We start from the raw sequence: 55,213 nt of genomic DNA on the forward strand, positions 1-55,213 counted from the left end.
TCAAACATTACTGAGTCTGGCTTATATATATGAACATCTCTTATTATTCCAGGATTATTTCCAGGAACAAATAGCATTGAACGTCTTAATTTCATTTTTATATCTCCTTATCTCCACTTATAGTCATTATTTTGAGCAGATCTATATACTGCAGCCTGTACTCTACTTATTATTACAGGGTCTATAGCCCCTTTGTCATTTGCAAATACTTTTGCATTTTCTACATTTAAAGATTCTAGTGTTTTTTTTATAACAGTTTCAATTTGCTCTCCAAACTGAGCCATTACTGTACTCTCAAGTTCAATAACTATTCCATTATCATTTGGCTCTAATATAATTTGAATATCACTTGATTCTAGTGTACCAGCAGTAGCCGTAACTAATAATTCCATCCTTTTTCTCCTTTTTGACTTCATATTTAACAATTATATGTATACATTTTTTTATTTTTGTATACATTCTCTATTACCCCTAATATATCAATTTATGAATAATTAGTAAAATAGTATAATTTTATAATTATTCATTCCATTTTGGAATGGTTGTAAAATATTAATATCTTTTGATTTGAATGTTATAATATTTATGACATACATATTTAATAAACTTCTAGAAGGGATGAATTTAACTTGAACGAAAAAGATTACGAGATTATATTAACTTTGCACGAAACTAAAAATATAACAAAAGCTGCAAATAAGCTTTATTTAACACAACCAACTTTAACAAAAAGAATAAAAAATATAGAATCAGAACTAGGATTTGAACTTATATTGCGCTCAAAAAAAGGAGTCTTATTTACTCCTTTCGGAGAATCTATAGTACCCTATATAAAAACAATTAACTCCAGCATAAAAGATATGAAGGAGTATATATCTTCTAATAAAGGAACTATTAGTGGCAATTTAAACATAGGAGTTTCTGTAAACTATGCAAATTATAAACTTCCACCTGTTATTAGAGACTTTACTCTAAATTATCCAAATGTAAATATTAAAATGATTGTAAGTAAAAGTATAAATATATTTAACATGTTAAAAAATGACGAAATTTCTATTGCTATAGTTAGAGGCGACTTTAATTGGGATGAGGGAAAAATACCTTTAAAAGAGGAACAAGTTTACTTTGTTTACCAAAATGAATGCGATATTGATAATCTTAATTCTCTACCATATATTAATCGGCATACTGACGCTGCTTTTCAAAGTTTAATAAAGAAATGGTTTAATGAAAATAATCTGCTTATGAATTCATCTAGATTAGATATTGATAATATAGAGGTTATTTTGGAAATGTGTGAAGCTGGTATAGGTTGGAGTGTCCTTCCACAAGTTTGTTTAGATAAGTTTGAAGGCTATAAAAAGCCTTTATATTTTAATGATGGTACTCCTTTTGTAAGAAATTCTTATATTTTATATAAAAATTCTTATTATAAGTTTCCACAAGTTGAGCTATTTATTAGAACTATACTTTCTAACAAAGATAATTAAAACTTTGTTTTACCTAGTTTACTTTTGCATTCTTTGTTTTTGGACAATTGTCCCTAATTTATTGTCTATATCTTGTTTATAATAAGTTATATGATATAATTTGTTTACATTATATTTAATAAGGAGAATACATATGAACAACTTATCTTATTTTTTAGATACTTGTCCTAATTATATAAAAAATAACTTTATTAATTTAACATTTAATACTTTTGATAAGATCTTATCACAAAATGAAACTGCTAATTTTGTATATATAATAAAAAAAGGTAAGGTTAAAGTTTATTCTCTAACACCCACTGGAATTAAATATTTAGAAAACATTTATTGTGAAAATGAATTATTCGGTGAATTAGAAGTTTTTATTGATAAACCAATACTAAACTATGTAGAAGCAATTGAACCTTGTGATGTTATTAAAATACCTAAAAATTATTTTTTAGAATGGGTTAAATCTGATAGTGATTTTTCTTTATATATAAATATTCAACTTTCTCAGAGAATGTATCATACATCTATTAATAGTAAGGCAAATATTGCTTATTCTCTAAAACATAGATTACTTTTCTTTTTATGGAAGTTTTTAGATGAGTATGACTTAGATTTAGTCCATAAAGACATCTTAGTCGAAGGTGTTGGATCAAATATTAGAAGTGTTAATAGGGTTATAAAAGAGCTCATTGAGGATAATATCATCGAATATAATAAAGGGTTTATAAGAGTTAAGGATTTTGATAAGCTTGTTAATATGATTTTTCCACCTAAAAGTAATCATTCTATATTAGACAACTTTAATGAAAATTAGGAGGACAATTATATGATTAATAAAAAGCTACTAATAGAAAAAGCATTTGATGCTCAAAAGTTTTGTTATACTCCATACTCAAACTTTAATGTAGGTGCAGCTTTACTTGGGGCTAGTGGTAAAATTTATCAAGGATGTAATATTGAAAATGCAGCATTCACTCCAACAAACTGTGCTGAGAGAACTGCTTTCTTTAAAGCGATTTCTGAAGGAGAAAAAGATTTTACTGCTATAGCAGTTGTAGGTAATAAAGAGGTGTAAAAGCTGGAGAAGGAGATTTTTGTGCTCCTTGTGCTGTATGTAGACAAGTAATGGCAGAGTTTTGTAATTTAAAAAATTTCAAAATAATTATTGCAAAAAGCACAGATGAATATTTAGAATATATATTAGAAGAACTTTTACCATTGGCATTTACTGGTAAAAACTTAGACTAAATATTTTTTAAATAAAAACCTATATGGGTAAATTTAAATGAATACATCAACATTTCTAGAAATATTAACAGTAGCAGAAAAGCTAAAATGTAATACTAGGCACTCATGGACATCTAGCGGACGCAATGAAAGTGTAGCCGAGCATAGCTGGCGTATTGCATTAATGGCATTATTAATGCGTGATGAATTTCCTAATATTGATATGGATAAGGTAATTCGTATGTGTTTAATTCATGATTTAGGTGAGGCCTTTACTGGTGATATTCCTACTTTTGAGAAAAAAGAAGAAGATAGTAAAAAAGAAGAAGAAATATTTTTTAACTGGATTGAAACCTTCCCTACTCCTTATCGTGAAGAATTCACAGAACTTTTAAAAGAAATGAATGAACGCAAAACTGATGAAGCTAAACTTTATAAAGCATTAGATAACTTGGAGGCAGTTATTCAGCATAACGAAGCGGATATTAGTACTTGGATTCCACTAGAATATGATTTGCAGTTTACTTATGGTGTAGATAAGATTGGATTTTCCCCTTATTTAAAAGAACTAAAAAAAGAAATAGACAAAAGAACTAAAGAAAAAATATCTCAAAAAAATGAATCTTAACTACTTAACATATCCTATATTTAATATTGTATTTTATATATTTTAAAAATATATAATCGAATTATATTTTACCTTTTGGAAATAATAAAATAGATATTTCTTAAGGAGGTAAATAAAATGCAAACAGAAAATTTAAAGTGTAATGCAACTGAATGTGCATATAATCAAGATCTTAAGTGTAAAGCAGGAAATATACATGTAAGTGGACTTGGTGCTGTATCAGTTGAAGGAACTACTTGTTTAACTTTTGCAGAAATTTTAGAAAATGATAATGGAGCATTTTATAATAAAGCTAATGGTACTTTTGTAAATAGTTCAAGTAACTCAATTACAAAACCAAGTGATATAAAATGTGAAGCTCATAATTGTATATATAACGAAAATAAAAACTGTCATGCAAAAAGTGTTCAAATAGATAAAAACAATACATACTGTGACACTTTTAATTATAAAAAACATATTTAACATTATAAAAACACATTAATGTATCTGAGCTTACGATACATGATAAAGTCCAGCAAATAATTTGCTGGACTTTTCTCATTATATTCTATTAAATGCACTTGCAAGCATAAGTTTAATTCTATTTATTTGGTTAACTTCACTTGATCCTGGATCATATTCAATAGGTACAATATTTAGTCCCTTACAATGCTTCTTTAGTGCTTTAATAGCACCTCTAGTATTAGCGTGAGCTGGTAAACATCCAAATGGTTGCATACATACTATATTTTTTACATCCCAATGGGTAAGCTCCATTATTTCTCCTGCTAACTTCCAACCTTCACCTGATTGATTCCCTAGTGATACTATCTTTCTAGCATTTTTAGCTGTATCTTCTATTCTCTCAGATACATAGAATAATTTACTATTTTTTAAAGCATCTATATATATTTTTTGGTATTGTTCAATAAATTTAATAGTAAACCTCCCTTTTAAACTACCAATTAAGCTACCTTCTAAGTTTTTATAGTTATATATATTATTATAAGCTGGTGCTAAAAACATGGATAATAAATCATTGGAAACAACTTCTACTCCTTCACTTTCTAGCATATCAACTATATTATTATTGGCTATTGGGCTTAACTTAACCAAAGATTCTCCAACTATACCTACCTTAGGCTTTTCTATATCTACTTTAGGTAAATTTTCAAAGTCTTTAATCATATAATGTATAACTTGTTTATATATCTCTTTGTTCATACCTTTAAATGATTCTTGACAAATCTTTAACCATTTTTCATAAAGTTTATTTGCACTTCCTTTTACTTTCTCATAAGGACGAACTCTATAAAGTACTTTAGTTAATAAGTCACCATATATCATACCTATTATAGCATTTTTAAGAATTTCGAAATTTAGGCCTTCAAGAGCATTTTCTTTTTTAACACCAGCTAGGCTAAGTGATAATACCGGTACATCTTCAATTCCTGCATCTTTTAATCCTTTTTCTAATAACTTTACATAATTTGTAAATCTACATTGGCCTTCTGTTTGTGCAAGTAATATTGAAGTATTACTTAAATCGTATTTACCCGATTTTAAAGCATCTATGATTTGACCTATAACCACTACAGCTGGATAGCATATATCATTATTTAAATACTTTAAACCTTCATTTACTACATTCTCACTATTCTTTAAAAGAACTACATCATAACCATTTTGTCTAAGCATTGCATGTATTACTTCAAAGTGTATAGGTGAAAATTCTGGTACAATAAGAGTTTTATTTTTACCTGGATTTATAAATGGTTTAACTTCTGGTAATTGTTTTATTTCTCTTACTACATTATTTAATTCTCTTTCATCAATTGCTGCCTTTAGGGATCTAAGTCTTATCCTTGCCGCCCCTAAATTACTTCCTTCATCTATTTTTATATTCGTATAAATCTTAGAATGAACATCGAGTATTTCTTGTACCTGATCTACTGTTATAGAATCTAGACCACATCCAAATGAAGTAAGCTGTACTAATTCAATATCATCTCTATTTGCAATATAAGTAGATGATGCATATAATCTCGAATGATATGCCCATTGATCTACTACATTAAGTGGTCTTACTACATTTCCTAAGTATGCTAAAGAGTCTTCTGTAAATACAGCTAGACCTAAGCTATTTATAAGTTTTGGTATACCATGGTTTATTTCTGGATCTATATGATATGGTCTACCACCTAATAGTATTCCTTTTGTATTATTTTCACTTATATATTTAAGTGTTTCTGAACCTTTTTTTCTTATATCTTCCTTAAAACGATCTTGCTCTTCATAGGCCTTATCTACACTTTTACTTATTTCTGATTTTGTAACATTAAATTTCTTTAATTCTTCTACTAGTCTTTTCTTAAGCTTTTTCTTATCTCTAATCGGTAAGAATGGACTCATAAAGTTTATATTTTTTTCACTTATAGTCTCCATATTATTTTTTATAACTTCTGCATAAGAAGTAACTACTGGACAGTTAAAGCAATTATCTGCATTCTCTTGTTCCTTAACTTCATGGATTATACATGGATAAAATATATCTTTTACTCCTTTTTCTATTAAATCTTCTACGTGACCATGTACCATTTTAGCTGGATAGCATGCAGTTTCTGATACTATAGATTCTAATCCTTTTTCATAAATATTTTTAGAAGATTCACTTGATAATTCTACTCTAAATCCTAATTCTGTGAATATTGTAAACCAAAATGGATAATTTTCATACATATTTAGTACTCTAGGAATTCCTATTGTTCCTCTTTTAGCTTTATCTTTGTCTAATGGCTTATATGAAAATACTCTATCATATTTATATTGATATAAGTTTGGTAAATTATCATTTTTATTAGCCGTAGCCAATGGTTCATCACATCTATTACCTGATAAAAATTTTTTATTATTTCCAAATCTATTTACCGTTAATAAGCAGTTATTCGAACATTTACCACATCTTACAGTGTTATTTTTTATTTCTAAGTTATCTACTTCTTTAAGAGTTGCTAAAGTAGTTTTATGATCTTTAGTAAATCTTTCTTTAGCGAGTATTGCTGCTCCAAAAGCTCCCATAAGCCCCGATATATTAGGTCTTATAACTTCTCTACTTGATAAAAGCTCAAAACTTCTAAGTACTGCTTCATTATAGAAAGTTCCACCTTGAACTACTATGTTTTCACCTAAATCATCTGGATTTCTCAATTTTATAACCTTGTATAAAGTATTTTTAACTACTGAATAAGCAAGCCCTGCTGATATATCTTCTACTGTAAAACCTTCTTTTTGAGCTTGTTTTACTTTAGAATTCATAAATACAGTACATTTTGAACCTAAATCGACTGGAGACTTAGCAAATAATGCTTTATTGGCAAAATCTTGTATATCAAGTCCTAGTGATTTGGCAAAAGCTTGTAAAAATGAACCACATCCTGCTGAACAGGCTTCATTTAAAGTTATACTTGATATAGTTCCTTTACTTATTCTTAAGCACTTCATGTCTTGTCCACCTATATCTAGTATAAAATCTACATCTTCACAGAAAAATTTAGATGCCTTATAATGTGCAACAGTTTCTATTTCTCCTACATCTATTCCAAATGCTTCTTTCAATAAAGCTTCTCCATATCCTGTAACACCAGAATTTACAATATTAGCTTCTTTAGGAAGATTTGTATATATCTCTTTTAATATTCCAATAGTGGAATTTACTGGATTTCCTTTATTACTAGCATAATAAGAGTAAAGTATATCTCCATTTTCATTTATTAAAACTGCTTTAGTAGTTGTACTACCTGCATCTATTCCAAGATAACAATTTCCTTTAGCTTCTTTTATAGATAAATGATTGACTTTGTTTTTGTTATGTCTTTCTTTAAAAACATTATACTCTTTTTCATTTTTAAATAATGGTTCTAAGCTATCTGTTTTTTCTTCACAATTACATGCTATAGATTCTAATTTATTTAAAATTGTATTATAGTCAGTTATATTTCTTTTTTCACATGATAAAGCTGCTCCCCATGCTATATATAGTTCTGAATCGTCAGGGAAAATTATATCTTTATCTTCTAGTTCTAAAACATCTATAAATCGTTTTCTTAATTCTGATAAAAATGTTAGGGGTCCACCCAAGAAAGCTACCTTTCCTTTTATTGGTCTACCACAAGCAAGTACACTTATTGTCTGAACCACTACTGCATGAAAAATAGATATTGCTATATCTTCTCTTCTTGCACCTTCATTTATTAAAGGTTGAACATCTGTCTTAGCAAAAACGCCACATCTAGCTGCTATTTGATATATATGAGAATAGTTTTTAGCTAACTCATTTAATCCACTTGCATCTGTATTTAAAAGAGCAGCCATTTGATCTATAAATGCTCCTGTACCACCTGCACAAGTACCATTCATTCTTTGTTCTACTCCACCTTGTAGATAAGTAATTTTTGCATCTTCTCCACCTAGTTCTATTACTACATCTGTATCTGGATTATTTACTTGTATAGCTTTAGTACTTGCTATTACTTCTTGTACAAAATCTATATCTAAGTCATTAGCTAAACTCATACCACCAGAACCTGCTATAGAAAATATTAATTTACTGTCCTTTATATATTCTTTAGAATCATTTAAGCATTTCATAAATGCATTTCTTATATCCGCTAAATGTCTTCTATATGTTTTATATATAATATTATCTTTTGCATCTATAACTACCATTTTTATAGTTGTAGAACCTATATCAATTCCTATCCTTAATAATTTACTCATTCTTCCTCCTTAAGATATGCTTGATGTCTGTATACTACAATAATTAAGTATATCAAATTTCTACTTATTTTTCATATTAAAATCTTAAAATTTGTTATAAAAAGTTAGATTTTTAGATTTTAAATTTTGTAAATAAAAGTATATTAACATAATAAAATATAGTATATTAGTTATACTTACTTTAGGTAGTATAGAAATGAGTAAAATTTATAATAATTAAAATTAAAAAAGGAGTTGAATTCTATGAAAAGATTTTCTTTATTTATTGTTATTAACGCTATTTCATTGTTTATAGTATCTAATTTAATGAGTAGCGTATATATTGGTTCTTTAAAAGCTTTATTAATATTAACTTTAATATTTGGATTATTGAATACATTTTTAAAACCAATATTACAACTTTTATCTTTACCTATTACTTTCTTAAGTTTAGGTCTATTTTCATTTGTAATAAACGGTATTGTATTAAAGTTAGCTTTTTCTATAGTTAATGGAGCTCATCTATATGGACTTTTTAACGCCATCATAGCTTCTATACTTTTATCTATTGCCAATACCATATTTTATAATGTACTAGATTCAGATAGATAAATATTTAATGATAATTTATAAATAATGATTTTAGAAAATATAAAATGCTTATATTTAAAATATTACATACGTATCATATTTTAAATATAAGCATGATTTCTATACACAATTATTGTATATTATAAAGTAAACTGTAGTAATTTGCGCACTTTTATTAATAATATAAATTTTAATTGCATTATAAATTTATATTCATGTAATTAGAATAATATATACTTTCCTTATAAAAAGGTAGTAATATATTTATTTTTTATTAACCTGCCTTCTCAAATTGACTATTATATAATTCTGCATAAAATCCTTTAGCTTCTAATAATTCATGGTGATTTCCACTTTCAATTATATCTCCATCTTTCATAACTAATATCACATCAGCATTTTTGATAGTTGATAATCTATGAGCTATAACAAAAGAAGTTTTACCTACTGTTAATTTATCCATAGCTTCTTGAATTAAAACTTCAGTACGAGTATCTACTGAACTTGTTGCTTCATCTAATATTAATAAAGGTGCATTTTTTACCATTGCCCTCGCTATAGTAATTAGCTGCTTTTGTCCAGCTGATAAATTTGTGCTATCATCTAATACAGTATCATATCCATGAGGCAATGTTCTTATAAAGTGGTCAATTCCAACAGCTTTACAAGCAGATACTATAACAGATTCAGAAACATCTTTTTTATTGTAAACTATATTATCTCTAATAGTTCCTTCAAATAACCAAGTATCTTGAAGTACCATGCAGAATAAATCATGAACTTTCTCTCTACTTAATTCTTGAATAGGGACTCCATCTATTTTAATTAGTCCACTACTTACATCATAGAACTTCATAAGCAAGTTTACTAAAGTAGTTTTTCCTGCTCCAGTAGGACCTACTATGGCAACCTTTTGCCCAGATTTTATATCCACTGAAAATCTTTTATTATTAATTTATCTTCGTTATATCCAAATTTAACATCTTCAAAACTAACATTACCTTCTATATTTTCAATATAAATGTTTTTGTCACTTTCATTAATCATTTCTTCTTCATCTAAAAACTCAAATACACGTTTGCATGCTGCTGTATTAGATTGTAAGCTGGTAGCAACTTGTGCAAGCTGACCAAGTGGTTGTGTAAAGTATCTAATATACATCATAAATGCTACTATTACACCAAAAGTTATTTTATTATTAAAAGCAAGCATGGCTCCAACTATACACACTGCTACATATCCAAAGTTACCTATAAATGTCATTAAAGGCATCATAAGACCTGATATAAACTGTGCCTTCCATCCACTTTCACGAAGCTTATTATTTAAATCTTTAAATTCTTTATTTGTTTTTTCTTGAGCATTATACACTTTAATTACACCATGACCTGTATATGCTTCTTCTACATGACCATTTACCTCACCAATAAGACGCTGTTGGTTTTCAAAATGTTTTTGAGATTTTGAGATTATCATCATCATTAGTGCAAATCCAAAAGCAGTAGATAGTATTGCTGTAATTGTTAAAGTTACATCTGTAACAAACATCATATATAAAGAACCTATAAGTAAAGATATACCACTAACTAAAGTTCCCATACTTTGATTTAATGTTTGACCTATTGTATCTACATCATTAGTCACACGACTTAAAACTTCACCAACAGTAGTTTTATCATAGTACTTTAGTGGTAATCTATTTATCTTATCGCTTATGTCACTTCTTAACTTTTTAGTTGTTTTTTGAGTTACTGTTGCCATTATAAATCCTTGTAAGTAAGATAATGTAATACTAATCGCATATAGTATAACTAAGAACATACCTATCTCATTTATTCTATTTATATTAATTCCCGTCATTATACCATTTGTGATTATATCAGTTACTTCACTTAGTTTATTGGGACTTATAACTGTGATTATAGATCCTCCTATTGCAAATATTAATGCAAAAACTAATGCTGTTGTATATTTTTTCATATATCTCATAAGGTTTAATAAACCACCTTCTGATCTTAATTTATTCTTACTACGCATTTACTAACTCCTCCTTTGAAAGTTGAGAATATGCTATTTCTTGATAAACTTTACATGTTTTCATAAGATAATTATGTGTTCCAATACCCACTATTTTACCTTCATCTAGAACTATTATCTTATCTGCATCAATTATAGTTCCTATACGTTGAGCTACTATTAAGTTTGTAGCTCCTTTTATTTCTGATTTTAATACTGAGCGTAGTTTTCTATCTGTTTTATAATCAAGTGCTGAGAAAGAATCATCAAATATATAAATTTCTGGCCTTCTACAGATTGCTCTTGCTATTGATAATCTTTGTTTTTGTCCTCCAGATACGTTCTTTCCTCCTTGAGAAATAGATGCACTATAAGTATTAGTCATCTTCTCAACAAACTCTGTTCCTTGAGCTATTTTTACTGCTTTTTTCACATCATTCTCAGAATAAATATCCTTACCATTATCACCATAAGCAACATTTGACATTATACTTCCAGTAAATAAAACTGCTTTTTGATGAACATACCCTAATATGTTATTAAGGGATTTTTGTTTATAATCTTTTACATTAACTCCATTTACTAAAACTTCACCTTCACTGACATCATAAAATCTTGGTATTAAGTTTATTAATGAAGTTTTACCGCTGCCTGTTGAACCAATTATCGCAACAGTTTCACCTTTATTAACTTTAAAGTTTATATCTTGTAGTACATATTCAGACTCTTCAGAATCAGGGTATTTAAAGCTAACATTTTTAAATTCTATCTCACCAGTCTTTGAAATATTTTTAATATCTTTGTTTCCATCTATTATACTTTCTCTTGTATTTAAAACCTCTAATATACGCTTAGATGATACAGAAGCTCTTGGTAGCATTATAAATATCATAGTTAGCATCATGAATGCCATTATTACTTGCATTGAATAAGATGAAAATACTATCATATCACTGAACAAGCCCATTTTATCCATCATATTAGCACCATCTATTAAGTACGCGCCTATCCAATATATAGCTAGTGACAAACCATTCATTACAAGCATCATTCCTGGTTGCATTATTGCCATAACTCTATTTATAACTAAGTTATTATTTGTTAAATCATTATTTACTTTTTCAAATTTTTCGCTTTGATATCCTTCGGCATTATATGCACGCACTACTCTAATTCCAGTTAAGTTTTCTCTATTAACTAAGTTAAGTCTATCCGTTAATTTTTGTATCTTTTTAAATTTAGGTAATGCAAAAATCATTATTATTAATATAATAAATAATAATACTAATAATGCCCCACCAGTAGCGGCAGTCCATTCCCATCCTTTACCTAATATTTTGCATACTGCCCAAATTGCTGTTATTGGAGCCTTTATTATTAATTGAAGACCCATAGCTACTATATTTTGAATTTGAGTTATATCATTAGTTGAACGTGTTATTAAACTTGATGTAGAAAACTTATTTATTTCTGCTAATGAAAATCCTTCAATCTTATCATATAACTTAGAGCGAAGAGTCCATGATAAGTTTGTAGCAATCTTTGCTGCAAAGTATCCTACTATAAATGATGCTACTAAACTCCCAAGAGCACATAGTAACATATATCCCCCAGAACTTAATATTTCACTTATCTCACTATTTGGTGTCTGAACTAACATTGTTATTTCAGACATATAATCTGGCAGTTTTAAATCTAAGTATACTTGTAAAACCACAAATATAAAGCTACATAATATAAACGACCAGTCTTTTCTTGTTAAATACTTTAATATTTTTAACATTATTTTTATTCCTTTCTTAATTAAATCAGTAAATATTATATTAGCTATTTTATGATACAAAAATTAACTAAAGATTAATTGAAGATGAACTAAAAATGAACTTTTTTATTTCATATTTATAGATATTGACTACTAAACATAATCTAATATAATTAAAATTACAAAGGAGTGATATCATGATTAATATTTTATTAGTTGAAGATGATGAAAAATTAAATAAATTATTTTATACCATTCTTTCTAAGCAAGGATTTAATATGTATAGTGCTCATAATGGTATTGAAGCTTTTAATATCTTAGAAAATAACCATGTTGATTTAATTATTTCCGATATAATGATGCCTAAAATGGATGGATATCAATTCACAGATTCAGTTAGAAAAGTAAATTCTGAAATTCCGATTCTAATGATTACTGCAAAAGATGATTTTCATTCAAAACAAAAAAGCTTCTTAATTGGTATAGATGACTATATGGTAAAGCCTATTGATGTTAATGAAATGATACTTAGAGTTAATGCCCTTCTAAGAAGAAGTAAAATCGTCCAAGATAAAAAACAAGTTGCAGGAAAAACAGTTTTAGACTATGACTCTTTATCTGTAACTAGGGATGGCGAAACTATAGTTTTAACTCAAAAAGAGTTTTATCTATTATATAAACTTTTATCTTATCCTAATAAGGTATTTACTAGAAATCAACTTATGGATGAAATTTGGGGATTAGATAGCCCTTCTGATGTACAAACTATAGATGTTCATATAAACAGACTTAGAAGACGTTTTGAGAATAATCCTGACTTTAAAATTATTACAGTAAGAGGTTTAGGGTATAAGGTGACAAAAAATGAGATTTAGAAAACCATCACATATATGGATTCCATTTTTAATGAATATATTTCTAACTTCGTCTATTATTTTACTTGTAGTTAGTTTAGGTTTTTCTATAGGAACAAAATTAGACGTGGCTAATAATGAAAATTTAAGTACTTTTTGGGGTATAAGTCTATTTATATTAATAAACATAGCTCTAGCTTCTACATTTACATTAATTATAGGTGTATTAACTAATAATTTTATGAAGCCAGTAAATAAGTTGATTGAAGCTACAAATGAGGTTGCAAAAGGTGACTTTTCTATAAGACTCGATGAGAATACTCATCCACCTGACATTCATAATATGAATGCATCTTTTAATAAAATGGTTAAGGAATTAAGTAGTATTGAAACATTAAGAAATGACTTTATCATAAATGTTTCTCATGAATTTAAAACACCTATAGCAGCTATTGAAGGCTATGCAACATTATTACAAGATAATAGTTTAACAGAAGAGGAAAGAATGGAATACACTAAAATTATTTTAGATAGTTCTAGACAGATATCATCTCTTTCTGGAAATATTCTTAAACTATCTAAACTAGAAACTCAAGAAATTATACCTGATAAAAAATATTTTTCTTTAGATGAACAGCTTAGACAATCTCTATTATTACTTGAAACTCAATGGTCTAAAAAAAATATAGACATTGATATGGATCTAAAAAGTATCAATTACTATGGAAGTGAAGATTTACTAATGCAAGTCTGGTTAAATATATTTAGCAATGCTATTAAATTTACTCCAAATGATGGACTGATTGTAACTAGATAAAAAACTACATCTAAAGGTATCTGTGTTACTATAAGTGACAACGGTATTGGAATGAGTAAGGAAGTTCAAGATAGAATTTTTGATAAGTTTTATCAAGGTGACAACTCTCGAAATTTACAAGGTAATGGCCTTGGAATGACTTTAGTAAAAAAAATTCTAGATTTATGTAAATGTGAAATTACTATTCAAAGTAATATAAATAAAGGAACAACATTCAATGTATATCTTCCAATTTAGGAAAATTAAAAATAGAGGTACTATCTTTATCGATAGTACCTCTATTTTTAATTTTAGCTCCTTAAAGATTCCACTGGATCTTTTTTAGCTGCAAATTTTGCTGGTATCCATCCACCAATCATAGTAAGTACTACACTTATTACTAGTAATGAAACAGCATGTACTGGATTTAAATTAGCAACATTTTCTAAATCAGTCATTTGGTAAAGAATATTGTTTATTGGGAATGTTAATGCCCATGCTAAGAATATTCCTAATAATCCCGAACAAGAACCTATTATAAATGTTTCTGCATTAAATACTCTTGTTATATCTTTCTTTCTTGCACCTAAAGCTCTAAGTATACCTATTTCTTTTGTTCTTTCTAATACTGATATATATGTGATTATACCAACCATTATTAATGAAACAACTAATGATATAGATGCAAAAGCTACTAATACAATTGTTATTCCATCCATTATACCACCCGTCATATCAGACATAGCTTGAGCTAGGTCAGTATATACAATCTCATCATCTGCTGATTTTACTTTATCATTGTAAGCATCTAAATAATCTACAACTTGATCTTTTGCATCAAAGTTCTTTGGATAAATCATAATAGCATAAGGAGTAGAATCCCCACCTAAGTAAGATATTAGAGACGATTTATTTTCTTCATCTACTGCCTCTCTAGTAAGAACATTGAAGTCAGCATCTTTTTGTGCTTTTACTATCTCTGAATCTAGTGCATTATCTACTACTAATTCTGTAAGCTTATCACTATATGCTATTCCATTAGCTAACATACCAACTCCACTATTAGCATTTTCACGAACTATAGCTTTTATTGTTAAAGTTATACTATTATCACTATTATAAGCTTTTTCTAAATCAGTTGTAGGCATAAATGTTCCAAAAGAAGTTTCTTCATAGTAGTCATTATTATCTATAAGCTTAAATTCCATTCCAACTAAATCATCAAAATCTATACTATCTAAGTCTTCTATATCTAACCCAATAGATTTTATAGTATTTTTATCTATTCTATTTTTAAAATCTACTACAAGAACTAAGTCAGTATCCTTAGTTGGGTATTCTCCAGCTAATACATCATAATTCTTTTCTATGTAAGAACCTTCATTATCATTTATCATTTCTGGATAAGATGATATATAAGTTGATGGCATAGGTGAATTATTACTTTGATTTGTAAATGATGATACTTTATAATTATCATCTATTTTACTTATAAGATTCATATTTGCTATTCTTGTATAACCAATACTAGAACAAATATCTTTATTTATATTATTTAAATAGTTTAAAAAGTCATCACTAAAATTATTTTTATGAGTTTTTATAGTATCACTTTGGTCATATAAAAATACCTCATTACTATCAACATATTCTTTTTTACCTGCAGCATTACTTGCCATTTCATTATGCATAGCTTCCATATCTACTTCTTGAGAAGTTTGAGATATTGTTATAGGATATTCTGCTAAAGTATCAGATTGAACTTCTTCTATTTTTGTGTTAAAACCTGAAGATAAACTAAGTATTACCGCTATTCCTATTATACCTATACTCGATGCAAAAGCTGTTAAAAATGTTCTTCCTTTTTTAGTTTTAATATTAGTAAAAGATAACTTTAAGGCTGTTAAAAAACTCATACTTGTTTTCTTTAATGAATAAGCTCCATCACGTATTCCTTCATTTAACTTATTTGAGTCTGATACTATATTTCCATCTTTAAACTCTATAATTCTATCTGCATAATTATGAGCTAACTCTGGATTGTGAGTAACCATTATTACTAACTTATCTTTTGCTATATCTTTTATTAATTCCATAATTTGTACACTAGTTTTAGTATCAAGTGCACCTGTAGGTTCATCCGCTAAAATTATATCTGGGTCATTTGCTAATGCTCTAGCTATAGCAACTCTTTGCATCTGCCCACCAGATAGTTGATTTGGTCTTTTATGAACATGATCTTTTAATCCAACTCGTTCAAGAGCCTCTAGTGCCTTTTCTCTTTTTACTTTCTGAGATACACCACTTAGAGTCATCCCCATCTCTACGTTTGAAATTATGTCTAAGTGGTTTATTAAATTGTAGCTTTGAAAAATGAATCCTATAGAGTTATTTCTATAAGCATCCCCATCTGTATCTTTGAATTCCTTTTTGGATTTTCCATTTATAATAAGATCTCCACTATCGTATTTGTCAAGTCCACCTATAACGTTTAAACATGTTGTTTTTCCAGAACCACTTGGACCTAATATGGCAACAAATTCATTTTTTCTAAAATTTACTGACACACTATCTAGTGCTATTTGTGTAAAGTCCCCAGTGGTATAGCTTTTTCTTATGTTTTTTAATGTAAGCATATTTTCTCCTCCTGTAAATTATGATATAATACTACATCTTAAACATGAACTTAACATTAACTTTAAAAAAATAATTTAAAATATTACTTTTGAGCCATAATTCCAACTAATTTATGAGGTATATATGGTTCTTCTAAATATTCTATTTCCTCATCTGTTAGTTTTACATCAATAGCCTTAATTGCTTCTTCAATATGAGAAAGTTTGGTTGCTCCAACTACTGGCGATGTTGTCTTTGATAATAACCAACCTAGAGCTACTTGTATTCTTGTCATATTTCTTTTCTGTGCTATTTCTGCAACACGGTCTATTATTATTCTATCTTGATTTACAGTTAAGTCATATTTACTCTTAGCAAATGAATCTTCTTCTAATCTTTTAGTTATTTGTGATATATCTCTAACTAATCTACCTGATGCAAGTGAGCTATAAGGTGTCATAGCAATATTACTTTCCTTGCAACAAGTTACCATTTCTCTTTCTTCTTCTCTAAATAATAAATTATAATGATTTTGAACTGATATAAACTTACTCCATCCATTTTTATCCGCTATGCTATTTGCCTTTTCTAATTGCCATGCAAAGCAATTTGAAATACCAATATAACGTATTTTCCCTGCTAGGACTTGTTCATTTAAAGCTTTCATTATTTCTTCAATTTGTGTGTTATAATCCCACATATGATATATATATAAGTCTATGTAATCAGTTTCAAGGTTAGATAAGCTTTGATTAAGCATATTATTAATATGTTCTTTTGCACTAACATTAGAGTCTATTTCTGTTTGACTTCTTATTGGAAATTTTGTAGCTATAATAACATCTTCACGATTAGCTAAATCCTTTAATGCACGACCAAGATATATCTCACTCGTACCATTTTGATATCCTATTGCTGTATCAAAAAAATTAATACCTACATCAAGAGCTTTCTTTATAATCTCTTTAGATTTTTCTTCACTAAGTGTCCATGAGTGCATACCTTGACTTGCATCCCCAAATCCCATGCAACCTAAACATATTCTTGAAACCTCTAAGTCTGAATTTCCTAATTTTGTATATTTCATAAATACCCCCTATAATTTGCTTCCTTTCTTAATATACTAATACTTAGAGTTAACTCTAAGTCAATACAAAATTAAATTTTTAACCTTCTATTCCTATTAATTACTTATATACAATTAAAAATTTTTTCATTAATAAAAAATAACCTAAAATTATGTTAAGTACATAACTTTAGGTTATTTAAAGTTATTATAAAAGCATCATTGCTATTGATAATATAATTGCTGATGCTATAAATATTGTTATTATAACTTTAGTAACAAATTTTACCCAAGTTGCATAATCTACTTTTGCAATTGCAAGTGTTCCCATTATAACCCCACTCGTTGGTGTTACAAGGTTTACTATACCACTACCTGCACTGAATATTGATATAACTACTTCTGCTGGAAACCCTAAGCTAACTGCTAATGGTCCAAATATTGGCATTGATAATCCTGCTAAACCAGAAGTAGATGGTATAAAGAACGATAAAACCATATAAATTAATAAAGCAACTATTGTAAATATTATAGGTGACATTCCTCTTAGTACTAAAGATGCAGAGTTTAAAACATAGTTATCTAATCCTGTTGAACTCATTATTACAGATATTCCTTTTGATACACCTATAACTAATGATACACCTACCATATCTGCTGCACCATCTATAAAAGCCACAACTATTTCTGTTTCTTTCATTCTATAAACTAATCCTATGATAACTGACATAATTACAAACCACATACCTAAATCAGAAAACCACCAATTACCAAGTGAAGAACCTGTCAAAAATGAAGTATTATTAAAAATTGTTATACCAAATTTCTCCCAAGGTATTATCCCTGCTACCATTATTAAGAATGTAAATCCAAATAATGCAAGAACTACTTTTCTTTTAGAAGTAAATTCTATTACATCATCACTTGATTTATCTCCTATAAATGCTTCTTTTGCACGATGGAATTCATCATCTGTTAATAATGTAGCACTTTTATCTTTTTGAACTTTTTTAGCATAGCTCATGACAAAGTATATTGAGATAAGTAGTGATACTAACCATAATGCTATTGCTGTACCTATTACTATCACTTGGTTAGCATCTATTCCTACACCATTTAGAGCTCCTATTGCTGTCGAAACTAAAAATGGATTAACAGTTGAACCTAAAACACCACAACCTGCGCCTAAAATTAATGTCGCCACTGATACTAAAGGGTCAAATCCTGCAACTATCATTGTAGTTGTAACAAGAGCTGTAAATGCTATTGTTTCTTCTGCCATACCAAAACTAGTTCCACCTAAAGAGAATAGGAACATTAGTACCGGTATTAGTATTAATTCTTTTCCTTTTAACTTGCTAACAACTGAACCTATTCCCGCATCTAAAGCACCAGTTTTTGTTGTTACACCTAAGAATCCGCCAATTAATAAAACAAATATAGCTATATCAATTGCTTCTAATAGACCATTTATAGGAGCCATAACAAAATCAGATAATTTTGCACCTCTAACTCCTGGTATAAAGTTAGTTACTATAGCTATAATAGCGGTTATAGCTAATAAAACAGTATACGCACTTGGTAGTTTAAATACCTTTTTGTCATTTGTAGTCATTTTTATTTCTCCTTTAATTCCTATTACTTTTTATTAATTTCCCCATAAATTAATTTTTTATATATTAATATTTTCAATTTATAATCATGTTATTTATGTATACTTTATTTAAAAATCTTTAGCGTTAATTATAAGGATAACTTAGATAAAAAATTAATTCTAACATATACACGTATATGAGAATATTATTTAACATACTATAATCAAAAGTAAAATCTAACTATCACAAATGTTAGAATATAAAAGAGGTAAAATTATATGAATAGAAAACAAGATAATAATGATAAAAAAATACCTCCTTGGGAAAATCCAATATTCTTAATTATAATGACTATTATCGGAGGATTTATGAATGCTTACACTTACATTACAAGAAATGAAATACTAGCAAATATGCATACTGCTAATATGTCTAAATTAGGGATTAATATTGCTCTTGGAAATTGGAAAAATGCGCTTAACTTCTTTATTCCTATTATAGCTTGTGTATTAGGTGCTGCATTTTCTGAATATGTTGCATATTTAATAAAAAAAAGTAAGTATAAAGGAAATTGGAGAAAAATAGCTTTACTTATAGAGTCAATAGGGTTGTTTAGTATTGGCTTTATACCTTTATCTGTATTAGATTTTATAGTTACGAACTTAGTATCTTTTTGGATGGGATATCAATTATGCCTGTTTAAAAAGTGTCTAGGTGTTGGGTACAGTACAACTATATGTACAGGAAATATTAGAACTATAGGACAGTTTTTATACGATGCATTAGAAGAAGAGAATAAATTTTATACAATAAAGCTAATTACATTCACTGTACTTACATTTTCATTTGCTCTAGGAGCTGCTTTAGGTACTTTAATTTCGATTTCTATAAGTGTTAAGTCTGTATGGATTCCTAGTATCATATTATTATCTCAAATGATATGGATACATACATATGATATTATTAAATAAAAAAGCAATAGTTAGTTGCTATTGCTTTTTTATTTAAGGTTTATGCTAATGAACCCATAGGATCCCATGGTTGTAAAACAATCGGATCTGATTCGTATTGATCTATTAATTCTTTTGTTAAATATTTCTTATTTATTACAATTTGGTATACATATTCAGAAAACCACTTATCAGACATTATATAAAATCCTTTATTCCCACTATCGTTTCCCCAACTATTCTCTACCTTCCATTTAATAGGTTCATCATATCTCTCTAAGTCTACTCCAGTAAATACCATAGCATGAGTCATAAGGCTCTCACCATAATCAAGTCTTTCTGCTTTATTCATAGCAAACTCAGTTTTAAATAATTTATTAGCTTGAACTCCATCAATATCCATAGATCCATATTCTTTATCAAGAAATTGACCTACATCACATCCAAACCAGACCACATTTCCATCTTTTAACTGATTAATTGCTAATTTCTTTAGGTCTTGAACTGGAAGATTTAAATGTCTTATAATATTTCCTTCTTTTACATTACCAAGGAATTTTATAGTATAACTATGATTAAATGGTTTGTCATTTGTAGGTGCATTAATAATACTTACATAATCATCTAAATTCCAATCTACATAATCTTCAAAGAATTGATTTGGTGTAATATTCTTAATTCTAATAAAAGTGTTCTCTTTATCTTTAACTTCCCAAGTAAATTTCTTTGGAGGCTTTCCTATAGATATACAAAGCATACGATATATTGTAGCCATCATATCTTTTTTCTTAGCTCGAAGTTCCTCTATACTTTCACCTAAATTATAAGATTTTCTTATTTGACATGCAAATTCTCTTAATTTTTTTGTAAGCCATGGATTAATTTCATCTGTAGAAGTTGATACAAAAGTATCTGGCATTACATCCTTTGGAACAACACCATACTTTCTAACTAGATTTGCTAACATATCCCACTGACCACCATCATTAAGAGGTGCTGATAATAAAAAACTAATTAATCTGCTATCTGTAGGCTCTCTTAATGTTTCTAGAATACTTTCTAAGAAATAATTAGATTTTTCTAGTTTATCATAGAATAATATATAACTTTGAGAAAGTTCCATATTATCTAAGTTAAGATTCTTCATAACATCCAATCTCATAGTATTTAATGCCGCAAATACCCAGCATAGTCCAGCCCTTTTTTGATTTGTTATTTCTCCAGATTCTATATCAATGGAAAATGTATATTGCATTCTACGCTTAAGATCATAATCTCTTATAGCCGCACTTACACCTGATTTATTTACCATGTTCATAGCTATAATATTTTGTGTTTCTTTGTCAAACATATATTCAAGTTCATCTAGAATTTTTGTATTTATTGATTTAAAAGTCATAATCCACCTCTATTTTATTAATCATGTTTAGGTATATATCCTTTTAAATACTATTCCAGTGTAAATAAGTCTATTACAATTTATTTATAAATTGTAATCTTTAGGTACATATTCATGTCCCCATTTACATAGTGAATTTAAAATAGGCATCATAGATTTACCAGTATCTGAAAGTGAGTATTCCACTTTTGGAGGTACTTGTGGATATTCCTTTCTTATAATAATACTATCACTCTCTAATTCCTTTAGTTGATTACTTAGCATCTTATGTGTTACTTTACCCAATGCTCTCTTTAAATCGCTATATCTAAGAATTTCTTTTTTCCATAGCCAAAACAATATGTGCATTTTCCACTTACCACTAATTAGTGAAATTGCATATGCAAATGGTCTTACATCAATTTCTTTTTCTTCTAATTGTATTTCATTCATATTTATTCTCCTTTTATTAAAATAATCTATAGATTAGCATAACTTCTTAATTTAAATTATTAATAACATTGATATAAAAACAAGTGGTTAACTCAATATTGAGCTAACCACTTGTTTTTATATTACCCTAATATTTTTAAATCTTCAAGTACTCTTTCTATGTCATTAACTATTAATTCTTCAGTTAGATGATAGCGCTCATATAATACTTCTAATGGAACACTATTAGTAAATTCTTTGTTTGCACCAAAGTTTAATACTCTCATAGATGAATCACCATAGAATCTTGATATCTTTTCACCAAATCCACCATCAAGTATTCCATCTTCTAATGTTATCACTAGCTTATGATACTTCTTAAGCTCATTTAATAACTCTTCATCTAAGCCAGTTATAAATCTTGGATTTATTAATGTAGCATTAATACCAAATTCTTTTAATTTATATTGAACTTTCTTACCTAAATGGAAGAATGATCCAAGGCCTATTATTGCAACTTCATTTCCATCTTCAACTTTGACATACTTATTCAAATCATAAAAATTAGGTTCAACTTCAACCCCACTTGATATAACTTCCATATTAGGAACACGTATAGCTACTGGATGCTTTTCTTGGTCTATAGCCCACTCAACCATAGCAAGATGTTCTTCCTTAGTAGTTGGTGCTAAGTAAACTATATTCGGTATATTAGATATTAAAGGTATATCAAATAATCCTAAGTGAGTTATATCTGACCCACTTATTCCTCCCCAATAAACCATAATCGTTGCTGGATTATTATTTATAGCAAGGTCTTGAGATAATTGGTCATATGTTCTTTGTATAAATGAACTTAAGAATGATGCTACTGGTTTACCTCCTCTTTTTGCTATACCTGATGCAAGTGCTATTGCATGTTCTTCTGCTATACCAACATCTACATATTGATCTTTTAGTTTAGTTCTAAAGCCGTTTACTCCTACTATACTTGGGGTAGCAGCTGTTATTGCTACTATGCTACTATCTTTTTTTGCTTTTTCTATTAAAAATTCTTCTGTTATATTTGCATAAGATTTAACAGGTTGGCCAGCAAATTTTAATTCTTTTGTTTCTAAATCAAATGGCATTACCCAGTGGAATGCTTCTTTATTTATTTCTGCATCTTCATATCCTTTACCTTTTACAGTATGCATATGAATTACTACTGGATGATTTGTATCTTTAACTTTTTTAAAAACTTCTATTAAAGATTCTATGTTATTTCCATCTTTAACAAAGTGATATTCAAATCCTAATGACTTGAAAAAGTTATTTTCTGCGTTTCCTTCACTTTCACGAAGTATGGCTAAGTTTTGATATAATCCACCATAGTTTTCTGCTATAGACATATCATTATCATTTACTAATATTATTATATTTTTATTAGATGATGCGGCATTATTTAAACCTTCATAAGCCTCTCCTCCACTTAAAGAACCATCACCTATTATAGCTATAATATTTTCTTTTCCTCCAACTACATCTCTTCCTTTTGCAAGTCCGCAAGCTAAACTTACTGAAGTTGATGTATGACCTATTGTAAAGAAATCATGTTCACTTTCTCTAGGCTCTGTATATCCTGTGATACTTCCAAACTTTTCAGGATTTATAAAAGCTTCTTTTCTTCCAGTTAGTATTTTATGTGTATATGATTGATGTGACACATCATATACAAACTTATCTACTGGTGAATTAAATACATAATGTAGTGCTATAGTTGCTTCTACCATACCTAAGTTTGGTCCAAAGTGACCTCCTGTTGTACTTACTTTTTTAATTAATACATCTCTTATTTCCGAAGATAATAAATTTAATTCTTCTCTTGATAAAGATTTTAAATCTTTAGGTTCATTAACTTTATTTAAAATATTTAATGACATATCTCTCCTCCAGTTGATTATCTCTTTCTTATCACATTGAAAAGTATAATTCCTAGAGTTAACTCCAAGTCAATAGATTATTCTAAATTTTTTTAAATTTATTAATCAAAATAAAATTTATAGCCTAAGCTAATGAGATCTTTAATATGGTCTTACTGAAACAGGATATAGCCTTAAGCCTATTCTTAAATCTATGCTTTCATTGGGAGAAAAGTATAAAAATAATTAAAAAAACGACCTAAAAATATATTTAGGTCATTTTTTATTTAATATAACTTACTTCTCTTTCAATAAGCTTCTTTACAAAATCATTCTTAGGATTATTTAATATTTCACTAGGCGTACCAAATTGTTGAATCCCTCCTTTATCCATAACTAAAACTTTACTTCCAAGCTTTAATGCTTCTCTAATATCATGTGTAATAAAAATAATAGTAATGTTTTCTTCTTTTTGTATTCTTATAATTTCATCTTGTAAGCTAGAACGAGTAATTTCATCCACAGCTCCAAATGGTTCATCCATAAGTAATATATCAGGAGATGCAGCAAGTGCTCTAGCTATACCTACTCTTTGCTGCTGACCACCACTTAATTCATTTGGATATCTTTTTAATAGTTCTTCATCTAATCCAACTATTTTTATCCATTTCTTTACTGCTTCTTTAGTTTTATTTTTATCTCTTTTATTCCAAAGATTTGGTACATAAGAGATATTATCTTCTATACTCATATGTGGAAATAATACACTTCCTTGAATTGCATAACCGATATTTCTTCTTAATTCTATAATATCTACGTCTTGAGTACACTTTCCATGAACAAATACCTTACCTTTATCTGGAGTAATTAATCCATTTACCATCTTTAATAGTGTAGTCTTCCCACATCCTGAACTTCCTACTACACTTAAAAATTCACCTTTCATTATTGATAGATTAAAATTTTCTAAAATTACTTTATCTTTATATACTTTTTTTATATTCTTGAATTCAATTGTAATTTTCATATAACCCCACCTCATTTACTTAAAATACCTATTTTTACTAAATATTCATGTGCAACAGTTTCTGCATCCATACCTTCTGTCTCTACCATATAATTTAATTTTGCCATCTCACTATCATTTAGTATTCCTTCCATTTCACTAAAAACATCTTCTAATTCAGGATATTCATCCAATACTTCATTTCTTACAACCATAGCACCCATTGCTGTGGAGAAAAATTCTTTGTCATCTTTTAATACAATAACACCTGATTCAGTTAACTGTCCATCTGTAGTAAATATATCCATAACATCTACTTTACCTTCATTAATTGCTTTATACTTTAATCCTATATCTAAGTCCATAGTTTTTTTAAATTTAAAATTATATTTTTCGGAAAGTGCACTGTATCCATCAGGTCGTTCAAAGAAATCATACTCTCCACCAAAAACTAATTTATCTGATACTTTGGCTAAGTCTGAATATGTTTTTAAATTATATTTATCTGCAATTTCTTTTCTTACAGCTATTCCATAAGAATCATTAAAACCTAATATACCAGTCCATGTAAAACTAAATTTTTCCTTATATTCTTTTACTAACTCATCATACATTTCTTCATTATAAAAACCATCATGCTTTAATACCATATTCCAACCTGTTGAAGTATATTCTGGATACATATCAAACTCACCACTTACCATTCCTGGCTGAATATTAGATGTACCGCCTCCAACACCTTGTGTTACCTCTACATTAATATCTGTTTTTTCCTCTATCATTTCCTTAATCATAGCCCCAATAATATATTGCTCTGTCATTGGCTTTGTTGCTAAATGTATAACTTGGTTATTATCTTTATTCTTATAAAAAGTTAAACCACCAATAATTAAAAATATAAACACAATAGCTGATATAAAAATTTTTAAATCTATTTGTAAATTAGATTTTTTATCTATAATTATTCTTTCTATAACTCCTAGTATTCCATCAATAATAAGTGCTAAAATTGCTATTAATAAGCTTCCTATTATTGTCATTGATGTATTATTAGTAGTTATGCCTCGATATATAGCAATACCTAATCCACCTGCTCCAATAAAAGATGCTATTCCGGCTAATGCAATTGTCATTGTTACCATATTCCTAATACCTGACATAATTATTGGCATTGCTAAAGGTAATTTTATTTTATATATAATTTGAAGTCTTGTACTTCCCATACCTGTAGCTGCTTCAATTACTGCATCATCAATATTTTCAATTCCTGTAAATGTATTTCTTACCATTGGTAATAATGCATAAATAGATAATGCTATAATGGCTGTTTTATTTCCTATACCAGAAAAAGGTATTAAAAACCCTAATAAAGATATTGATGGTATGGTGTATAAAAAATTAATAATACCTAATACACATTTAGAACTCTTCTTAAATTCACTAATAATAATTCCAATAACTAAACCAATAATGCAAGATATTGTTACTGCAATAAATGATATCTGTAAGTGTTGACATAGTAAGTTTATAAAAAATGCACTTTTTTCTTGAAGTAAATTTATCATTTCACTTAACACACCTATTCACCTGCCTTAATAATTGCTTTTGTAGGACATTTCTCAAAACATAATCCACAATGTAAGCAATTATTTGGATTGATTAAGTATTGTTCATCCTTAGTAATACATTGCTGAGGGCAGTTTTTTCTACATTTATCACACTTTATACAATCATTAGTTATATAAAATCCTTTTTTAAATATATTTTTACTTTTTAAAGAAAATGTTTTTCTATAAATAGGACTTTTACTTAAATTAAAGTATTCAATTTCTCCTTCATTTATATAGAAAACATCTAATATATATCTACTATCCTTTGGATAAACATCATTCATAACTGTATTTTCTTCAAATACACGATCTAACCATTTACTTTGTTCTTTAACTAAACTTACTTTTCCCATTAATCTAATAGACTCATAATTTTTAGTTAAACCTGCAATTGCAACTTTCTTTGACTCCAATAATTGACTATGAAAGTTTTTACCTCTTGCTGTTACAAAATATAAAGTTTCATTTTCCACAATCATTACATCAATAATTCTCACTTGAGGATTTCCATTTTTATCAACTGTTGCTAAAGCAACGTCTTTAATTTCACGTAAAAGCTTTAGACATTTATTAGCATTCATAACATATACCTCTCTTTCCCTAATTAAAATTTAAATCAAATTATATACTTTATTAAGTACACCCATTAATGTTGTATAGTTTGCTATAGATAACTATTAAGTAGATAACTATTAAGTAATTTTCAAAAATAGCCTTGAATAAAATATATGTATAAGTTAAGATGTGTATTTATTTTTTTATCTAAGTATTAGAATAAAAAAGCTAGTTTAAATTAATTTCCAAACTAGCTTTTTTTATAATTTATTTAATTTTATTTAAGCATTTTGTATGCTTCATCATCAACTTCTTCTTTTATTTATTAAACTGATTTCCCCATTATATACGCTTCTTTCATAGCTTTACTTTCTTTTATATCTCCTCTTTGCCAAGCACCTACTCCGTAAATAATGCCTTTTTCTTTTGCCCCTGGTAAGCAATCCATAAATCCTCTAAATCCATCGAAAGTTCTTTCCAGCATTGCTTTATTAACATCTGCTGCAGTTGCTATTAAGTAAAAATCTTTATTAGTAATTTCTGTGTATCTTGCTACGGTTCTATCAATTAAAGTTTTCATCTGTGCATCCATAGTATAAAAATAAACTGGACTTGCCATTACTATTACATCTGCATTAATCATTTTTTGCAATATACTAGCCATATCATCTTTATGAACACATACTCCATCTCTTCTACATCTATCACAAGCTATACAATAATTAATAATCTTATCTCCTAAAAATATCTTTTCTATATCATTACCAGATTCTCTAGCCCCATTTATAAATTGTTCACATAAAATCTCAGAATTCCCATTTTTTCTTGGACTTGCTGATAATACCAATACTTTTTTGCTCACTCTTTAATCCCCCCTAATTTATTGTGTTTTACAAATTAATGATAGTACTTAGAGTTAACTTCAAGTCAACTAGTTTTATAATTTACTTCTCAATTTTACGAATAACTTTTGCTGGAACACCTCCAACAACAACATTCTTAGGAATATTTTTAGTTACAACTGCACCGGCTGCAATGATAGAACCATAACCAATAGTTACTCCTGGTAAAATTGTGGCATTCGATCCAATCCATACATTTTCTCCTATAACAATTGGTGATGGATACATATCTCCTCGTTTATTAGGATCAATTTCATGATTAAGTGTAGCTAATACTACATTATGACCAATTAAAACATTATCTTTTATAATTATGCCTCCTTGGTCTTGAAATTTACATCCAGCATTTATAAATACTCTTTTTCCTATTTCTATGTTTTTACCACAGTCAGTGTAAAATGGTGGGAACAGTCCAAAACTTTCATCTACTGCCTTGCCAATCAACTCAGAAAAAATTTCTCTAATTTCATGAGCTTCATGATATTCATTATTTAATACTGATGTAATCTTTAAAGCTTCTTGTGATAATTTATGCATAAATTCATGGACTTTTGAACCTTCAGTTACCTTCTTTCCTTGATTTAAATATGATAAATACTCTTTTAATTCCATTTTTCTATCACCTTTCTTTATTAAAAAATTAATTTACTTTATTATCAAAATATACGTTCTAAATAACCATAATAAAATAACTCTATTATAGTAAAGTACTATTATAGAGTTATTTTTATACTTTATTTTAAATTTGATAAAAAAATTCTTCCAATTTATTAAATGGAGTTTTATCTGTTTTATCATAAGCATTTTCACTAAAAAATTTATAATGCGCTCTATCATCCATTATAAATAATATAGATCTTGTTGAAAATTTCATCAATTGTCTCTTATGAGAATAATAAAATAACATATAAATTGGTTTATTATGAACTAGGATATGAAACCCTATCTCAATTTAGCAGAGAATATAAGAGAATATTTGATGTAACAGCTAAAATTGAGTTATATATTAAATCCTACACTTTCAAAACTATGTGAATCTGAACCTAAAACGGTTTTAATTTTATATTTATTTACAAGCTCTAGTAGATATCCATGTATATACGGTTCTCTACAATATACTTTTCTAATACTAGAAGTATTAAAATCTAGCTCATAATCTTTCTCACATATAAGATTAATAATTTCATCTAGTCGCTTATTTCCATCATAATCATATGGAAATAACTTATTAAACTTTCTAACTAAATTTAAATGACCTATTCTTTTGGGTTTATATATTCCCAAATCACTATTTATTGCTAACTTTAATGTTTCATAATATTTATTGTAAGTATTTTCTATAGAACCTAGCTTAGTAACTATCTTTAAAAATTCTTCAGCACTAAAATCTATACAATAATACTTCTCACCTATTTTTATCATATGTACTGATAATATAGAATCATCTAAATAATTACCATACTTATTTAACATTTTTTCTATCTCATATTCGTATCCTTCTATATAGTCTACTTCTACACCTACATTTATTTTAATCTTATCTTTATATTTATCTTTAAAAAAATTAACTTCCTTAAAGTAACTTAATATATCATCTTCATCCATTGCACTATCTTTTTTAGGTGATGGATCTTCAAAGTTATTCGGCAGTGGTAAGTGTTCTGTAAAAGTAATTTCAATTAATCCTACATCTATTGCTTTTTGTATATAATCCTCTAGTTTATCTTTACTACCATGAGGACAATATGGCGTATGTATGTGTCCATCTTTCATATCTTTACCCCTATACAGCTATTGTTAAATTTTCTTTATTATCTTTGTTTCCTAAATACTTAATATCAACTTTAGAAATTTCTAAACAAACTTCCTGACCTATTTTTAAGTTGTTTTCTTGATTTAATATATTCTAAACTTCAAAAAATTCTTTTGCATAAACTATATCTCCAGATACATTTTCTAATGCTCCTTTAATTAACTCTATAGCCATATAGTTTTCACTTGGTACTTCAAAAGGTGCATTTATACCAAAATTTGTACTTTTCTCAAATCCAAATCTAGGATAGTATTTTTCACTACCTAGAACAAATATAGATTCATAACCTAATTCTTTAGCTATTTTAAAAGTTTCTTTTATAAGTAATCTACCAACCCCCATTTTTTGAAAATCCGGATGAACAGAAAGAGGTGCTAATGCTAAAGACATATATTTTTCATTCTAAAATACTATATCCAGTTTTGTTGACATTATATGTCCAATAATTTTACCATTATGTTTTGCTACTAAGGATAATCCTTCTATAAAGTTATCCGATTTACGAAGCTTTTCTACTAAATTATGTTCATTATTATCTGTGTGTTCTGAACTTTCAAATGATTTTTAATCATTACTTTGACTTCTTTAAAATCTCTTTCTTCTTTTCTTATTACTATATTTATCATATACTCTCCTTGGATGTATTAATTTTTATCTCTAAAACTATTCTCATCATATTATAATTAAATATGGTATAGAGTTAACGCTCTATACCATATTACTATTGCATATTATCTCATAGTTTTTTCTACTAATCATTTAATATAAGTTTCTATTTATATCAATTTTATTAAAATAGTTATTATCCCAAGAATTGCAAGGCATATACCTACGACTCTATTTAACTTTTTAATCTCACACTTATTTGCAAATTGTGCGCTAGCATAAGCAGCTATAACACAAGAAATGATAACTAACAGCATAGGTAATGGTTGTATTTTAGCACCCATAGAAATATGACTTACTGTTCCTGTTAAAGCGACCAAAGTCATAATCATAGTACTTGTACCTACAGCTACTTTTAAATTATATCCAAGAAGTAATGTAAATACTGTAAGCATTAAAATTCCTCCACCACTTCCTGTAAAACCACAAATCCAACCTATTCCACATCCAAAGAACATTGCTGTTGCAATTTTTTTATGATTTATTTGTTCTGAACCATCTTCTGCACCAAAACCTTTTTCAATAGGTTGTACTAAAAATTTTATCCCCAGTAAAATGGTAGTTGCCATAGAAATATACCCTAGACCATCTGGCTGCGACTGGGAAAAAAGAAATCCACTATAACTACCAATAATAGTTCCTATAAAAGCGGTAATTGTAACAAGGATTCCATTTTTTAAGTCAATATTTTTATTTTTATAATAAGTGTAGGCTGTCAACATACTAGCAAGTACATCAGCTGCTAGTGCTACCGTTACAGCATCATAACTTTGCCATTTACATAAACTTACTAATAAAGGTGTTATAACTACTGCTGCAGAAAGTCCTGCAAGTCCTGTTACAATTCCTGCCCCTAATCCTGCAAAAATGTAAACTAAATATAACATACTGTGTCTCTTCTCCTTCTACTTTTACTTCTTATACTATATACTTTGTAATATAAATTCTAGTCACTATGCTTTTTATATTATAATATTGCTATGTAGAAAATACAATATTTGGTGTTTTTATCTTATATTAATCTATAATTTTAACTTTAATACATCTAAACTCTATAATTAAAATTGTTTTACTAAATTAATCATCTCTATTGCAGTAAGTGCAGAATCATATCCTTTATTACCAGCTTTAGTTCCTGCTCTTTCTATTGCTTGTTCTATTGAATTTGTCGTAAGTACTCCAAATATAACAGGAATATTACTTTCAATTCCTACTGATGCCACACCTTTAGATACTTCTGCACAAACATAATCAAAATGTGGTGTTGCACCTTTTATGACACAACCTAAAGTTATAATTGCATCATATTTATTACACTTTGCCATAGCTTTAGCAAGTAATGGAATCTCAAATGCTCCTGGAACATAAGCTACTTCAATATCATCTTCATTTACTCCATGTCTTTTAAGTCCGTCTATTGCACCTGATATTAATTTTGAAACTATAAATTCATTAAATCTAGCTGCTACAATTCCTATTCTTAAATCTTTTCCTATTAAGTGTCCTTCTATAATTTTCATAAATATTTATCCTCCTATTTTTCTTTATACTGTATATAAGTGACCTAATTTATCTTGCTTAGTTTTTAAATAATCTTTATTCTTTTCATTTAAATCTAAATCTAAAATTACTCTTTTATTTACATTAATATCGTACTTTTCAACATCTTTGATTTTATCAGGATTATTTGTCATTAACCTTATATTCTTAATATTCAGTTTTTTTAAAATATGACATGCCTCATAATAAGTTCTTGAATCTACAGGCAATCCAAGTGCTAAATTAGCTTCAACTGTATCAAGTCCATTATCTTGTAAGTTATAAGCTTTTATTTTATTTAAAAGCCCAATTCCTCTACCTTCTTGTCTCATATAAACTACTACACCAGATTCATTTTCTTCTATAAGTTTAAGAGCTGCTTGTAATTGATTTCCACAATCGCATCTCATAGAACCAAGTATATCGCCTGTAAAACATTCTGAATGTATTCTACATAATACCGAATCCTTATTTTCTATATTTCCTTTGACAATAGCTATATGATGATCTTTAGTTAATTTATTTTCAAATCCATATATTCTAAAATCTCCATATTTAGTTGGCATTTTAGAATCACTAACTTTTAGCATTAAATTTTCATTTTTTAGTCTATATTCAATTAAATCTTTTATAGATACTATCTTTATATTGTGACACTTTGAAAACTTTATTAAATCATCTAGTCTAGCCATTTCTCCATTATCTTTAACTATCTCACAGATTACAGCACTAGGAGAAAATCCACATATTCTAGCTAAATCAACACCTGCTTCTGTATGACCATTTCTTACAAGTACTCCTCCTTCTTTAGCTGCTAGAGGAAATACATGACCAGGTCTTTTAAAAGAATGCTCCGTTGAGTTTTTATCTATAAGTTTTTTAATAGTTAAAGCTCTTTCTTTCGATGAAATTCCAGTTGTAGTATCTATATAATCTACAGAAACTGTAAATGCTGTGTTATGCGAATCTGTGTTTTCATAAACCATACTTTTTATATTTAATCTATCTAATAAATCTTTAGCCATAGGTGTACATATAAGACCACCTGCGTATCTTAACATAAATGTAATATCTTCATCTTTTACCATGTCCGATGCTATTACTAAATCCCCCTCATTTTCTCTATCTTCATCATCAACTACAATCAACATCTTTCCTAATTTAAAATCTTCTAATGCTTCTTCTATGCTATTTAACATACTTCCTCCTTTAAAATTTACATGAATCCATTATTAGATAAGAACTCTTTATTTATATTTAATTTTTTAGATATATTATCTATTTTTAAAAACTTCTCAATATATTTACCTACAATGTCACATTCAATATTTACATAATCCCCTATTTGCTTTTTATATAAAGTGGTTTCTTCTTGTGTATGTGGAATTATAGATACCTTAAATCTATAATCATCAACATATACAACTGTTAAGCTTACACCATCTATAGTTACAGAACCTTTTTTTACTATATACCTTAAGATATTTTCATTTGCCTCTATAAATATATCCAAACTTGTAGGTGATTTTTCTATATTTGAAATAATGCACGATGAATCTATATGTCCACTAACTATATGACCATCAAATCTAGAATCTACCTTTAAAGCTCTTTCTAAATTCAAAATATCATTTACTTTAAGATTTCCTAAATTACTTCTTCTTATAGTTTCCTCCATTATATAGAAGGTATAACTATCTTTATAGTAATCAGTTACAGTTACACATACACCATTGGTTGATATACTATCTCCCAACTTTATATCAGTAAGTATCTTTTTACAGTGTACGCAGATTTCTTTGCCTCCATTTACATTCTTTATACTTCTTACCACTCCAATTTCTTCTACTATTCCTGTAAACATAATTTCTCCTTATAAATATCCTTCAATGACAATATCTTCATCTATAATATATTGATTTATATTTTTTAATTTTATAGCATCTCTAACAAACTCTATTCCCCTGCCTCCAAGAGGAGTTGGCGATGTTTTTCCGCCTAATATTTTAGGCGAGATAAATGACATGACCTTATTTACTAAATTAGACTTAACCATTGAGTAATTAAGAGTTGAACCACCTTCTAATAAAATGCTATCTATTTCTTTTTCCTTTAATTTAATCATTAATTCACTGAGGTTTACTTGATTATCTATATTAGAAGTCTTTATTATTTCAACGCCTTTAGATTTCAATTTATTTATCTTATCTTCATCATCAGATATAGTAGCAACTATTATCTTTTCATGAACATTAAAAATATTTAAATCCATTGGTATTCTTAAATTTGAATCCACTATAATTGGAATAGGATTTACTCCGCCTTCTATTCTACAATTTAAAAGAGGGTTATCATTAAGTATTGTATTAATTCCAACCATTATAGCTTTATACTTGTTTCTAAGCTTATGTACCTCTTTTCTAGATTTTTCTGAAGTTATATACTTAGAATCTTTAGTAAAAGTTGCAATCTTTCCATCTAGTGTCATAGCATATTTTAATAAAACAAAAGGTTTTAAAGTTTTAATATAATTAATAAATACTTCATTTAGTTCTTTACATTCTTTTTCTAATACTCCAACTTTAACTTCTATATTATTTTTTAATAGCATATCTATGCCATTTCCAGAAACTATTGGATTTACATCTTTCATTCCAATAACTACTCTTTTGAACTTTTTTTCTATCAGAGTCAAAGCACATGGTGGAGTTTTTCCATAATGAGAACATGGCTCTAAAGTTACATAAATTGTTGCTCCTTCAAGAGGTTCTTTTGCATTATTTATTGCATTAATTTCTGCATGTTCCATTCCATATAGTTTGTGATATCCGGTAGAAATCACTTTATTATTTTTTACTATTACAGCACCTACTAAAGGATTGGGGCTTACCCTTCCTTCTCCTTTACGTGCTAAATCTATTGCCATATTCATAAAATATTCATCCATGTTAACCTCCTTATATAAATTTTACTATTAAAAAACCTCCTGGCTAATTTCAGGAGGTAGGAAGTTGATTTTAATATATTTACTATTTAAGTATATTTAATAAAGCTATTGTTTAATAAGCTGCTTGCCTTAAAGTATTTTATGTACGTAAAATTAAAAAGCTCTGAAATCAATGATTTCAGAGCTAAAATTTGCAAGACAATAAATAATACCTATTATAGTATCAATTATTTTAATCTTCTTCCATCCAGACTTTACTGTCGGCTTCGGAGTTTCACCGAATCTGCCATAAGGCTCGCGGGCTATAACCGCCGGTAAGGAATTTCACCTTGCCCTGAAGATTTATATTTAATTTTAATTAAATTTTATATTACTGATTTTGGATTGTCAACAAAAACTTTAAACTATATTTTTTAATTAATATTTTATAACTTCGTATCTAATAAACTATTTTCACTTATTTCGTCTTTATTACCTTTTTTAACATAAGATAATATTATAATTGTAACAATAATACAAGTCATACCTAAAAAATCCATAAATCCAAATGGATCTTTTAACCATATTACAGATAAAAATGCTGCTGATAAAGGTTCAACCGATCCTAATGTACTTGCTTCTGTTGGAAGTATATACTTTAAACTTTCTAAATAACATTGAAATGCTATAAGTGTACCGAATACAACAACAAAAACAACACCTACAATTGAGTATATAGAAACTACTCCACTAAACTTCCATGGTGGATTTATAAAACTAAAAGCTATACCTCCAATTAGCATCCCCCATCCAACAATTGTAGTAGAACTATATTTTTTTAATAACTCTATAGGTTGAAGTGTGTATAATGCTGAAGCAAAAGCTGATGCTAATCCCCAGAATAATGCTAATTCTGATATAGATAAACTATGTATATCACCTTTCGTAATTATGAAAAATACGCCAATCATTGCCAAACCTATAGCAAAAACTTCATTTAACTTAGGTAACCTCTTGCAACGAAATGCCATATAGCACGTAATAATTACTGGTGATAAATATTGAAGTATAGTCGCAGTTGCCGCATTGCCATGCTTAATTGCAGCAAAGTAAGTATATTGAACACCTAACATTCCTAATATACTAAATGATATAAGATTTGTTCTATCTTTTTTATTTTTCCAAATTTCTTTTATGCCTTTATCTTTTTTAATTAAACCTAAAAATAGTAATAATATCCCCGATGCTAATAGCCTAACAACAACTAGCCATTCTGGGGTAAAACCGTTTTGTTGAAATAAAAATTGAGCTACGGTTCCAGATATTCCCCATAACATAGCTCCAAGCATAACTAAAGTTATACCTTTCATACGTAAATTACTTATCATAGATTTTTTCCTTTCCTTTGCTAAAATTTTATTAGTCTATAATATAATCCAAAATCAAACTTATAAATATATTATCTTATAATTTCGACTCTTCAATAATTTTACTAATAATTTACACATATGACAATTAATATATTGCTTAATGCTGTAACTATATTAATGAGGTTTAAAAAATGCAAGTAGATAAAGTACAGTTAGATAATAATTTAGTAGAAATATTAAAGCATTTTATAGTTGACTTCACCTTACTTATATACACAGATAACTTTTGTTTATTCTATGAATACTATATAAGATGGTATTGGCATAAAGATAGTAAATTTTATTGAATCTGCTAATAATTAATTAAGAAAATACCTATTTAAATATGGTATTATATATAAAGATAAATATAGCTTATCTAGATTGGAGAATTGATATGAAGGATAAATATATTATTTATTTTATTAGTAGAACTAAAGCTAATATGATAAAATTCATTGAAAATAAATTAAAAGAAAATAATTTAACTGACCTAATACCAACACATGGTAATATATTAACTGCTCTTTATGAAAGTGATAAGAAACTAACTATGAAAGAGATAGCTAAAAAAATTGGTAAAGATAAATCTACAGTAACTTCACTAGTAAATAAACTTATAAGTTTAGGATATATATAAAAAGAAAAGTCAGCTATAGATAAACGTGTTACATATATAAGCTTAACTCAAAAAGCTATAGACATTGAGGATAAATTTAATTTTATTTCATCACAAGTAAGAGAAACTGCTTATAAAAATTTTACTAAAGAGAAAAAAGAAGAGTTTTTAAGATTACTTAGAAAGCTTAGCACAAACTTTAAAACTGAAAATAAAAAATAAAAATGCCTCATTATCTTTTAGTATTTTATACTCTATCATTTTATATTCTGAACCATATACCAGTACTACTGGAGCATTTCTAAAGCATGTATAATATTTTATTACACTCATATGTATTTTTCTATCTTTTTCAGTCTTTGCTATTTCACCTAATCTTTCATGACTTTTCGTTACTATATCAGCCATTTTATTAATTATCTCACGATTAGTTAGTACAACAAAGTTCCAATTTTGTTGATGCTTTGGTGAAGGATCTTCAGTTGCTAATTCTAACATTTTTAATATATCTTCTTTTGGTACTACTTCATCTTTAAATTTTCTTACACTTTTACGCATTTTTATTGCTTCTATAACATTCATAGTTGTACTCCTTTAATTATAAAATTAATTTGACGTCAAACTTTTTTATATTATGGATTATTTGGAATTTTTAGTATAATATAATGATAATTTAATTAGAAGGGCATAATTATAAAAAAAAATTTTTAAATTGAACTATATTTATACTAAGTGTTATCTGCTTTATAATAACATGTAAGTTATTTTTGAATTTATGTATTTACGTTGATGATAACTATACATAATTTTATAAACAAAATTAAGTTTATTGAGATATAATTTTAATAATATACAAGTTTATATAAATAAAATAAAGTATAAATTTAAACGAAAGGTTAATATATAAAACTATGAACTTTACAGAAGAAATGAAAAAAAATAAACCTTATATTTATCACTATAAGGACATAAGTCCAGATTTAAAATCAAAAGCTAAAAATCTGCTATGGGAATTTAATAATTTAAGACCAGACAATGAAAAAAGAAAACAAGATATTATAAAAGAACTTTTAGGTACAAGTACTCCTTTAACTTTTATAGAGTCAACATTTAAGTGCGATTATGGATTTAATATACATTTTAGCGGTATGGCATTTGTAAATTATAATTGTGTAATGCTTGATACATCTCCTATTTATATAGGTAACGGTGTATTCATAGGTCCTGGAACTTGTATTTCATGTGCAGGTCATGCCATTGATGCAACACAAAGATCTGAAGGTTTTGGTGATTCAAAGCCAATCAATATTGAAGATAATGTATGGTTAGGTGCAAATTGTACTATCCTAGGAGGTATAACTATAGGAGAAGGTAGTATAATTGGTGCTGGAAGTGTCGTTACAAAAGATATACCTAAAGGTGTTATAGCTGTAGGTAATCCTTGCAAGGTATTAAGAGAAGTTACAGATGCTGACAAATGGGATTTAAATAATTTAAATAAATAGTAAATCAAAATAATTAACTGTACTTAATCATTTATTTTTTTAAATTATAGGTACAGTTAATTTTATTATATACTATTTTACTATTTCTAATAATTCCTTGGACACTTACTCATATCTTTCATCTGATATCCCTAACTTTTTCTTAAATATATCATCATCCATTCTTTCTACTTTAACTTCATCACATTTATTAGCAATATATTTATACTCATCTCTACCTAATAAATATCCATTAGAAAGTAGCCTTATAACTAATCCCTTACTTTTTATAAAATCTATAATATCACTAATCTTATCATTTACAAAAACTTCACCTTTTGAGTTAATAAAAATTAACTCTGCATTACTTTCGTCTATAATACATTCTAATTCACTTAATAAATTATCCACACCATCAAATAATATTTGAGTATCTAGCTTATTTTTTTATCTACCTATAGGACAAAATATACAATCAAAATTGCAATATTTCTCTGGCAATATATTAATCTCTAATACTCTTTTCCCATCTTCTATATAAATATCTTTATGCGTAAAACTATTCACTACTCAACCCCTCCTTAAAAATAGTAATAAAAAAAAGCCATAGGAGTATTATAAAAAATATCTCCCAGGCTTTTATCGTTCCGTGTACACAGTAAGCTGTGCGTTTTCTCTCGGAGCAGCCAGCTATAAACTGCGAAACCCTAGAAAACTAAAATATAAAACTTGATTTTTTCAAAAAATATCATGTTATCAATATCAAAGCAACTATATATATATAATTATTTAGGAATTATTATTGTAAACATACTTCCTCTGTTCAATTCACTATCTACATATATGTCTCCATTATGAGCATGTACTATACTTTTTGCTATAGTAAGACCTATTCCTATACCTCCGGTTTCTTTATCTCTAGATTTATCAACTCTATAAAATCTTTCAAATATAAATTCTATATCACTTGTTGGAATTCCAACTCCGTTATCTTTAATAGATATAATTACATTATCTTTTTCCTCATATGATTTTATATTTATTTCCCCATCTCTATTAGTATACTTAATAGCATTAGATAATAAATTTACTATAACTTGAGAAAACTGATTTTTATCAATATTAATATTTATTTTAGCTAAATTACAATTAATTTTTATATTTTTAGCTAAAGCAGCACTTTCACAGTTATATACAATATTTTGTATAAGTTTCTGTAAATTAACATTAGATTTGTTTAGAGCATTTTTCTCACTATCATATTTTGATAAAAGTCTAAGACTACCTACCAAATCACTTAAGCGACTTACTTCTTCTCTTATACTTACAAGTCTATCTGTCGTCATATCCCAAATTCCATCTATCATTGCATCTAGATGACCTTGAATACTAGTGAGTGGTGTCCTAAGTTCATGAGCTACATCAGTAGTTATCCTTTTTCTCAGCTGCTCTTGTTCATTTAATTTGTAAGATAGCTTATTTATGGATTCCACTAATTCTTTAACTTCTTTTATATTATTTTTGTACTCAACTTTATTTTTATATTTTCCATCACCAATAGTTTTAGCCATCATAGATACTTTTTCTATAGGACTTGATATTGACTTTGAAATGATTAAAGATATTATAATCACGCTACCTATGGATATAATACTTATAATTTTCATAAAAGTATTTATTATATTCAGAAACATAATATCATTTTCCATATAATATAGTGATTCATAATATAATATCTGTCCATATCCAACTATATTATTATTTTCTCCATATATATCAACCTTATATTCCTTTAATCTAGCACTCCAATTATCTTCTATACTCTCCATATTTTCTCTTATATTATTTAATATCTTATTGGATAAACTGTTTTCATCTTCAAATATTCCATATATAACTTCATTATTTATATCGTATATTTCTAAGGCAATCCCTTTTCCTATGGAGTCTTCGCATAAACCTTTTATTAAATCAATATCCCATACTTTATCCTTGTAAATATTTTTCAAATCAAAATTTATTAAATGTTCAACCTCAGATTTGTTACTATCATCTACATATTTTCCAAACTCATTTTCAAAAGTTCTTCTTACAAATACGGTTATTACTAAAACTGTTAGAGTCATTATTATTGCAAAAGATATTATTATTTTATTTCTTAGAGATATAACTTTATTATTTAAGCCCAAACTTATACCCTATACCATATACAGTTTGTATAATTTTACAGTCTTTATGGTCTACTTCTATTTTTTGTCTTAAATTTTTTATATGACTATCAATAACTCTATCGTCTTTTTCATAATATCCTTCTACTAAATTATCTAAAATCTCAACTCTTGTATATACTCTTTTAGGATTAGATGCCATCATTAATAATATTTTATACTCAGTACTAGTTAAAGAAATAAATTTACCTCTTACCTTAACCTCATATGATGAAGTGTTTATTTCAATTTCATTTCCAAATTTTATAATACCACTATCACATTTATCACTTAAGTTTTTACTTCTTTTTAGAATAACCTTAACTCTAAGTACAAGTTCCCTTACATTAAATGGTTTACACAAATAGTCATCACAACCTAAATCAAACCCTTCTATTCTATCTTCATCTTCAATTTTAGCAGTAAGCATTATTACAGGTACTTCAGACTTATTCCTAATAGACCTGCAAATGTTCTCACCACTTATATCTGGAAGCATTCTATCTAATATAACTAAATCATATTTATCATTGTTAAAATACTCTATAGCAGTATTTCCATCATAAGCAACAGAAGTACAATATCCTTCCTTATCCAAATAAGCCTTCACAAATTCACAAATTTTTTTCTCATCATCAACAACCAATATATTAACCATATAAAGTCTCCTAAAATTCAAATTTATCTGCTAACTATAGTATAACGTACAATCACTTTAATATTAAACTATCAACTAAAATATAAAAATGGATATCTAAAATAGCCCTCTATATTCCTAAATTCCTAAGAGAGTTTTTGCAAAAGTGAAGTATACCATTAGAGCAAAGGCATCTACTATAGTAGTTATTAGTGGACTGGCCATTATTGCAGGATCAAACTTCAATTTCTTTGCTATAATTGGTAGTAAACTTCCTACAACCTTTGCTATTATTACTGTGAAAAATAAACTTCCACACACAGTAAGAGAAATTATTAAATCAGTTTTTTCTAATAAATATATTCTTAAGAAATTTACAATCGTAAGAATAGATGCAACTATTAAACTTACTCTAAATTCCTTGTACATAACCTTTAAATAATCTTTTATTTTTATATCACCTAACGCTAGGCCTCTTATTACTAAAGTTGAAGATTGTGACCCTGCATTACCACCAGTATCCATAAGCATTGGTATAAATGCTGCAAGTATTACTACAGATTGTAATACATCATCAAATTTTTTAATAATTGAGCCTGTTATGGTTGCAGATATCATAAGAACTAAAAGCCAAATAACTCTATGTTTTGCAAGCTCTATAACTGGAGTCTTTAAATACGGAACTTCATTAGGTTTCATAGCTGCCATTATTTGAAAATCCTCTGTATTTTCTTTATCAATTATATCTATAATATCATCTACTGTTATTATTCCTACTAATCTATTTTCACCATCTACTACTGGCATACATGTTAAGTCATATTTTTTAAATTCAGATGCAACTACTTCTTGATCTTCTATAGTTTTAGAAGTGATTATATTTTTATCCATTATGTTCTTTATAATAGTATTTTCATCATTTAAAATTAATTGTCTTAAAGGTAGTACTCCTTTTAATTTTCTATTTTTATCAATTATAAAACAAGTATCAACATCTTCTTTATCTAGACATTCATATCTTATATAGTTTATCGCTTCCTTAATCGTCATACTTTCTTTTAAATCTATAAATTCTATAGTCATTATTGATCCCGCAGAATTTTCATTATACTTTAAAAATTGATTTATAAGTTCTCTCTTTTCCTTTGAAGTATTTTTTAAAACTTTTTTTACGATATGAGATGGTAATTCTTCTATAAAATCTACTGTATCATCTAAGAATAGTTTATCTACTATTTCTTTTATTTCACTATCTGTAATTGACTGTATTATATATTGCTTCATATCTTTATCTAAATATGAAAAAACCTCTGCAGCTACATCTTTTGGTAGTATCCTAAATGCTAATACTACTTCTTCTCCACTTAAATAAATCATATCTTTAGCTATGTCTACTGAGTTTAATCCTTGAAAATACTCACTTAGCTCTAATATTTTTCTTTCTTCTATTAAATTGCTTATTACTTGTACCATGATAATCTCTCCTTTTATAGAGTTCATATCATTTAAGTAATCTTTTTGTGATATAATATATGAACTCTATTTTTATATTTTTATTATTTTTTATCAGTAGAGGATCACTGTCCATATAAATCACAACCTTTCATTTTATTTTATTAATCAATTATATGAAATAAATATGTAGAACTTATGAAGATAGTAATAAAAAATAACTGTACCTAATAATTTATAATCTTAGATACAGTTATTTTTTATTACTATCTTAAATTCTCAATTTTTTAAATATTCTATTCTTAAATTTAAATTAGTTATTTATTTTACTTTGCACTACCTTCCCTTATAAGTCTTGCAAAATCATAAGCTACTTCCACTATTTCAACTTTAACATTCGTATCTGATATATCTATAATAACATAATTTGCATCAGGTTTATTAGTTTTTGGCTTTCCTATACTACCTACATTTACAAGGAGTTTTTCACCATAATATTTTGCATATGGTATATGAGTATGTCCACAAACTAGTATATCTTTATCTAAGCCACTCGTAACTTCATCTGCTTCTCTAGAGTTTTCTTTTAAATATTCATTTATGACTCCTCCTATTTGGATGATTTACTTTGTTCATTAAAATATTCACATATATAGCTACATATAACTCTTATCTTTCATAAAATTTTCCTATATAGTTTATATTAAATAATTATTATTTTATTCTTTCATTATACCATTGTATAAGTTTGAATTGTATTTTTATATCTTTAAAATTAAAATATAAGCAATTATAAAACTCGTATTAATTAAATATAAATATAATACCAATAAAGTCCAGTAAATATTATTTACTGGACTTTATTGGTATTATATTTATAACTCATACTATAAAATAACTTGAAGTATATTTCCAACAATTATTCCAGCGTAATTTCCTAAAACATATCCCCATACACCAGCTATCATTGTAGGTACTATTAAACTATTCCACCCTTTAGCTATAGCCATAGCTACAGCAGTTGTTGGACCTCCTATACAAGCATTTGATGCTAGTAATAATTCATCTAGTTTAAACTTGAACAATTTTCCCACTCCTAAAGTTACAACTAAATGTATAAACACTGCTAGTATACAGAAAACTAATATAAAAGCACCATTTTTTATTATTTCTGATATAGATGCAGGTACTCCAAGAACTACGAAAAATAAATAAATTAAAAACGTACCTATTTCTTCTGCTCCATTAATTTCGTCTAATTGTTTAGAAAATACTGTTGCTACTACTAACATTAATGTTGTCATTATTAAATACATGTTTCCAAAAATAGAATTAGCCATTTTTAATAGTATATTTGAAGTAGGTATTATTGATGAGATGAACTCAGACAATAAGTTAGATAAACTTGCTACTGAAAAGGCAATTGCTAAGCATATAGCTATATCTTTTAATGATATTTCTTTTTTAGTCCAATATGTAGAACTTCCACTAATACTTTCTTCACCCTCTGTAGCCATACCCCATTTTTTCTTAAAGAATGGTATCGAAGGTATTGACATAGTTGCAAAAAAATACACAGCCATAACTAAATTATCTGCTACTATTGTTGCATTAGTTAGATTTTCTGGAGTTTTAAAAGCATTTGTCATAGCAACAAAATTAGCTCCTCCTCCAATATATGATCCAGTCATCATACCAGCTATCTCAGCTACATGTGGTATTAATGAGCTTAGTAAAAATGCTGATATAAACGTACCTACTACTGTACCTAAAGCTGATATATGAAATGCACCTAACATTTTTCCACTTTCATTTTTAACTTTTTTAATATCTGCTTTTAGTAATAATAGTGGTATTGCAACTGGTACTACATATGACCATACCGAATCATACACAGCACTTTCTGTAGGTATTATTTTTAAGTTTGCAAATATAATTGCTCCTAATAATGCTATAATTGCTCCTGTTACTTTAGATGCCCACTTGTATTTTTGTTCTAATACTATACTTATAGCAGACCAAACCACTAAGAACGTCCATAACATCCATGTGTTATCACTACTTATTAATGAATTCATATTAACTTCTCCTCTTTACTTTTTAATCCAGCTAGATTTTACCATATAGAATGTATTTCCTTACAGAACCACTATACTTACTTTTTTACTGTATAGTGGACCTTAACTTTAATGTATTATTTATCTACTTTATTTAAATTATAAATCAAAGAACATGTATTAAAAAAACTAATAAAAATAGATAGATATTTTGCATACTCAATATATCTATCTATTTTTATTAGTTTTATCCATAATTAGATCTATATTTTTCATTTAATATTATCCAAAACCATATAACTATTATGAATTTTTACTTATATATATTTTAAAAGATTTTATAGCTAAATACATTGTATATATAGCCATAATTTTTATTAATCCATTAAAAATCATGCTAAAGATCCCCATATATAAAATACCGTTAGTATAAAGTTCCATGATACCCTCCCCATTTATATAATCGAAACTATTATAATAGTACAATAATATACAGTATTTAACAATTATAATCAGTGTATTTTTACATAAACAAAATAACAGATATCTAATATTGCTTAGCCACAATAGATATCTGTTTGTCTTTTAAATAATTCCTAATTTATTTTTTACATAAGGTAAATTTTCTTCAAATAAAGAGTAAAAACTCTCTCCTTCTTTTACCTTGATATTATAACAATTATCTAATATAAATTGATTAATTTCCTTTAATTCTTCTTCATCTCTGACGAATTTCAAACGGAAGGTTAATGCTTTAATAAATTTATACCATTCTAATATAAATATTTTATTTTCATCATAGTTTTCAATACCTATCCAGTCTCTTACTTTAACATCTTTTAAATCAGTCTTAGGGCAATTTCCTACTTGTAAAAAGTACTTAAAGTCATCATCTTTATATACCCTTCCAAGTGGAAATAAACGACAAATGTTTGGTCGTTTAGAGTGAATCATACATCTAAATTCTTTATTTAAAAAGCTGCATCTTTTATTATCATCTTTCATCTTTAAATGCGGTAATAAAATTTTGTTACTTTCAATTAATTCAATCTTATCTCCTAGTAATTCAACAAACTCTACACCTAAATAATTAACTATTTCATATACATCAAAGGGTGTAAGCACTACTAGTTCACCAATATCATAACAACAATCACTGCAACCATTACAACCACATGTATCTGCTTTTACTGTGTCATCAATATCATATAATTTTCCATCTGATATCTTTTCTAGTATGTTTATAGATTTCATATATTTCTCATCCTCATTTATTATTTAGATTTTATTAAATACTAAATAAAATATTATCACACAGAAAATATTCTTACAACTTATATCAGTTCGTATTTTCTATATTTAAAATAATTTTTAATTTATATCCTCTTTTATTAGGTTACTAAAAAATATAGATATTGTGTCATAATTTGTATTTTCTCCATATTATATATTGAGATATATTCTGACTTTATTTATCTATCGTATGAATATATTCTTAATTTATTTAATCAATTGGTGATATAATGATTTCTTCAATTAAATTTATAATTTGAAGCTTAATTTTAATAATTTATAAAATTTCTTAATTAAAATAAAAGATGTGAACCTTTAACTGTTCACACCTTTTATTTACTATATATAATATACTTAAAATACAAATTATAAGAAATATGCTGATAATTATACCAACATATTTTTAAATAGATTAAAGTAATTTAATAAGATTTTCTAAATCTTCTAACAAAGTTTTTGCACGTTCAAAATCAGTATCTATTAAAGCCAATGCTATTTCAGTTTCAACGGATTTTTTCTTTTGCTCAATTTCTAAATAATCTTTATCGAAATGAGTAGCATAAATCATTTTTCTAAATTTTTTCATGCTAACTTTTCTAATGGTCTTATCTTCTATCATTAAAACATAATCCATACAATTAACTATAAAGTGATAATCATGAGAAATCATTAAAATAGCTCCATTATAATTTTCTATAGCTTTTTCTAATGCTATTTGTGAATAAGTATCTAAATGACTTGTTGGCTCATCAAGAAGCAACATATTGGCCTTTCTAGCAGAAACTTTAGCCAGTTGTAGTATATTCTTTTCTCCTCCAGATAAGGATTCTATCCTTTGTTCAATAACCTCTTCTTCAAAACCATATCTTGAAATATATGATCTAACTTCCCTGTAATTTTTAAATCCTACTTCAAAAAACTCTTCAAGTATTGTATTAGACTCATTTAATATTTCACCTTGCATCTGAGATAAATAAGCAACTTCAATATTATCATTTATTTCAATACACTCATTATTATTTTTAAATATTGATCTTAGTAAAGTAGTTTTTCCAACACCATTTGTTCCAATAATAGCTACTTTATCAGTAGATTTAATCTCAAAATTAACATTTTCTAAAAGGATTTCATCAAAAACAACACTAAAGTCATTAACTTTTAAAGCTATAGTTTCTTCTATTTCATTATTAGTAAGTAAATTAATATTAGGTTGTTTAATATCTACAAATGGAGCTTTAATTCTACGTTCTTCTAATCTTTCTTGTATTTTAATTCTAGCTTTTAAAGCTCTACCTCTAGAAGCATCAGGATTATAAGTTGCTTTCTCTCTTAATACATTGATTAAAGCTTCATTTCTCTCAATTTCCTCCTCATCAGCAATAGCAAGTTCTTGTAACTCAATTTTAGTTTGAAGTAATGAGAAATTATAATCAATATATCTTCCATCAAATTCTTGAATCTCTGTATTTTCAAGATGAATAATTTTGTTAAAACAATGATTTAACAAGTATCTATTATGCGTAATAATTAACATTGTTTTTTTATATGAATTAATTAGATTTTTAAGAGAATTAAGGTTTTCAAAATCTAAAAACACATCTGGTTCATCCATAACCATTAAGTCTGGATTATTAAGCATTTCCTTAATTACTTGTACAAGTTTAAATTCTCCACCACTAAGTTCAGATATCATTCTATCTTTATGCCTATTTAGATTTGCAAGATTTAATTTTTTATTAATATTATTTTCGAAATCATCTCCATCAATTGCTTCAAATGTATCTAAAGCTTCTTGATACTCTTGTAATAACGTTTCAATATCTGAAGATGTCTCCATTTCATTACAAATAGATTCTATTTCCTTTTGTAGTTTAATAAATTCTTCACCTATATATTCAAAAACTGTAGTTTCTTTTGTTTTGTCTAGTTGCGAGAACTGGCTTACATATCCAATTTTACAATTTGGGTATATTTCTAATTTACCATCGAACATATATCTTTCTGGATCCATAATTATATCTATAAGTGTACTTTTTCCGCTACCACTAGATCCTATAAAAGCGCAATGTTGACCTTCTTTTAATGTGAATGAAACCTTATTATATAGATCCTTTTGCGGAAATGAGTAGGATAAATTATCTACTTTTATCATATTATTACCTCTCTTTATCATTAAAAAAGAGCTTATAAAAATAAGCTCTTCTATATATAATCAATCGTAATTCTGAAGTTAATTATATATGTAGTAACGATATTCTTTTTAAATTTACTGTTGATAGCATAACACTTTTTTAGACAAATTTCAATCATTTTATAATCCTTATTTTAATTCCAGAAATATAAGCTAATTAAATTATTATTGATATAATTTACAAATATAATACCTCATTCTGATTCCCATTTTACCTACTAATTATTTCCAAATTACTTTCAATTCTAAATATAAATTAATGCCTATTCTAATCAAAATATCTACCTAAATAATTTTAATATAATAATAAAACCTATAAATTGGTACAAATTTCCCCTAATTTTAATACAATAAACTATATAGATAACAGGGGGTGATATATTGAAAACAATAGTAGACGTAAAAAAACTTAACAAAATCTTCTATGGTAAAGACGGTGAACTAGAAGTCTTAAAAGACGTAAACTTCACTCTAAAAGAAGGTGAAATCCTAACACTCCTTGGACCATCTGGAAGTGGAAAATCTACTATTTTAAACATCTTGACAAAATTATTGGAACCAACATCAGGAGAAGTAAAAATTGATGGAACTATAGGATATATGTTTCAAAAAGACCATTTGCTTGAATGGAGAAATATAATGGATAACATAACTATAGGACTTGAGATTCAACATAAAAAAACACCTGAAGCTATGAAAAGAGTTGAAAGACTTTTAAAAACATACGACCTTTGGGATTTTAGAACTATGTACCCAAAAGAATTATCCGGTGGTATGAGACAAAGAGTTGCTCTTATTCGTACACTATCTGTAAATCCTAGTATATTACTTTTAGATGAACCATTCTCTGCACTTGATTATCAAACAAGACTTTTAGTAAATGATGATGTATATAAGATTATAAAAAATGAACATAAATCAACTATTATGGTTACCCACGATATATCAGATGCTCTATTGATAAAAATACAAATATTTCCATGTATATTAAGGATGAAATAAATGAAAATACATTTGGTGGAAGGCTTAGAAAATCTAGATTAGACAAGAATCTTGATATTAAAGATTTATCATCTATATGCAATGTTACAAATAGTATAATAAGTGCTTATGAAGTCGGCAGATATTATCCGTCAATATCTATACTAAAACTTTTATCAGAATACTTTGATATTAATTATCTTTGTAGAGATGGATATACTCATTTAGTTTGGAACTATGATAACTTTATAAATAGTTTAAAACTTTGGATTAAAAATAATAACTTCACAATGGACAAGTCCGCTAAATTGCTAGGTGTAACACATGGTTCGCTTAGATTTTGGTTCAATGGATCAATTATGAGTTATGCTACCTATAATAAAATAAAAAATAATTTAATTTATTATAGAATAAAATACTAGGGATAAAGTTATCCCTAGTATTTTATTTTTAATACAGCTATCCTCTGGCATCTTTAAGTGGAACATCAGGTTCAGCCTTACTATCTGTTATTTCAATATTACTAAGGTCTATAGAATTTCTCATTTTTGATGTCAATGGACTATCTATTCTAAATAATTCTTGACCACTTCTTGAATTTCTATTAATAAAATCATATTCTATAGTCTGATACAATTCTCCATTAGATAGAATCTATCTCTTTAATACTCTATTATCATTCTTATCTATATATATATTATGGTTTTTGCTAGAATATTTAATAATATTATCATCCTCTGTATATGATGACTCCCAATTAATATCTAATCCAGATTCAATATCAGAGGTAAAATAAGATTCTACCATAGATATTTTTAGCATTTTCTTATTTTCTTTAATTATATCATGTGTTAGCTCTTGTCTTAAGCCTGAATATACACCGTTGTCATTTCCGATTGATATTGCCTCTGATCCTTCATTCAATATTAATATTCGAGACATTAATTCTCCATTTTCATGATAATGGTCTGTTTGATCTAACATTCTTTCAGTATCTCTCTATATCTACATATTCCCCATTAGCATATGTTATTCTAACATGATCTATTCCATCTGCCGTTAATAAATTTTCATAACTAGTTTTTACAATTTCTCTATTTTTAGATATTTCATTTTCATCATAATTAGCTTTACTTATAACACCACTAGATATGAGTACTAACCCTATTACTGCTATCGTTGTTATTTTCCTCTTAATTAACATAACCTCTCCTTATCATATAACATTGTAAATATTATTTGTTAAAAGCATTTGTCAACCAACCATCCATGTATTTAAGTACTCCACCAGGTCTAACTTCCCAAGCATTTAAATTTGATGCACTATGTTGAAAATAAAATTGACCAGGACCAAATGTTGTTCCACGTGCATATTTGGTAGGATATTTAGATGTTAATGAACTATTTTGGTATAAGTATCCACCTGAAGAAGGAGTTATAACAGCTCCACCTGTTGACTCAATATAACTACCATTACTTATACCTGTCTCAGATACACACATCCATCCTCGAGTATTATTTAGATACTTTCCATTTGATAATTGTGGGTAAGCATATGAACACCAAAGCCTACTAACACCACCTTCAGTTACCCATCTTTTAGAGCTTGAGTCACTACCTGCTACTACATCTTTGTCTGCATCTAAAGTAGTTATATGAGTTGAATATATTGAAGGTGAACTCCTAACCTTTAAAGTAACTCTTAAATTGTCAATGTTTCGATTATAACCTGCATATGACTTATTAACGTTAACTCCTACAATTAATACTGAACACATTACAGATAACATTAGTTTCATTTTTTAAAATTTCATATATATACTCCTAAGATATTCCTTATTTAAGTCTAATAATATCATAATTTACTGTTGTGTAAATACTTTAGATAAAACTACTTATATTTCGACAACTTTAAGACATAGATATAAATGTAAATGGAATTGAATTTGTTGGAATAGGTAGATTTTTATTAGAATTTTATAATTTCTATTTTTTTATATTACATAAGTTTTAATCGTTAAATCGTATATTTTTTTACAAAATATTCTAGTTTTGCACATTTAACGACCAGTTATGTTAAAACTATTTGCAAATTTTGTCATTAATAATATAATTTGAAGGAATTAAATAAATTACTAAGAATAATTTTGAGGAGGAAATAATTATGAAAAGAAAAAAATCAAAGCAATTATGGTTTCAAGCTTGATAATGATATTTACATTATCAGGAACTTGCTTAGCGTATTCAGCAAATTTTTCATGAACTTGGGGCAATGGAAATATTATAGATGGTGGAGCTAACGGAAAATATTATGACTTAAATGCTAAATATACTAAAATTTCAGCTACTGCTAAAGTAACTAATACAAACTTAGGAGCTACCGAGAAGGCTTATATTGAAGTTAGAAGAAAAACAACAGTAGGAAGTGTAAGAGAGCATTATTTTACAAGCGAATCATATAAAAGTTATATCGATATAATTACAAGTTTTACACCAAGTAAAAGTGGAAAGCATTACTTAATATTAAGAAAGGCTCAAAGAAATGTTCCTGGAACTATTTCAGGTACAATTTCTCAATAATATGTGGTTAGAAAAAAGTTTATTTACATTTTTAATTTCGATAATTTTATATAGTGTTCTTTTTATATATTTAAAAAAATCCAAATATAATTTTAAAAAAATATTTTATATTACATTATTATATTTTTACGGAGTAATAGTTTTCCATATTACAATATTACCATTACCATTAGATAAAATTGGTGTTGAATCACTTCAGCTAGCTTCATATAATAATTATTATTTAAATTTAATTCCATTCAACGATTTTATCAAAATGGATAAATTTTCTTTTATAAAGCAAGTAATTGGAAATATCGTAATGTTTATACCTTTAGGATTTTTACTTCCTTTATCATTTGAAAAATGTAAAGATATAAAAATTTTAATAAAATATTCTTTTTTAACTAGCTTATTAATTGAATTATCACAATTAATAATATGTTTATTATGGATAAGAGCACCATATAGAGTATTTGATATCAATGATTTATTATTAAATTTATTAGGATCATTATTAGGGTATATATTGTATTGTAATATTTTAAAAGTAATTTTAAAGGGTGAATAAAAATTTTATATTAAATTGAATTTATATAAAAAGGGCTTAAAATCGACCTCATAGAATCGATTCTAAGCCCTTTATTTTTTTCATTAATCCCTTAGTTTTATGCTAATTTCAAATCTGAAATATATACCTAACTAGTAATTTCCTGTATAAGAGCCTTATTTCCATCTATTTTACTAATCGTATAAATTTTACTTTTTGCCCAATTTGGTATAGTTTGCCCTGTTGCATAGTTAGAACCAATTATTTTAACCTTAGAACCAACTTGAATAGTGTTAAAAAAATAAACCTCATAGGTACAACTCTACGAGGTTTATCTTATTCAGATTTAGTTGATGACTTTTTCAATAATATAAATCACAAGCGTATCTATTTTTCTATTTGCTTTGATAAATTTTCATTGATTTTATATAATAACTCTAACATTTCTCCAAACCCATATATTATTAATGCAGTTATAATAGAGCCACTTATTATAAATACATACTTTAATATTAATTCAAAGTTTTTTGATGTTAGCATCCATCTTAAATCCATTGAAAATGTATAAAGTCCAAGTATAACTCCTACAAATCCAATTATAATTGATACTACTTTAAGAATTTTATCTATTTTCATAAAAAATGTCTCCTTTTCTTTTAGTAAAAGGTAAAAGATGGTTAATACTCATTTTAGAGTCCTAAAAACGAGTATTAACTATACAAGGATATTTTACCAATTATTTCTAATATTTTGAGTTATTTATTGATGACTAATGTATCTTAAAAATTCTTCAACAACATATGAAACAATTTATGATCTGAAAATTAAAATAATTTAAGTTTATATAAGTGCACACTTTACAACTTGGATTATTTAATTTTGATTAACGTTGTAAATATACAAAATAAGATTATATCATTATAGGTTAATAAGATATTTTGTAATTACTTAAAATCTGGTTCTGTTATAGTAATGACACCTGTTTGATGGCTACTTTTAGAGAATTGTACTGTTTGGCTTAGTTTAACTATTAAATTACCTTTTTTATTGGTAACAGTTATACCCGGTTTTACATTAAGCTCCCTAGATGGATATATTCCTTTATTAATAAATTCCCATCTGCCATATTTGCTTCCTTGTCTTGAATGATCAACAAATCCAAATCCTTTTATACTAAAAGACCAACTTTTAGGATTTGATAAACCTCCAAGACTAACACTTAATTTATCTCCATTAGTTTGAGCTCTTGGACCCCAGTCATGTAATATTTGGGTAGATTGATTTACATCCATTCTAACTACATGATTTTTTATTTCTCTATTTGAACGAGATAATAGCTGAGATGATTCTTCTACAGACCAAATTGATTGTGTATTTGAACTAGCACGATCCCTCTTCATAAGCACTGAAGTAGATAGACTTCCCTGTTGTTGCTTCGCTCCATTGATTGTAGCATAAAAATCCCATTTAAAACCTTCTGAATACATTCCATCTCCAGTAAGAGCTCTTGTTGTATTTCTTACATTGAATTCTTCTTTTTGTATTTTAGATATTGTATCGTTTATGTTTACCTCATCTGTATCAGCCATATGATAAGTGTATATATTTTGTCCATTTTCATTATCTAGTGATACTGCGAAAAGCTCATTACCCTGCTTATCTTCAAATAAGTTTGTCTCTATTGGTTTTCCATCATTATGAAAAATTATATTCTCATTACTTTTTGCATTAATTATATTTAGAGAATCACCTTTGTATTCAATGCTTGATATAGGTGTTTCTTTAGATAAGACTTCGTTTTTATCTGTATATACCTGCAAGTTATCAACTTTAACCTCCTTATAGCCATCTGCATATGCATTTAGTGTACTTAAGTTCCCTAATAGTAAGCTACCTATTATAGCTCCGCAATAAATTTTTTTACTAAATTTCATTCTAAATTCTCCTTTATTTTTTTGTTTTTATAATGATTCCCCCTAAAAATTATTAGTAGCAATTACCAGACTTCTTTTAAAAAGATATTATGAAAAGCTGAATTTGTAAATGGTTTTAACGTAATTGGTCGTTAAGTATGTAAAAATGGAATATTTTGTAGAAATTATAAAGCTACCAATTATATATTTTTTAGGAAAAGATAGTATATAAAATACATGTGCTCATTTGAAGTATTATTATTTGCAGAAGTAACTCAAAAATATAATCTAAAAGACTCTACTTTTAGAAAAGCTATTGCAACAGGCGAATTATTGGAAAATATTGATTGTAAAGAATTTGGTTGTGATTAGATTGTAAAAGAGTTAGTAATGGTAAGAAAACATCGAAAAGTAAATTTCGATATAATAAAAAGCACTCTATTAAAGAGTGCTTTTTCACGATTACAATCTTTTGAAAGATTCTAAGAGGTAGAGTCACAAACCCTACTTATAGATTCTTTATCAATAACAAAGGGTTTGGAATATTATAGCATATTTAACTTGAATTTGTATACCATATTTGTATTTTTTTTAAACATAAAAATACAAATGATATGAAAGAAGTTAATAATTTAAAATTAGAGTTAAAATTCTTAAATGAACAAACAGATTTATATACTAATCAATCTAAAATTTAAAAAAGTGTCCCCGGGGGACACTTTTTTTATAGAAATAAATAAAATAAAAAGCACTCTATTAAAGAGTGCTTTTTCACGATTACAATCTTTTGAAAGATTCTAAGAGGTAGAGTCAC

Annotated in this window: 57 protein-coding genes, 1 pseudogene and 2 riboswitches; of the genes and pseudogenes, 17 read left to right on the forward strand and 41 right to left on the reverse strand. The window is 27.2% G+C overall.

Annotated elements, in window-relative coordinates; all coding sequences use genetic code 11:
• Positions 1-107: 107 nt before the first annotated feature.
• Positions 108-392 (reverse strand): citrate lyase acyl carrier protein, encoded by a 285-nt coding sequence (gene citD, locus I2A66_RS14780; protein ID WP_122639768.1) that lies wholly within the window; start codon positions 390-392, stop codon positions 108-110.
• Between the two features lie 237 nt (positions 393-629).
• Here citD and I2A66_RS14785 point away from each other — a divergent pair, with 237 nt between their 5' ends.
• The 5 genes and pseudogenes from I2A66_RS14785 to I2A66_RS14805 all read left to right on the forward strand — a co-directional run bounded on the left by I2A66_RS14785 (position 630) and on the right by I2A66_RS14805 (position 3,801).
• Positions 630-1,490 carry a LysR family transcriptional regulator gene (locus I2A66_RS14785; RefSeq protein ID WP_147516836.1) on the forward strand — a complete coding sequence of 287 codons (861 nt, stop codon included), beginning with the start codon at positions 630-632 and terminating at the stop codon, positions 1,488-1,490.
• A 133-nt stretch (positions 1,491-1,623) separates the two neighbouring features.
• The gene (locus I2A66_RS14790) at positions 1,624-2,295 is read left to right on the forward strand and encodes a Crp/Fnr family transcriptional regulator (RefSeq protein WP_122639772.1); all 672 of its coding nucleotides are present in this window, start codon (positions 1,624-1,626) and stop codon (positions 2,293-2,295) included.
• Positions 2,296-2,307: 12 nt separating this feature from the next.
• Positions 2,308-2,729, forward strand: a pseudogene (cdd, locus tag I2A66_RS17800) (cytidine deaminase).
• A 37-nt stretch (positions 2,730-2,766) separates the two neighbouring features.
• The gene (locus I2A66_RS14800) at positions 2,767-3,336 is read left to right on the forward strand and encodes an HD domain-containing protein (protein ID WP_122639777.1); all 570 of its coding nucleotides are present in this window, start codon (positions 2,767-2,769) and stop codon (positions 3,334-3,336) included.
• A gap of 117 nt (positions 3,337-3,453) precedes the next feature.
• Positions 3,454-3,801 carry a DUF1540 domain-containing protein gene (locus I2A66_RS14805; RefSeq protein WP_122639779.1) on the forward strand — a complete coding sequence of 116 codons (348 nt, stop codon included), beginning with the start codon at positions 3,454-3,456 and terminating at the stop codon, positions 3,799-3,801.
• 78 nt (positions 3,802-3,879) lie between these two features.
• Here the strand turns inward: I2A66_RS14805 and I2A66_RS14810 are convergent, their stop codons facing one another.
• The gene (locus I2A66_RS14810; protein WP_122639781.1) at positions 3,880-8,094 is read right to left on the reverse strand and encodes an acyl-CoA dehydratase activase-related protein; all 4,215 of its coding nucleotides are present in this window, start codon (positions 8,092-8,094) and stop codon (positions 3,880-3,882) included.
• A gap of 243 nt (positions 8,095-8,337) precedes the next feature.
• On the opposite strand from I2A66_RS14810, the gene I2A66_RS14815 reads away from it, so the two are divergent.
• On the forward strand, positions 8,338-8,685 hold the full coding sequence (locus tag I2A66_RS14815; RefSeq protein WP_122639783.1) for a phage holin family protein: 348 nt from the start codon (positions 8,338-8,340) through the stop codon (positions 8,683-8,685).
• 253 nt (positions 8,686-8,938) lie between these two features.
• Here the strand turns inward: I2A66_RS14815 and I2A66_RS17515 are convergent, their stop codons facing one another.
• Genes I2A66_RS17515 through I2A66_RS14825 form a run of 3 tightly spaced genes read right to left on the reverse strand, consistent with a single transcriptional unit; the run spans position 8,939 to position 12,463 of the window.
• Complete coding sequence (locus I2A66_RS17515) at positions 8,939-9,598, reverse strand: ABC transporter ATP-binding protein (protein WP_330615487.1); 660 nt, start codon at positions 9,596-9,598, stop codon at positions 8,939-8,941.
• Positions 9,589-10,701: an ABC transporter permease gene (locus I2A66_RS17520; protein ID WP_306666836.1), complete on the reverse strand. Its 1,113-nt coding sequence runs from the start codon at positions 10,699-10,701 to the stop codon at positions 9,589-9,591. The genes I2A66_RS17515 and I2A66_RS17520 overlap by 10 nt, the downstream gene beginning before the upstream one ends.
• Entirely contained in the window at positions 10,694-12,463 is a 1,770-nt protein-coding gene (locus I2A66_RS14825) for an ABC transporter ATP-binding protein (RefSeq protein WP_195251913.1), read from the reverse strand. The genes I2A66_RS17520 and I2A66_RS14825 overlap by 8 nt, the downstream gene beginning before the upstream one ends.
• A gap of 176 nt (positions 12,464-12,639) precedes the next feature.
• Between I2A66_RS14825 and I2A66_RS14830 the strand changes: the two genes are divergently transcribed.
• The 3 genes from I2A66_RS14830 to I2A66_RS14840 are packed head-to-tail and all read left to right on the forward strand — an operon-like array spanning position 12,640 to position 14,350.
• A complete protein-coding gene (locus tag I2A66_RS14830; protein ID WP_122639789.1) occupies positions 12,640-13,317 on the forward strand; it encodes a response regulator transcription factor in 678 nt (225 codons plus the stop codon).
• Positions 13,307-14,113, forward strand: coding sequence for a HAMP domain-containing sensor histidine kinase (locus I2A66_RS14835; protein WP_147516833.1), 807 nt, complete (start codon positions 13,307-13,309; stop codon positions 14,111-14,113). Before I2A66_RS14830 ends, I2A66_RS14835 begins: the two co-directional genes overlap by 11 nt.
• A gap of 18 nt (positions 14,114-14,131) precedes the next feature.
• Positions 14,132-14,350 carry a sensor histidine kinase gene (locus I2A66_RS14840; protein ID WP_330615489.1) on the forward strand — a complete coding sequence of 73 codons (219 nt, stop codon included), beginning with the start codon at positions 14,132-14,134 and terminating at the stop codon, positions 14,348-14,350.
• Between the two features lie 53 nt (positions 14,351-14,403).
• Here the strand turns inward: I2A66_RS14840 and I2A66_RS14845 are convergent, their stop codons facing one another.
• The 3 genes from I2A66_RS14845 to I2A66_RS14855 form a co-directional block, all read right to left on the reverse strand.
• Entirely contained in the window at positions 14,404-16,728 is a 2,325-nt protein-coding gene (locus I2A66_RS14845; RefSeq protein WP_195251914.1) for an ABC transporter ATP-binding protein/permease, read from the reverse strand.
• An 83-nt stretch (positions 16,729-16,811) separates the two neighbouring features.
• The gene (locus I2A66_RS14850) at positions 16,812-17,795 is read right to left on the reverse strand and encodes an aldo/keto reductase (protein WP_122639795.1); all 984 of its coding nucleotides are present in this window, start codon (positions 17,793-17,795) and stop codon (positions 16,812-16,814) included.
• A 187-nt stretch (positions 17,796-17,982) separates the two neighbouring features.
• The gene (locus I2A66_RS14855) at positions 17,983-19,389 is read right to left on the reverse strand and encodes a YfcC family protein (RefSeq protein WP_147516830.1); all 1,407 of its coding nucleotides are present in this window, start codon (positions 19,387-19,389) and stop codon (positions 17,983-17,985) included.
• A gap of 258 nt (positions 19,390-19,647) precedes the next feature.
• Between I2A66_RS14855 and I2A66_RS14860 the strand changes: the two genes are divergently transcribed.
• The gene (locus I2A66_RS14860; protein ID WP_122639799.1) at positions 19,648-20,340 is read left to right on the forward strand and encodes a YoaK family protein; all 693 of its coding nucleotides are present in this window, start codon (positions 19,648-19,650) and stop codon (positions 20,338-20,340) included.
• 40 nt (positions 20,341-20,380) lie between these two features.
• Here the strand turns inward: I2A66_RS14860 and I2A66_RS14865 are convergent, their stop codons facing one another.
• From I2A66_RS14865 to I2A66_RS14940, 17 genes are all read right to left on the reverse strand, one after another.
• Positions 20,381-21,718 carry an aminopeptidase C gene (locus tag I2A66_RS14865; RefSeq protein ID WP_122639800.1) on the reverse strand — a complete coding sequence of 446 codons (1,338 nt, stop codon included), beginning with the start codon at positions 21,716-21,718 and terminating at the stop codon, positions 20,381-20,383.
• An 84-nt stretch (positions 21,719-21,802) separates the two neighbouring features.
• Positions 21,803-22,150 (reverse strand): winged helix-turn-helix transcriptional regulator, encoded by a 348-nt coding sequence (locus I2A66_RS14870; RefSeq protein WP_122639801.1) that lies wholly within the window; start codon positions 22,148-22,150, stop codon positions 21,803-21,805.
• Positions 22,151-22,272: 122 nt separating this feature from the next.
• Complete coding sequence (locus I2A66_RS14875) at positions 22,273-24,051, reverse strand: 1-deoxy-D-xylulose-5-phosphate synthase (protein WP_147516829.1); 1,779 nt, start codon at positions 24,049-24,051, stop codon at positions 22,273-22,275.
• A 262-nt stretch (positions 24,052-24,313) separates the two neighbouring features.
• Positions 24,314-25,057 (reverse strand): ATP-binding cassette domain-containing protein, encoded by a 744-nt coding sequence (locus tag I2A66_RS14880; RefSeq protein WP_122639803.1) that lies wholly within the window; start codon positions 25,055-25,057, stop codon positions 24,314-24,316.
• Positions 25,058-25,068: 11 nt separating this feature from the next.
• Complete coding sequence (locus I2A66_RS14885) at positions 25,069-26,613, reverse strand: ABC transporter permease/substrate-binding protein (protein ID WP_122639804.1); 1,545 nt, start codon at positions 26,611-26,613, stop codon at positions 25,069-25,071.
• Between the two features lie 2 nt (positions 26,614-26,615).
• Positions 26,616-27,227 (reverse strand): pyridoxamine 5'-phosphate oxidase family protein, encoded by a 612-nt coding sequence (locus tag I2A66_RS14890; protein ID WP_122639805.1) that lies wholly within the window; start codon positions 27,225-27,227, stop codon positions 26,616-26,618.
• A 299-nt stretch (positions 27,228-27,526) separates the two neighbouring features.
• Positions 27,527-28,063: a flavodoxin family protein gene (locus I2A66_RS14895; protein WP_147516827.1), complete on the reverse strand. Its 537-nt coding sequence runs from the start codon at positions 28,061-28,063 to the stop codon at positions 27,527-27,529.
• An 82-nt stretch (positions 28,064-28,145) separates the two neighbouring features.
• Complete coding sequence (locus I2A66_RS14900; RefSeq protein ID WP_122639807.1) at positions 28,146-28,715, reverse strand: sugar O-acetyltransferase; 570 nt, start codon at positions 28,713-28,715, stop codon at positions 28,146-28,148.
• 127 nt (positions 28,716-28,842) lie between these two features.
• Positions 28,843-28,977: a hypothetical protein gene (locus I2A66_RS17440; protein WP_279265833.1), complete on the reverse strand. Its 135-nt coding sequence runs from the start codon at positions 28,975-28,977 to the stop codon at positions 28,843-28,845.
• A gap of 125 nt (positions 28,978-29,102) precedes the next feature.
• Complete coding sequence (hisJ, locus tag I2A66_RS14905) at positions 29,103-29,876, reverse strand: histidinol-phosphatase HisJ (protein WP_147516826.1); 774 nt, start codon at positions 29,874-29,876, stop codon at positions 29,103-29,105.
• 133 nt (positions 29,877-30,009) lie between these two features.
• Positions 30,010-30,306, reverse strand: coding sequence for a GNAT family N-acetyltransferase (locus tag I2A66_RS17525; protein WP_306666837.1), 297 nt, complete (start codon positions 30,304-30,306; stop codon positions 30,010-30,012).
• Between the two features lie 386 nt (positions 30,307-30,692).
• The gene (locus tag I2A66_RS14915; protein ID WP_122639809.1) at positions 30,693-31,469 is read right to left on the reverse strand and encodes a sulfite exporter TauE/SafE family protein; all 777 of its coding nucleotides are present in this window, start codon (positions 31,467-31,469) and stop codon (positions 30,693-30,695) included.
• Positions 31,470-31,640: 171 nt separating this feature from the next.
• The gene (ribH, locus tag I2A66_RS14920; protein ID WP_147516825.1) at positions 31,641-32,102 is read right to left on the reverse strand and encodes a 6,7-dimethyl-8-ribityllumazine synthase; all 462 of its coding nucleotides are present in this window, start codon (positions 32,100-32,102) and stop codon (positions 31,641-31,643) included.
• A gap of 24 nt (positions 32,103-32,126) precedes the next feature.
• Complete coding sequence (locus tag I2A66_RS14925; protein ID WP_195251915.1) at positions 32,127-33,320, reverse strand: bifunctional 3,4-dihydroxy-2-butanone-4-phosphate synthase/GTP cyclohydrolase II; 1,194 nt, start codon at positions 33,318-33,320, stop codon at positions 32,127-32,129.
• Positions 33,321-33,337: 17 nt separating this feature from the next.
• Positions 33,338-33,985, reverse strand: coding sequence for a riboflavin synthase (ribE, locus tag I2A66_RS14930; RefSeq protein ID WP_122639812.1), 648 nt, complete (start codon positions 33,983-33,985; stop codon positions 33,338-33,340).
• A 9-nt stretch (positions 33,986-33,994) separates the two neighbouring features.
• A complete protein-coding gene (gene ribD, locus I2A66_RS14935) occupies positions 33,995-35,068 on the reverse strand; it encodes a bifunctional diaminohydroxyphosphoribosylaminopyrimidine deaminase/5-amino-6-(5-phosphoribosylamino)uracil reductase RibD (RefSeq protein WP_122639813.1) in 1,074 nt (357 codons plus the stop codon).
• Positions 35,069-35,299: 231 nt separating this feature from the next.
• Positions 35,300-35,414, reverse strand: a riboswitch (FMN riboswitch).
• Positions 35,415-35,493: 79 nt separating this feature from the next.
• Positions 35,494-36,417, reverse strand: a complete 924-nt coding sequence (locus I2A66_RS14940) for a DMT family transporter (protein ID WP_330615488.1) — start codon at positions 36,415-36,417, stop codon at positions 35,494-35,496.
• Positions 36,418-36,608: 191 nt separating this feature from the next.
• Between I2A66_RS14940 and I2A66_RS14945 the strand changes: the two genes are divergently transcribed.
• Both I2A66_RS14945 and I2A66_RS17310 read left to right on the forward strand, forming a co-directional pair.
• Positions 36,609-36,764, forward strand: a complete 156-nt coding sequence (locus tag I2A66_RS14945) for a hypothetical protein (protein ID WP_164489016.1) — start codon at positions 36,609-36,611, stop codon at positions 36,762-36,764.
• A gap of 89 nt (positions 36,765-36,853) precedes the next feature.
• A complete protein-coding gene (locus I2A66_RS17310) occupies positions 36,854-37,096 on the forward strand; it encodes a MarR family winged helix-turn-helix transcriptional regulator (protein WP_243238746.1) in 243 nt (80 codons plus the stop codon).
• Between the two features lie 153 nt (positions 37,097-37,249).
• Here I2A66_RS17310 and I2A66_RS14955 read toward each other — a convergent pair whose 3' ends face one another.
• Entirely contained in the window at positions 37,250-37,657 is a 408-nt protein-coding gene (locus I2A66_RS14955) for a nitroreductase family protein (RefSeq protein ID WP_243113355.1), read from the reverse strand.
• A gap of 329 nt (positions 37,658-37,986) precedes the next feature.
• Here I2A66_RS14955 and I2A66_RS14960 point away from each other — a divergent pair, with 329 nt between their 5' ends.
• The gene (locus I2A66_RS14960; protein ID WP_122639816.1) at positions 37,987-38,580 is read left to right on the forward strand and encodes a sugar O-acetyltransferase; all 594 of its coding nucleotides are present in this window, start codon (positions 37,987-37,989) and stop codon (positions 38,578-38,580) included.
• Positions 38,581-38,685: 105 nt separating this feature from the next.
• Here I2A66_RS14960 and I2A66_RS17715 read toward each other — a convergent pair whose 3' ends face one another.
• The 9 genes from I2A66_RS17715 to I2A66_RS15005 all read right to left on the reverse strand — a co-directional run bounded on the left by I2A66_RS17715 (position 38,686) and on the right by I2A66_RS15005 (position 48,357).
• On the reverse strand, positions 38,686-38,970 hold the full coding sequence (locus I2A66_RS17715; RefSeq protein ID WP_330566201.1) for a hypothetical protein: 285 nt from the start codon (positions 38,968-38,970) through the stop codon (positions 38,686-38,688).
• Between the two features lie 215 nt (positions 38,971-39,185).
• A riboswitch (guanidine-I (ykkC/yxkD leader) is annotated at positions 39,186-39,281 on the reverse strand.
• A 63-nt stretch (positions 39,282-39,344) separates the two neighbouring features.
• Positions 39,345-40,748: a sensor histidine kinase gene (locus I2A66_RS14970; RefSeq protein WP_243113356.1), complete on the reverse strand. Its 1,404-nt coding sequence runs from the start codon at positions 40,746-40,748 to the stop codon at positions 39,345-39,347.
• Positions 40,735-41,424: a response regulator transcription factor gene (locus tag I2A66_RS14975; RefSeq protein WP_122639817.1), complete on the reverse strand. Its 690-nt coding sequence runs from the start codon at positions 41,422-41,424 to the stop codon at positions 40,735-40,737. Before I2A66_RS14975 ends, I2A66_RS14970 begins: the two co-directional genes overlap by 14 nt.
• Positions 41,425-41,541: 117 nt before the next feature.
• The gene (gene mgtE, locus I2A66_RS14980; RefSeq protein ID WP_122639818.1) at positions 41,542-42,876 is read right to left on the reverse strand and encodes a magnesium transporter; all 1,335 of its coding nucleotides are present in this window, start codon (positions 42,874-42,876) and stop codon (positions 41,542-41,544) included.
• 305 nt (positions 42,877-43,181) lie between these two features.
• Positions 43,182-43,478 carry a metallophosphoesterase family protein gene (locus I2A66_RS17805; RefSeq protein ID WP_122639881.1) on the reverse strand — a complete coding sequence of 99 codons (297 nt, stop codon included), beginning with the start codon at positions 43,476-43,478 and terminating at the stop codon, positions 43,182-43,184.
• Positions 43,479-43,742: 264 nt separating this feature from the next.
• Positions 43,743-44,933 (reverse strand): DUF819 family protein, encoded by a 1,191-nt coding sequence (locus tag I2A66_RS14990; protein ID WP_122639819.1) that lies wholly within the window; start codon positions 44,931-44,933, stop codon positions 43,743-43,745.
• A 282-nt stretch (positions 44,934-45,215) separates the two neighbouring features.
• Positions 45,216-45,353: a hypothetical protein gene (locus tag I2A66_RS14995; RefSeq protein ID WP_195251916.1), complete on the reverse strand. Its 138-nt coding sequence runs from the start codon at positions 45,351-45,353 to the stop codon at positions 45,216-45,218.
• Between the two features lie 144 nt (positions 45,354-45,497).
• The gene (locus I2A66_RS15000; RefSeq protein ID WP_147516822.1) at positions 45,498-46,166 is read right to left on the reverse strand and encodes a YkgJ family cysteine cluster protein; all 669 of its coding nucleotides are present in this window, start codon (positions 46,164-46,166) and stop codon (positions 45,498-45,500) included.
• A 451-nt stretch (positions 46,167-46,617) separates the two neighbouring features.
• Positions 46,618-48,357 carry an ABC-F family ATP-binding cassette domain-containing protein gene (locus I2A66_RS15005; RefSeq protein ID WP_122639821.1) on the reverse strand — a complete coding sequence of 580 codons (1,740 nt, stop codon included), beginning with the start codon at positions 48,355-48,357 and terminating at the stop codon, positions 46,618-46,620.
• Between the two features lie 420 nt (positions 48,358-48,777).
• Here I2A66_RS15005 and I2A66_RS15010 point away from each other — a divergent pair, with 420 nt between their 5' ends.
• Complete coding sequence (locus tag I2A66_RS15010; protein ID WP_122639822.1) at positions 48,778-49,398, forward strand: ABC transporter ATP-binding protein; 621 nt, start codon at positions 48,778-48,780, stop codon at positions 49,396-49,398.
• Positions 49,377-49,799: a helix-turn-helix domain-containing protein gene (locus I2A66_RS15015; protein ID WP_195251917.1), complete on the forward strand. Its 423-nt coding sequence runs from the start codon at positions 49,377-49,379 to the stop codon at positions 49,797-49,799. Before I2A66_RS15010 ends, I2A66_RS15015 begins: the two co-directional genes overlap by 22 nt.
• Positions 49,800-49,836: 37 nt before the next feature.
• On the opposite strand, the gene I2A66_RS15020 is transcribed toward I2A66_RS15015, so the two are convergent.
• The 4 genes from I2A66_RS15020 to I2A66_RS15035 are packed head-to-tail and all read right to left on the reverse strand — an operon-like array spanning position 49,837 to position 51,176.
• The gene (locus I2A66_RS15020; RefSeq protein WP_164489018.1) at positions 49,837-50,013 is read right to left on the reverse strand and encodes a hypothetical protein; all 177 of its coding nucleotides are present in this window, start codon (positions 50,011-50,013) and stop codon (positions 49,837-49,839) included.
• Between the two features lie 18 nt (positions 50,014-50,031).
• Complete coding sequence (locus I2A66_RS15025) at positions 50,032-50,361, reverse strand: hypothetical protein (RefSeq protein WP_122639824.1); 330 nt, start codon at positions 50,359-50,361, stop codon at positions 50,032-50,034.
• A gap of 4 nt (positions 50,362-50,365) precedes the next feature.
• Positions 50,366-50,581: a hypothetical protein gene (locus I2A66_RS15030; protein ID WP_122639825.1), complete on the reverse strand. Its 216-nt coding sequence runs from the start codon at positions 50,579-50,581 to the stop codon at positions 50,366-50,368.
• Between the two features lie 31 nt (positions 50,582-50,612).
• The gene (locus tag I2A66_RS15035) at positions 50,613-51,176 is read right to left on the reverse strand and encodes a hypothetical protein (protein WP_124097563.1); all 564 of its coding nucleotides are present in this window, start codon (positions 51,174-51,176) and stop codon (positions 50,613-50,615) included.
• A gap of 782 nt (positions 51,177-51,958) precedes the next feature.
• On the opposite strand from I2A66_RS15035, the gene I2A66_RS15040 reads away from it, so the two are divergent.
• Positions 51,959-52,507, forward strand: coding sequence for a VanZ family protein (locus I2A66_RS15040; protein ID WP_195251918.1), 549 nt, complete (start codon positions 51,959-51,961; stop codon positions 52,505-52,507).
• Between the two features lie 366 nt (positions 52,508-52,873).
• Here the strand turns inward: I2A66_RS15040 and I2A66_RS15045 are convergent, their stop codons facing one another.
• Both I2A66_RS15045 and I2A66_RS15050 read right to left on the reverse strand, forming a co-directional pair.
• Positions 52,874-53,122, reverse strand: coding sequence for a hypothetical protein (locus I2A66_RS15045; protein ID WP_122639828.1), 249 nt, complete (start codon positions 53,120-53,122; stop codon positions 52,874-52,876).
• Positions 53,123-53,430: 308 nt separating this feature from the next.
• Complete coding sequence (locus I2A66_RS15050; RefSeq protein WP_122639829.1) at positions 53,431-54,420, reverse strand: hypothetical protein; 990 nt, start codon at positions 54,418-54,420, stop codon at positions 53,431-53,433.
• A 216-nt stretch (positions 54,421-54,636) separates the two neighbouring features.
• Here I2A66_RS15050 and I2A66_RS17445 point away from each other — a divergent pair, with 216 nt between their 5' ends.
• Positions 54,637-54,771 (forward strand): hypothetical protein, encoded by a 135-nt coding sequence (locus I2A66_RS17445; protein ID WP_279265836.1) that lies wholly within the window; start codon positions 54,637-54,639, stop codon positions 54,769-54,771.
• Positions 54,772-55,213: the final 442 nt, after the last annotated feature.

It is taken from the genome of Romboutsia sp. 1001713B170207_170306_H8, assembly GCF_015550495.1.
In the GTDB taxonomy this organism is placed as follows: domain Bacteria; phylum Bacillota; class Clostridia; order Peptostreptococcales; family Peptostreptococcaceae; genus Romboutsia_E.

Excerpts from the sequence above, each read along its gene's own strand:
- I2A66_RS15050 (WP_122639829.1), bottom strand. The coding sequence starts at position 54,420 with ATGAAATTTAGTAAAAAAATTTATTGCGGAGCTATAATAGGTAGCTTA.
- I2A66_RS14990 (WP_122639819.1), bottom strand. The coding sequence starts at position 44,933 with ATGAATTCATTAATAAGTAGTGATAACACATGGATGTTATGGACGTTC.
- I2A66_RS14945 (WP_164489016.1), top strand. The coding sequence starts at position 36,609 with ATGCAAGTAGATAAAGTACAGTTAGATAATAATTTAGTAGAAATATTA.
- I2A66_RS15015 (WP_195251917.1), top strand. The coding sequence starts at position 49,377 with ATGTATATTAAGGATGAAATAAATGAAAATACATTTGGTGGAAGGCTT.
- I2A66_RS14940 (WP_330615488.1), bottom strand. The coding sequence starts at position 36,417 with ATGAAAGGTATAACTTTAGTTATGCTTGGAGCTATGTTATGGGGAATA.
- citD (WP_122639768.1), bottom strand. The coding sequence starts at position 392 with ATGGAATTATTAGTTACGGCTACTGCTGGTACACTAGAATCAAGTGAT.
- I2A66_RS15005 (WP_122639821.1), bottom strand. The coding sequence starts at position 48,357 with ATGATAAAAGTAGATAATTTATCCTACTCATTTCCGCAAAAGGATCTA.
- I2A66_RS14805 (WP_122639779.1), top strand. The coding sequence starts at position 3,454 with ATGCAAACAGAAAATTTAAAGTGTAATGCAACTGAATGTGCATATAAT.
- I2A66_RS14825 (WP_195251913.1), bottom strand. The coding sequence starts at position 12,463 with ATGTTAAAAATATTAAAGTATTTAACAAGAAAAGACTGGTCGTTTATA.
- I2A66_RS14955 (WP_243113355.1), bottom strand. The coding sequence starts at position 37,657 with ATGAATGTTATAGAAGCAATAAAAATGCGTAAAAGTGTAAGAAAATTT.
- I2A66_RS14860 (WP_122639799.1), top strand. The coding sequence starts at position 19,648 with ATGAATAGAAAACAAGATAATAATGATAAAAAAATACCTCCTTGGGAA.
- I2A66_RS14800 (WP_122639777.1), top strand. The coding sequence starts at position 2,767 with ATGAATACATCAACATTTCTAGAAATATTAACAGTAGCAGAAAAGCTA.
- I2A66_RS15030 (WP_122639825.1), bottom strand. The coding sequence starts at position 50,581 with ATGTTAATTAAGAGGAAAATAACAACGATAGCAGTAATAGGGTTAGTA.
- ribE (WP_122639812.1), bottom strand. The coding sequence starts at position 33,985 with ATGTTTACAGGAATAGTAGAAGAAATTGGAGTGGTAAGAAGTATAAAG.
- I2A66_RS17520 (WP_306666836.1), bottom strand. The coding sequence starts at position 10,701 with ATGCGTAGTAAGAATAAATTAAGATCAGAAGGTGGTTTATTAAACCTT.
- I2A66_RS15035 (WP_124097563.1), bottom strand. The coding sequence starts at position 51,176 with ATGAAACTAATGTTATCTGTAATGTGTTCAGTATTAATTGTAGGAGTT.
- I2A66_RS14810 (WP_122639781.1), bottom strand. The coding sequence starts at position 8,094 with ATGAGTAAATTATTAAGGATAGGAATTGATATAGGTTCTACAACTATA.
- I2A66_RS14815 (WP_122639783.1), top strand. The coding sequence starts at position 8,338 with ATGAAAAGATTTTCTTTATTTATTGTTATTAACGCTATTTCATTGTTT.
- I2A66_RS14880 (WP_122639803.1), bottom strand. The coding sequence starts at position 25,057 with ATGAAAATTACAATTGAATTCAAGAATATAAAAAAAGTATATAAAGAT.
- I2A66_RS15000 (WP_147516822.1), bottom strand. The coding sequence starts at position 46,166 with ATGAAATCTATAAACATACTAGAAAAGATATCAGATGGAAAATTATAT.
- I2A66_RS15040 (WP_195251918.1), top strand. The coding sequence starts at position 51,959 with ATGTGGTTAGAAAAAAGTTTATTTACATTTTTAATTTCGATAATTTTA.
- I2A66_RS14835 (WP_147516833.1), top strand. The coding sequence starts at position 13,307 with ATGAGATTTAGAAAACCATCACATATATGGATTCCATTTTTAATGAAT.
- I2A66_RS17445 (WP_279265836.1), top strand. The coding sequence starts at position 54,637 with ATGTGCTCATTTGAAGTATTATTATTTGCAGAAGTAACTCAAAAATAT.
- ribD (WP_122639813.1), bottom strand. The coding sequence starts at position 35,068 with ATGGATGAATATTTTATGAATATGGCAATAGATTTAGCACGTAAAGGA.
- I2A66_RS14830 (WP_122639789.1), top strand. The coding sequence starts at position 12,640 with ATGATTAATATTTTATTAGTTGAAGATGATGAAAAATTAAATAAATTA.
- I2A66_RS14845 (WP_195251914.1), bottom strand. The coding sequence starts at position 16,728 with ATGCTTACATTAAAAAACATAAGAAAAAGCTATACCACTGGGGACTTT.
- hisJ (WP_147516826.1), bottom strand. The coding sequence starts at position 29,876 with ATGAAAGATGGACACATACATACGCCATATTGTCCTCATGGTAGTAAA.
- I2A66_RS15045 (WP_122639828.1), bottom strand. The coding sequence starts at position 53,122 with ATGAAAATAGATAAAATTCTTAAAGTAGTATCAATTATAATTGGATTT.
- I2A66_RS14900 (WP_122639807.1), bottom strand. The coding sequence starts at position 28,715 with ATGGAATTAAAAGAGTATTTATCATATTTAAATCAAGGAAAGAAGGTA.
- I2A66_RS14855 (WP_147516830.1), bottom strand. The coding sequence starts at position 19,389 with ATGACTACAAATGACAAAAAGGTATTTAAACTACCAAGTGCGTATACT.
- I2A66_RS17440 (WP_279265833.1), bottom strand. The coding sequence starts at position 28,977 with ATGAAATTTTCAACAAGATCTATATTATTTATAATGGATGATAGAGCG.
- I2A66_RS14975 (WP_122639817.1), bottom strand. The coding sequence starts at position 41,424 with ATGGTTAATATATTGGTTGTTGATGATGAGAAAAAAATTTGTGAATTT.
- I2A66_RS14995 (WP_195251916.1), bottom strand. The coding sequence starts at position 45,353 with ATGGAACTTTATACTAACGGTATTTTATATATGGGGATCTTTAGCATG.
- I2A66_RS14790 (WP_122639772.1), top strand. The coding sequence starts at position 1,624 with ATGAACAACTTATCTTATTTTTTAGATACTTGTCCTAATTATATAAAA.
- mgtE (WP_122639818.1), bottom strand. The coding sequence starts at position 42,876 with ATGGTACAAGTAATAAGCAATTTAATAGAAGAAAGAAAAATATTAGAG.
- I2A66_RS14925 (WP_195251915.1), bottom strand. The coding sequence starts at position 33,320 with ATGTTAAATAGCATAGAAGAAGCATTAGAAGATTTTAAATTAGGAAAG.
- I2A66_RS14960 (WP_122639816.1), top strand. The coding sequence starts at position 37,987 with ATGAACTTTACAGAAGAAATGAAAAAAAATAAACCTTATATTTATCAC.
- I2A66_RS17525 (WP_306666837.1), bottom strand. The coding sequence starts at position 30,306 with ATGTCTTTAGCATTAGCACCTCTTTCTGTTCATCCGGATTTTCAAAAA.
- I2A66_RS15025 (WP_122639824.1), bottom strand. The coding sequence starts at position 50,361 with ATGTTAGATCAAACAGACCATTATCATGAAAATGGAGAATTAATGTCT.
- I2A66_RS17310 (WP_243238746.1), top strand. The coding sequence starts at position 36,854 with ATGAAGGATAAATATATTATTTATTTTATTAGTAGAACTAAAGCTAAT.
- I2A66_RS14850 (WP_122639795.1), bottom strand. The coding sequence starts at position 17,795 with ATGAAATATACAAAATTAGGAAATTCAGACTTAGAGGTTTCAAGAATA.
- I2A66_RS14875 (WP_147516829.1), bottom strand. The coding sequence starts at position 24,051 with ATGTCATTAAATATTTTAAATAAAGTTAATGAACCTAAAGATTTAAAA.
- I2A66_RS14870 (WP_122639801.1), bottom strand. The coding sequence starts at position 22,150 with ATGAATGAAATACAATTAGAAGAAAAAGAAATTGATGTAAGACCATTT.
- I2A66_RS14865 (WP_122639800.1), bottom strand. The coding sequence starts at position 21,718 with ATGACTTTTAAATCAATAAATACAAAAATTCTAGATGAACTTGAATAT.
- ribH (WP_147516825.1), bottom strand. The coding sequence starts at position 32,102 with ATGAAAATTATAGAAGGACACTTAATAGGAAAAGATTTAAGAATAGGA.
- I2A66_RS14890 (WP_122639805.1), bottom strand. The coding sequence starts at position 27,227 with ATGAATGCTAATAAATGTCTAAAGCTTTTACGTGAAATTAAAGACGTT.
- I2A66_RS14915 (WP_122639809.1), bottom strand. The coding sequence starts at position 31,469 with ATGTTATATTTAGTTTACATTTTTGCAGGATTAGGGGCAGGAATTGTA.